This is a genomic window from Dysgonomonas sp. 37-18 (genome assembly GCF_001899125.1).
Lineage (GTDB): Bacteria > Bacteroidota > Bacteroidia > Bacteroidales > Dysgonomonadaceae > Dysgonomonas.
Window position 1 is genome coordinate 115,344 of sequence record NZ_MKVC01000030.1, and the last position, 57,671, is coordinate 173,014.

43 protein-coding genes and 4 tRNA genes (1 of these 47 only partly in view) are annotated in these 57,671 nt (G+C 37.7%); 29 read left to right on the plus strand and 18 right to left on the minus strand.

The window, feature by feature from the left end; translation table 11 throughout:
- Nucleotides 1-101 precede the first annotated feature (101 nt).
- The 4 genes from BGO84_RS11395 (at nucleotide 102) to BGO84_RS11410 (ending at nucleotide 6,915) form a co-directional block, all read left to right on the plus strand.
- Nucleotides 102-1,358: a Gfo/Idh/MocA family oxidoreductase gene (locus BGO84_RS11395; protein ID WP_291029302.1), complete on the plus strand. Its 1,257-nt coding sequence runs from the start codon at nucleotides 102-104 to the stop codon at nucleotides 1,356-1,358.
- 38 nt (nucleotides 1,359-1,396) lie between these two features.
- Complete coding sequence (locus BGO84_RS11400; RefSeq protein WP_291029304.1) at nucleotides 1,397-4,822, plus strand: family 16 glycoside hydrolase; 3,426 nt, start codon at nucleotides 1,397-1,399, stop codon at nucleotides 4,820-4,822.
- A 297-nt stretch (nucleotides 4,823-5,119) separates the two neighbouring features.
- A complete protein-coding gene (locus BGO84_RS11405) occupies nucleotides 5,120-6,241 on the plus strand; it encodes a peptidoglycan bridge formation glycyltransferase FemA/FemB family protein (protein ID WP_291029306.1) in 1,122 nt (373 codons plus the stop codon).
- 128 nt (nucleotides 6,242-6,369) lie between these two features.
- Nucleotides 6,370-6,915, plus strand: a complete 546-nt coding sequence (locus tag BGO84_RS11410; protein ID WP_291029308.1) for a DUF5698 domain-containing protein — start codon at nucleotides 6,370-6,372, stop codon at nucleotides 6,913-6,915.
- Nucleotides 6,916-6,987: 72 nt separating this feature from the next.
- Here BGO84_RS11410 and BGO84_RS11415 read toward each other — a convergent pair whose 3' ends face one another.
- From BGO84_RS11415 to eco, 11 genes are all read right to left on the minus strand, one after another.
- The gene (locus tag BGO84_RS11415; RefSeq protein ID WP_291029310.1) at nucleotides 6,988-9,336 is read right to left on the minus strand and encodes a GH92 family glycosyl hydrolase; all 2,349 of its coding nucleotides are present in this window, start codon (nucleotides 9,334-9,336) and stop codon (nucleotides 6,988-6,990) included.
- A 114-nt stretch (nucleotides 9,337-9,450) separates the two neighbouring features.
- Nucleotides 9,451-11,778: a GH92 family glycosyl hydrolase gene (locus tag BGO84_RS11420; RefSeq protein ID WP_291029312.1), complete on the minus strand. Its 2,328-nt coding sequence runs from the start codon at nucleotides 11,776-11,778 to the stop codon at nucleotides 9,451-9,453.
- Between the two features lies 1 nt (nucleotide 11,779).
- On the minus strand, nucleotides 11,780-12,901 hold the full coding sequence (locus BGO84_RS11425; protein ID WP_291029314.1) for a basic secretory protein-like protein: 1,122 nt from the start codon (nucleotides 12,899-12,901) through the stop codon (nucleotides 11,780-11,782).
- Between the two features lie 139 nt (nucleotides 12,902-13,040).
- Nucleotides 13,041-14,714 carry a RagB/SusD family nutrient uptake outer membrane protein gene (locus BGO84_RS11430; RefSeq protein ID WP_291029316.1) on the minus strand — a complete coding sequence of 558 codons (1,674 nt, stop codon included), beginning with the start codon at nucleotides 14,712-14,714 and terminating at the stop codon, nucleotides 13,041-13,043.
- A gap of 18 nt (nucleotides 14,715-14,732) precedes the next feature.
- Nucleotides 14,733-17,900 carry a TonB-dependent receptor gene (locus BGO84_RS11435; RefSeq protein WP_283686201.1) on the minus strand — a complete coding sequence of 1,056 codons (3,168 nt, stop codon included), beginning with the start codon at nucleotides 17,898-17,900 and terminating at the stop codon, nucleotides 14,733-14,735.
- A gap of 448 nt (nucleotides 17,901-18,348) precedes the next feature.
- Nucleotides 18,349-22,362 carry a two-component regulator propeller domain-containing protein gene (locus BGO84_RS11440; protein ID WP_291029318.1) on the minus strand — a complete coding sequence of 1,338 codons (4,014 nt, stop codon included), beginning with the start codon at nucleotides 22,360-22,362 and terminating at the stop codon, nucleotides 18,349-18,351.
- A 540-nt stretch (nucleotides 22,363-22,902) separates the two neighbouring features.
- The gene (locus BGO84_RS11445) at nucleotides 22,903-23,661 is read right to left on the minus strand and encodes an MBL fold metallo-hydrolase (protein WP_291029320.1); all 759 of its coding nucleotides are present in this window, start codon (nucleotides 23,659-23,661) and stop codon (nucleotides 22,903-22,905) included.
- Between the two features lie 24 nt (nucleotides 23,662-23,685).
- Nucleotides 23,686-24,486, minus strand: coding sequence for a hypothetical protein (locus tag BGO84_RS11450; RefSeq protein WP_291029322.1), 801 nt, complete (start codon nucleotides 24,484-24,486; stop codon nucleotides 23,686-23,688).
- A 167-nt stretch (nucleotides 24,487-24,653) separates the two neighbouring features.
- Nucleotides 24,654-25,172, minus strand: coding sequence for an SPOR domain-containing protein (locus BGO84_RS11455; RefSeq protein ID WP_135103720.1), 519 nt, complete (start codon nucleotides 25,170-25,172; stop codon nucleotides 24,654-24,656).
- Nucleotides 25,173-25,271: 99 nt separating this feature from the next.
- Nucleotides 25,272-26,543, minus strand: coding sequence for a serine--tRNA ligase (serS, locus tag BGO84_RS11460; protein WP_291029324.1), 1,272 nt, complete (start codon nucleotides 26,541-26,543; stop codon nucleotides 25,272-25,274).
- Nucleotides 26,544-26,716: 173 nt separating this feature from the next.
- Nucleotides 26,717-27,211, minus strand: coding sequence for a serine protease inhibitor ecotin (gene eco / locus BGO84_RS11465; RefSeq protein WP_291029326.1), 495 nt, complete (start codon nucleotides 27,209-27,211; stop codon nucleotides 26,717-26,719).
- 280 nt (nucleotides 27,212-27,491) lie between these two features.
- On the opposite strand from eco, the gene BGO84_RS11470 reads away from it, so the two are divergent.
- The 6 genes from BGO84_RS11470 to BGO84_RS11495 all read left to right on the plus strand — a co-directional run bounded on the left by BGO84_RS11470 (nucleotide 27,492) and on the right by BGO84_RS11495 (nucleotide 34,174).
- Nucleotides 27,492-28,313: a LiaF domain-containing protein gene (locus BGO84_RS11470; RefSeq protein ID WP_291029328.1), complete on the plus strand. Its 822-nt coding sequence runs from the start codon at nucleotides 27,492-27,494 to the stop codon at nucleotides 28,311-28,313.
- A 40-nt stretch (nucleotides 28,314-28,353) separates the two neighbouring features.
- Nucleotides 28,354-29,157, plus strand: coding sequence for a LytTR family DNA-binding domain-containing protein (locus BGO84_RS11475; RefSeq protein WP_291029330.1), 804 nt, complete (start codon nucleotides 28,354-28,356; stop codon nucleotides 29,155-29,157).
- Nucleotides 29,158-29,358: 201 nt separating this feature from the next.
- Complete coding sequence (gene metG, locus BGO84_RS11480) at nucleotides 29,359-31,401, plus strand: methionine--tRNA ligase (RefSeq protein WP_291029332.1); 2,043 nt, start codon at nucleotides 29,359-29,361, stop codon at nucleotides 31,399-31,401.
- Between the two features lie 129 nt (nucleotides 31,402-31,530).
- On the plus strand, nucleotides 31,531-32,034 hold the full coding sequence (locus BGO84_RS11485) for an RNA polymerase sigma factor (RefSeq protein WP_291029334.1): 504 nt from the start codon (nucleotides 31,531-31,533) through the stop codon (nucleotides 32,032-32,034).
- On the plus strand, nucleotides 32,021-32,632 hold the full coding sequence (locus tag BGO84_RS11490; protein WP_291029336.1) for a hypothetical protein: 612 nt from the start codon (nucleotides 32,021-32,023) through the stop codon (nucleotides 32,630-32,632). Before BGO84_RS11485 ends, BGO84_RS11490 begins: the two co-directional genes overlap by 14 nt.
- A 159-nt stretch (nucleotides 32,633-32,791) precedes the next feature.
- On the plus strand, nucleotides 32,792-34,174 hold the full coding sequence (locus BGO84_RS11495) for a tyrosine phenol-lyase (protein ID WP_291029338.1): 1,383 nt from the start codon (nucleotides 32,792-32,794) through the stop codon (nucleotides 34,172-34,174).
- 85 nt (nucleotides 34,175-34,259) lie between these two features.
- On the opposite strand, the gene BGO84_RS11500 is transcribed toward BGO84_RS11495, so the two are convergent.
- Complete coding sequence (locus tag BGO84_RS11500) at nucleotides 34,260-34,862, minus strand: nitroreductase family protein (RefSeq protein ID WP_291029340.1); 603 nt, start codon at nucleotides 34,860-34,862, stop codon at nucleotides 34,260-34,262.
- Nucleotides 34,863-35,009: 147 nt separating this feature from the next.
- On the opposite strand from BGO84_RS11500, the gene BGO84_RS11505 reads away from it, so the two are divergent.
- The 12 genes from BGO84_RS11505 (at nucleotide 35,010) to BGO84_RS11560 (ending at nucleotide 45,382) form a co-directional block, all read left to right on the plus strand.
- A complete protein-coding gene (locus tag BGO84_RS11505; protein ID WP_291029342.1) occupies nucleotides 35,010-35,696 on the plus strand; it encodes an HAD family phosphatase in 687 nt (228 codons plus the stop codon).
- A 5-nt stretch (nucleotides 35,697-35,701) separates the two neighbouring features.
- Nucleotides 35,702-36,625 carry a class I SAM-dependent methyltransferase gene (locus BGO84_RS11510; RefSeq protein WP_291029344.1) on the plus strand — a complete coding sequence of 308 codons (924 nt, stop codon included), beginning with the start codon at nucleotides 35,702-35,704 and terminating at the stop codon, nucleotides 36,623-36,625.
- Nucleotide 36,626: 1 nt separating this feature from the next.
- Nucleotides 36,627-39,152, plus strand: a complete 2,526-nt coding sequence (locus tag BGO84_RS11515) for a YfhO family protein (protein ID WP_291029346.1) — start codon at nucleotides 36,627-36,629, stop codon at nucleotides 39,150-39,152.
- A gap of 1 nt (nucleotide 39,153) precedes the next feature.
- Nucleotides 39,154-40,059 carry a glycosyltransferase gene (locus BGO84_RS11520; protein WP_135103732.1) on the plus strand — a complete coding sequence of 302 codons (906 nt, stop codon included), beginning with the start codon at nucleotides 39,154-39,156 and terminating at the stop codon, nucleotides 40,057-40,059.
- 191 nt (nucleotides 40,060-40,250) lie between these two features.
- A complete protein-coding gene (locus BGO84_RS11525) occupies nucleotides 40,251-40,841 on the plus strand; it encodes a hypothetical protein (protein ID WP_291029348.1) in 591 nt (196 codons plus the stop codon).
- 1 nt (nucleotide 40,842) lies between these two features.
- Nucleotides 40,843-41,778: a tRNA epoxyqueuosine(34) reductase QueG gene (gene queG / locus BGO84_RS11530; protein ID WP_291029349.1), complete on the plus strand. Its 936-nt coding sequence runs from the start codon at nucleotides 40,843-40,845 to the stop codon at nucleotides 41,776-41,778.
- Nucleotides 41,779-41,809: 31 nt separating this feature from the next.
- The gene (locus tag BGO84_RS11535; RefSeq protein ID WP_135103735.1) at nucleotides 41,810-42,295 is read left to right on the plus strand and encodes a hypothetical protein; all 486 of its coding nucleotides are present in this window, start codon (nucleotides 41,810-41,812) and stop codon (nucleotides 42,293-42,295) included.
- A 105-nt stretch (nucleotides 42,296-42,400) separates the two neighbouring features.
- Nucleotides 42,401-42,473 (plus strand) — tRNA-Gly (locus BGO84_RS11540).
- 8 nt (nucleotides 42,474-42,481) lie between these two features.
- Nucleotides 42,482-42,565: transfer RNA gene (locus BGO84_RS11545), tRNA-Leu, on the plus strand.
- Nucleotides 42,566-43,070: 505 nt separating this feature from the next.
- Entirely contained in the window at nucleotides 43,071-44,153 is a 1,083-nt protein-coding gene (locus BGO84_RS11550; protein WP_291029351.1) for a hypothetical protein, read from the plus strand.
- Nucleotides 44,154-44,500: 347 nt separating this feature from the next.
- The gene (locus BGO84_RS11555; protein ID WP_291029353.1) at nucleotides 44,501-44,794 is read left to right on the plus strand and encodes a hypothetical protein; all 294 of its coding nucleotides are present in this window, start codon (nucleotides 44,501-44,503) and stop codon (nucleotides 44,792-44,794) included.
- A gap of 66 nt (nucleotides 44,795-44,860) precedes the next feature.
- Nucleotides 44,861-45,382 (plus strand): lipocalin family protein, encoded by a 522-nt coding sequence (locus BGO84_RS11560; RefSeq protein ID WP_291029355.1) that lies wholly within the window; start codon nucleotides 44,861-44,863, stop codon nucleotides 45,380-45,382.
- A gap of 105 nt (nucleotides 45,383-45,487) precedes the next feature.
- On the opposite strand, the gene groL is transcribed toward BGO84_RS11560, so the two are convergent.
- The 3 genes from groL to BGO84_RS11575 form a co-directional block, all read right to left on the minus strand.
- A complete protein-coding gene (groL, locus tag BGO84_RS11565) occupies nucleotides 45,488-47,119 on the minus strand; it encodes a chaperonin GroEL (protein ID WP_135103738.1) in 1,632 nt (543 codons plus the stop codon).
- Nucleotides 47,120-47,147: 28 nt separating this feature from the next.
- Complete coding sequence (locus BGO84_RS11570; RefSeq protein ID WP_006842334.1) at nucleotides 47,148-47,417, minus strand: co-chaperone GroES; 270 nt, start codon at nucleotides 47,415-47,417, stop codon at nucleotides 47,148-47,150.
- 163 nt (nucleotides 47,418-47,580) lie between these two features.
- Nucleotides 47,581-48,594 (minus strand): L,D-transpeptidase, encoded by a 1,014-nt coding sequence (locus tag BGO84_RS11575; RefSeq protein WP_291029357.1) that lies wholly within the window; start codon nucleotides 48,592-48,594, stop codon nucleotides 47,581-47,583.
- 348 nt (nucleotides 48,595-48,942) lie between these two features.
- On the opposite strand from BGO84_RS11575, the gene BGO84_RS11580 reads away from it, so the two are divergent.
- Both BGO84_RS11580 and BGO84_RS11585 read left to right on the plus strand, forming a co-directional pair.
- The gene (locus BGO84_RS11580; protein WP_135103740.1) at nucleotides 48,943-50,028 is read left to right on the plus strand and encodes a TlpA disulfide reductase family protein; all 1,086 of its coding nucleotides are present in this window, start codon (nucleotides 48,943-48,945) and stop codon (nucleotides 50,026-50,028) included.
- Nucleotides 50,029-50,125: 97 nt separating this feature from the next.
- Nucleotides 50,126-51,235: a TlpA disulfide reductase family protein gene (locus BGO84_RS11585; RefSeq protein ID WP_291029359.1), complete on the plus strand. Its 1,110-nt coding sequence runs from the start codon at nucleotides 50,126-50,128 to the stop codon at nucleotides 51,233-51,235.
- Nucleotides 51,236-51,304: 69 nt separating this feature from the next.
- Here BGO84_RS11585 and BGO84_RS11590 read toward each other — a convergent pair whose 3' ends face one another.
- Nucleotides 51,305-52,291, minus strand: coding sequence for an adenosine kinase (locus BGO84_RS11590; RefSeq protein WP_291029361.1), 987 nt, complete (start codon nucleotides 52,289-52,291; stop codon nucleotides 51,305-51,307).
- 83 nt (nucleotides 52,292-52,374) lie between these two features.
- On the opposite strand from BGO84_RS11590, the gene BGO84_RS11595 reads away from it, so the two are divergent.
- Nucleotides 52,375-52,448 (plus strand) — tRNA-Asn (locus BGO84_RS11595).
- Nucleotides 52,449-52,480: 32 nt separating this feature from the next.
- Nucleotides 52,481-52,554 (plus strand) — tRNA-Asn (locus tag BGO84_RS11600).
- Nucleotides 52,555-52,615: 61 nt separating this feature from the next.
- On the opposite strand, the gene BGO84_RS11605 is transcribed toward BGO84_RS11600, so the two are convergent.
- Nucleotides 52,616-54,988: a DUF5686 family protein gene (locus BGO84_RS11605; RefSeq protein ID WP_291029363.1), complete on the minus strand. Its 2,373-nt coding sequence runs from the start codon at nucleotides 54,986-54,988 to the stop codon at nucleotides 52,616-52,618.
- Nucleotides 54,989-55,178: 190 nt separating this feature from the next.
- Nucleotides 55,179-55,628, minus strand: coding sequence for a type I restriction enzyme HsdR N-terminal domain-containing protein (locus tag BGO84_RS11610; RefSeq protein WP_291029365.1), 450 nt, complete (start codon nucleotides 55,626-55,628; stop codon nucleotides 55,179-55,181).
- 78 nt (nucleotides 55,629-55,706) lie between these two features.
- On the opposite strand from BGO84_RS11610, the gene BGO84_RS11615 reads away from it, so the two are divergent.
- The 3 genes in view from BGO84_RS11615 to BGO84_RS11625 are tightly spaced (at most 11 nt apart) and all read left to right on the plus strand, a layout consistent with a single transcriptional unit that may run on beyond the window.
- Nucleotides 55,707-56,486, plus strand: coding sequence for an AMP nucleosidase (locus BGO84_RS11615; RefSeq protein ID WP_135103745.1), 780 nt, complete (start codon nucleotides 55,707-55,709; stop codon nucleotides 56,484-56,486).
- Nucleotides 56,480-57,487, plus strand: coding sequence for a DNA polymerase III subunit delta (gene holA / locus BGO84_RS11620; RefSeq protein WP_135103746.1), 1,008 nt, complete (start codon nucleotides 56,480-56,482; stop codon nucleotides 57,485-57,487). The genes BGO84_RS11615 and holA overlap by 7 nt, the downstream gene beginning before the upstream one ends.
- Nucleotides 57,488-57,498: 11 nt before the next feature.
- Nucleotides 57,499-57,671, plus strand: partial view of an alpha/beta hydrolase gene (locus tag BGO84_RS11625; protein ID WP_291029367.1) — the beginning only. 793 nt of this gene lie beyond the right edge of the window; the window shows 173 of its 966 coding nt (coding positions 1-173); its start codon is at nucleotides 57,499-57,501; the stop codon falls past the right edge of the window.

Sequence of the window (57,671 nt, forward strand, 5' to 3'; positions counted from 1 at the left end):
AATTCCATCTGTTTTTTGTGCCTGTCATCGGGTGAATATGACATAATGATATTTAGCCCGGTTATTCTTAAAATCGAAATATTATCAATTTATTTTATATCATGAAAACAAATAGGAGAGACTTTTTTAAAATTTTAGGAAGCGCAGCAGCTCTTACTATTATCCCTCGTCATGTGATGGGTAGAGGCTACATTGCTCCCAGCGATCAGCTGACTAAGGGAATTATAGGAACAGGCAGCATGGGGCGTGGTCATGTGAATTACGCAGGCACAAGGTTGGTTGCTGTATGTGATGTGGATAAGAAACATCTGGAGTTGGGGAAACACCTTGTAACTGATAATATTGCAGCATATCACGATTTCCGCGATTTGATATTAGACAAAAATGTTGACATTGTTCATATAGCAACACCTCCCCATTGGCATGGTATAATGTCTGTGGAGGCGGCCAAGGCCGGAAAAGATATTTGGTGCGAGAAACCCATGACCCGTACCATAGGAGAAGGAAAGCGTGTGATGGAGGCCGTTAAGCAATATGGATCGAAGTTTCGTTTGAATACATGGTTTCGTTTCACTGATAATTTTTATGGATTGGGAACACCGGTTCGCCCGCTAAAGAAGTTGGTGCAGAGCGGTATGCTGGGTTGGCCATTAAAGGTTACGATCAGCAGGCATACAGGCTTCGACTGGAAATTCTACTGGGTAGGAAAAGAAAACCTTCAGCCGGAGGCTATTCCTGCCGAGCTTGATTATGATATGTGGCTTGGCCCGGCACCGTACAAGCCTTATAATAGCCATCGTGTACACCAAACGTTCCGTGGGTATTGGGATTACGACGGAGGCGGTTTGGGTGATATGGGACAGCATTATATCGATCCTGTACAATATTTTCTTGGCAAAGATCATACCAGCCCGGTGAAAGTGGAGGTGGATGCGCCACAACAACATCCCGATGCAATAGGTACATGGCGCTCTATCACATATACTTACGATGATGGTTGCCAGATCGTACTGTGGGGTGATGATTATGGAGATCCTAACACGCCGTATATATCAGGGCCAAACGGTAATGTTTATAAAAATTTTGTTTGTGATATACCTTATTGGGAAAAGAAACTAGCTGCCTATCCGGAGCCTGAAGAACAGGTTACAGATTTCATCGAAAGTGTGAAAACGCGCAAACAGTTTGCCCTTAACGAGCAGAATGGCTTCCGCTCGTCTACAATAGTAAATATGGGAATTGTAGCGTTGAGGCTAAATCGTACGCTGCATTTTGATTCCGTAAAACTTGAGTTTGTGAATGATGATGCGGCTAACCGTTTGCTTGACCAACCAATGCGTGCCCCTTGGAATATTTAACCTGTACTATCAAAAACAAACAAGATAACAATATAATCATGAAAAAAATATACTCATTATTAGGCGTATTTCTGTTTTGTTCAGTGATGATATTTGCACAATATCCGACAAACAGAACGGCTAAAACCATTGTTGCTGATGTTTTGGCGCAAATGCCGGCTCAGCAAACTGAACAATATTATGCCCAGATAAAAGATTTGGCTTCTACAGGAGAAGAAGGTGTTTTACTGTTGGTAAAGATGATGAATCCTTTAGGTAAAGGAGCTAACTCGCAAGTAGAATTTGCATTAAGCGGACTTTCTCACTATGTTTCTGCCGAAGGGATGGGAGATAAAAGACAAGTGGTCTCCGGAGCTTATCTCAAAGCCCTTGATATGGTAAGTGATCGTGAGATCAAAGCTTTTATTATCAGACAACTTGAGCTGATAGGTAAGGATGAGGCTGTTGCTAAGCTTGCTACATATCTTGCTGATGAGTCTCTCTGTGGTCCTGCTGCCGCAGCTTTATCGGCGATCAACACGCCGTCGTCACAAAAAGCGTTATTGAATGCTTTAAGTGCTTCTGCCGACGATAAGTCTTCGGAAAGTATTATTTTGGCATTAGCTAAACTGAAAGTAACCGATGCCGAAAATTCACTAAGGCGTTTATTGGATACCAATGATACAGACAAGAAGAAAACTGTATTGTATGCATTAAGCCAACTTGGATCAAAGGCTTCTTTGCAGGATTTAGCTCTTGCAGCCGAAAAAGACAATTATACAATGGGCAAAAGTGGTGCTAACGAAGCTTATATTGCCCTCATTAAACGTGTACTCACTCAGGGAGATAAAAAAGAGGCAGAAAAAGCAGCCTCAGATCTGATGAAAAAATCAGAAAAAGCAGGGCAAACACAGACCCGTTCAGCAGCATTGCAAATACTGATGGAGGTGAAGCCTGCAAATGCCTTGCAGCAACTGCAAAGTGCACTCAAAGACGACAATCGTAATTACAGATATGCTGCGTTGACATACGCTTCTGACTATGCAGATCGCAAAATGTATGCGGAGCTGATTAAATCATTGAAAAAGGCAAAATCTGATGCACAGTTGGATATTCTCAACTGGCTCGGGGAGGAATCTGAATCGCAGAATAAACGAAACGAAATAAAGCCTTTGATCATTGAACCTGCAATTGGTTTTTTGACGGCAGGTAGCGCTGATATGAAAAAATCGGCAGCAAATATACTGGCTAAGACCGCAGATCCGAAGGCGATAGCAGCTCTTGCTTATTTATTGAACGATGCCGATCCTAAAACGGTAGCGATAGCCAAAGACGCATTATCGGCTACAAATGGAGATGTTGCTTCTGCCGTTGTTCCTGTAATAGCAGGAGCAAACGCAGCCGGAAAAGTAGCCGGATTACAGTTGTTGGCTGAGCGCAAATCTTCGGCTAATATAGCTACAGTGCTTGAACAAATCAATTCTACATCGCCGGATGTGCAGACTGCTGCATATAAAGCTCTCAAAGATGTGGTTTCGGCAGAAAACTTAAACCAGTTGTATGCTCTTCTTGAGGCTGCTTCTTCAGAAAATGTTCCTTATGTTCAGCAGGCGATTGCAAGTGCTCTCCAATCATATCCAAAAGAAAAACAATATGATGTCATCATGGCTCGTATGGGGCAGGTGGGAAACGATAAACAGTATTTATATTATCCTGTGCTATCAAAGACGGGCGATGAAAAAGCATTAAGCTTTATTGTCGATCGTTTCAACAAAGAAAGTGGAATGGTAAAGGATGCCGCTTTTCAGGCATTATCAGATTGGAAAGATATCGATGCTGCGGCTGAGTTGCTTGCTATTTGCAAAAACAGAGCGGATATCCTGTATTTCGACAGGGCAATTAACCGATATATCCAATTAGTCGCTAATCCTAAGCTTACAGGAGAAAACAGGCGTTTGCTTCTTACCGATGCTTTGGAAATAGCACGCACTGATGGGCAAAAGAATAGTATTTTGTCTCAGTTGGGTAATACAGGTTCTTATCTGGCTTTGCTATGTGCCGGACAATATTTGGACAGTAAGCCTTTGCAACAGGCTGCAGCAGATGCAGTGGCTAAAATAGCTTTAGGCAATAAAAATTATACAGGTAAGGTGGTAGAGGAACTGTTGAACAAGGTAATAGATGTATTGAGCAATGCTGACGCTGATTACCAGAAACAGGCTATCCGCAAGCATCTGAATGAAATGCCGAAAGAAGAAGGATTTGTTTCTATTTTCAACGGAAAAGACTTAGATGGATGGAAAGGAATTGTAGAAAATCCGATAGTCCGTGCGAAAATGAAACTGGCTGTGCTGGCTAAAAAGCAACAAGCAGCCGATAAGGTAGCGGCAGAACATTGGAAAGCTGAAAATGGAATCCTTGTCTTCGACGGAAAAGGAGGAGATAACCTTTGCTCTGTGAAACAGTATGGCGACTTTGAAATGTATGTTGATTGGAATCTCGATCCTGCGGGGCCTGAGGCAGATGCCGGAATTTATTTGCGGGGAGTTCCTCAAGTGCAGATATGGGATGTATCACGTGTAAATGTAGGAGCACAAGTAGGATCGGGCGGATTATATAATAATGAGAAAAATCCAAAAGACCCATTGACTCTCGCCGATAATAAATTGGGAGAATGGAACACGTTTTATATTAAAATGGTAGGAGACCGTGTTACTGTAAAATTGAATGGAGTATTGGTCGTAGATAATGTGATTCTTGAAAACTACTGGGATCGTAGCCAGCCGATTTCGCCTATCGAGCAGATAGAATTGCAAGCTCATGGCAGCAAAGTATATTATCGTAATATATATGTCAAAGAATTGGAGAGGTCTAAACCTTTTGAGCTATCGGCAGACGAGAAAAAGGACGGATTCAAAATTTTGTTTGATGGTACAAATATGCACCAATGGACAGGAAATACAACCGATTACCAATTGCAGGACGGCTGTATAGCCCTCGATCCGAAAGGTGGTCATGGCGGAAATCTTTATACAAAAGATGAGTTTGCAAACTTTATATATCGTTTCGAGTTTCAACTTACTCCAGCGGCTAACAACGGGGTCGGTATCCGTACACCGATGGGTGTGGATGCTGCGTATGATGGCATGGAAATCCAGATCTTAGATCATGATAACCCTGTTTATAAAGATATCACACCGTTGCAAGTACATGGTTCGGTGTATGGCATAATAGGGGCAAAACGTGCTAAGTTCAAACCGATGGGCGAATGGAATGAAGAGGAGATAATCGCAAATGGTAATCATATAAAGGTAACGCTTAACGGAGAGGTTATTCTGGATGGAGATATCAAAGAAGCAACCAAGAACGGAACAGCAGACGGGCATCAGCATCCGGGATTGTTCAATCCGAAGGGGCATATAGGCTTCTTAGGGCATGGTTCGCCGGTTAAGTTTAGAAATATAAGGATTAAAGAACTAAAATAAGCTTTTTAGCAGGATAAAATAAGAGACTGCCTGAGTAGAGTTTTTCATCATCTCTCAGGCAGTCTCTTTTGTATTTAAGTTTTTCCAAATTATCTTATATAAAGGCTTTTAGGTCTGAAAGAAGATAGGGGAGAGTGACAGGTCAAAAGAGCTGCTAAAAGTGTCACTTTTGTCACCTTTTAGGGGTTAAGTAGTTGTAGTATAGTGTAATGTGTTTTTATGGAATTGTCACCTTTTGTATCTTGGTTGGGTTTACATTTTTATTATGCCTATCTTTGCAGCTATTTTGTGAAAATCATGGTAATTGAAGTATTTGAAAAAGAAATAAGAGACATAAACGATACACCGATTGTACAACAAACAGCCTTTTGGTCTGAGGTGAAGAGTCATCAGGGATTGGGAACCAAAGCTTTCGACTTTAAGGTAAAGAATAGAGATATATACACAAATGTAGGGGGACACTCATATACTAATGCTGATGTACTGGTACTACAAAAGCCTTTAAACTCGGAATATAGCATGGCCTATGTACCTTATGGCCCCGAGATAGAGCCGTCTGAAGAATTTCAGGGACGTTTTTTAGAGGAGTTGTCTGAAATAATACGTTCTCATCTGCCTAAGAGTTGTATCGCTATCCGCTACGATCTCAACTGGCAATCGCACTGGTGCGACGAGAGCAACTATGATGACCAAGGAGTATGGATTGGGCCTCCCGAAAAAAAATATCAGGAGTTTCAGTTAAACTATGGTACAGTAGAGTGGAATCTGAGGAAGAGCAATTCCGATATCTTACCATCTACTACTATATATCTTGATCTGAGTCTGTCGGAAGATGAGATTCTGATGCAAATGAAACCCAAGACACGTTACAATATACGTCTGGCCGAAAAAAAAGGTATTCGTGTCAATCGGGTAGGGTTGGATAAGATATCTATCTGGTACGATCTGTATAAAGAGACAGCTTTACGAAACGGACTATATATAAATAATATAGAGTATTTCACATCGGTGTTGACTGCAAAAGCAGATGATACTGCATCTCCGGCTCGGGTTGAACTCCTATTGGCAGAACACGAAGGTGAACCTTTGGCTGCTATATTTCTTGTCATGTCGGGGCATAGAGGGACATATCTATATGGAGCTTCATCTTCTCGCAAGAGAAACTATATGCCGACTTACGCACTCCAGTGGGAAGCTATAAAAATAGCGAAGGAATATGGTTGTACCGAGTACGATATGTTTGGCGTTTCACCGGGACCTGATCATTCGCATCCCATGTATGGACTCTATCAGTTCAAGACCGGATTTGGTGGAGAGCTTTTTCATCATCTGGGTTGTTGGGACTATCTGCTGGATGAAGAAAACTACCGCTATCTTTTGATCAGTGAGATGAATGCACAAGGCTACTACTTGTCTTGACGCTCTCTAATTATTCTTATTTAAGGGTAAAGATATCTAATATAGATTAGTTTCTTCTCGTATTGTTTCTGATGCGAGGAGTAATATTTTGTATCTTTATATTTATTCAAAAAATAAAAAGGATTATTATGTTTACCATTTTTGAGACTTATCCTTGGTTGTTGCCTGTGATGATTTTCTTTGGCCGTATATGTGATGTAACGCTAGGTACATTGCGTATCATCTTTGTATCGAAAGGTGAAAAATATAAAGCACCGATTGTGGGCTTTTTTGAAGTCTTTATCTGGGTTGTTATTATTTCTCAGATATTCTCCCAAGCCAATAGTCTGGTTGCTTATGTTGCTTATGCTGCCGGTTATGCCGCTGGTAACTATGTCGGTATCTTGGTTGAGAACAGGATTGCCTTTGGGTATCAGTTGCTGCGTGTATACACCAAGAAAGAAGCTTTGGAACTCATAAAAATGCTGAATAGTAAGGATATCGGAGCCACCTTTGTGAAAGGAGAAGGAGCTGTATCTCAGGTTCATATTGTGGAGATCGTCATAGGACGCAAATCATTGAATGAAGTTATAGGTATAATCTCTGATTTTGATTCGAAGGTTTTCTATTTGGTCGAAGATATCAGGTATAAGAAAGAGGGGATATTTACATTGAAAAACTTTGCCAGGAAGTAATATAAAAAAACCTGCCGATAAGATAATCGACAGGCTTAGTAATGTAGTGAAAACTAAGACTCCATTACAAGTCTAATTCTTTATATAGCGAAGTGTCTCCTTCGGCTTAGATAACGACGGTGCTACAGATTCATCCGAAGTTCCCCATGATTTGTTCGGGTTGCTACCCAATACAAACTTGATGTCGGCTCCGTTCTTTATATCGTCGTAAGTAATATATGTCTTGTTATATTCTTTTCCATTGAGGAACATAGCCTGTATATAGACGTTTTGCTTACTGTAATTCTCGGTGGTCATAGATATCTTCTTTCCATTAGCCAATGTAAGTTCTACAGCCTCCAGTCCCGGAGAACCTATCGCATAGATATTGCTTGACGGACATGTAGGATAGAATCCCATGCAGTTGAAGATATACCATGCCGACATTTGTCCGCAATCATCATTCCCGCTTAGGGCATCAGGCTTATTGCCATAGAACGTATCAAGTACATAGCGTATCTTTTCCTGTGCCTTCCAAGGTTGTTTGATATAGTTATAGAGATATATTATCTGGTGACAAGGTTCATTGCCATGCCAGTATGCACCAATTCGCCCTTGAATATCATGTGCACCCGGAATATCGTCAGGCAGTTCCATTGTGAACATAGAGTCGAGACGCTGTTCAAATACATCACTACCCATCTCGTTTATATATCCTTGTACATCCTGAGGTACATACCATGTATATTGATAGGTAAACCCTTCGGTAATATCTCCCCATCCATGAACAGATCCCGGGCCTGTATAGGCTATCGCATCGAATGGTGTTCGCCAGTTACCATGAGAGTCGCGTCCTCTCATAAACTTGCTTTCCGGGTCTATCAGGTTTTGATAAGATAGAGAACGATTAAGGAAATATTTATAGTCTTCTTCCTTTCCTAATTTCTTGGCAGCCATAGCTACGCAATAATCGTCATAGGCGTATTCCAATGTCTTCGAAACAGACTCGCGCTCTTTATCGAAAGGTACCCAACCCATAGCAGTGTATTCCGGTAAACAATCATAATGTGGGTTCATCGCTGTCGTTTTCATTGCTTCATACGCACGTTCGTAATCAAAGCCCTTGATGTCTTTTACTATAGCATCGGCAATAACCGAAACTCCATGATAGCCTATCATACACCACGTCTCATTTCCGTAGAAAGACCAGATAGGCAACATGTGCTCTACACTCTGGTCGTAATGAGCCAGCATGGAGTTGATCATGTTTGCATTTCTGTCAGGGTTCGTCAGGTTCAAAAGAGGGTGTTGGGCCCGGTATGTATCCCATAATGAGAACACGGTATAGTTGGTAAACTTACTATCGGTATTACGGATATTCGAATCGTGTGCCCTGTATTTACCATCTATATCTTCATATATAAAAGGATGTAGCGAGGCATGATATACAGAGGTATAGAATGTTTCCAGCTGCTCTTTAGTTCCTTTTACTTTGTACTTATTTAGTTCTTTAGCCCAGAGTATTTCACCCTTCTTTCTGAGGCTGTCAAAGTTGAGATTGTCGAGTTCTTTCAGATTTGCAAAGGCTCCTGATGTGCCGGTGGAAGAGATCGCAACTTTTACTTCTATCTCAGCTCCTTGCGTAGCATCAAAATCAAGCCATCCCATAATTTTAGTACCATAGGCTACTTTATCGCTACGGAAGCGTTTTGTATCATAGATTACGGGCTTGCCGTCTTGCATGATTCCTGAGCGTTTGAATGGTTTGGAAAACTGTGCTACAAAATAAACATAGCGTTCGGGTCCCCATCCATTAACCAGCTTAAATCCGCAGATGGTTGAATCATTTTCTATTCTAAATTGTGACCATGCTGTTTTAAACCATTGTACATGATCCATATCTATCATCACAAAAGCACTATCTGTTTTGGGAAATGTGAATTTGAATATTCCGGATCGGATACCGGAAGTCATTTCTGCTTTCACATCATAGTCCAACAGGTCTACAGCATAATAATTGGGTGATGCCCATTCCTTATCATGGCTATATCGTGATCGGTACCCTTCGTCGGGGTTCTCGTGTGTGCCCGCAGTATATTTCTTTGTGCCTGTACCGGGGATAAATAAGAAGTCTCCCAGATCAGGGATTCCTGTACCACTAAGATGTGTAAGGCTGAATCCCATTATTGTCATATGGTTATATTTATAGCCCGCTGCAGCATCGTAATAGTCACAATCGGTATCGGGACTTATTTGTATCCCTCCAAAGGGAATCTGGGCTCCCGGGTATACGTTACCAAATCCGGATGTTCCAACAAAAGGATTGACATAGGTATTTAAAGTCATATTTACAGCCATGTCTTCTGTTGGTGTCTTCTGACTACATGATAAGACTGTGAGATGTATAATAAGAATGGCAGCGGCCCGAAACAGTTTATTCATAATCTTCGTAATAAAGTTGAGAGTTTGTTTGCTATGGAGTTTGGATATGTATTGTCCCAAACTCCAGACCTAGCAAACGGAATAAATAGATGACTCTTATCTTAGCGTAACAAGTTATTTAGAAAGAGAATATGGCTTTTCGTCTTCATTGAAGAGCCTTTTTTTGTTTGGAGTTGATGACATTTCGAATGTAAGCTCTGCTCCATTTTTGATATCATCATAATTGATATAAGCTTTTGTATACGGTTTGCCGTTTAGCTTTACCGATTTTACATAGCGCATTTTATCACTTACTTTATCTGCTTTTATTTCCAGGTATCGTCCTTCTCCTAAGTTTACCTTCATGTAAGGAAAATAAGGAGTTCCCAGAATATATTGGTTTGTACCCGGACAAACAGGATAGAATCCCATCGCTGAGAATATATACCAAGCTGACATCTGTCCGCAGTCATCATTGCCACAAAGACCATCGATGCTATTGCGATACATACGATTCATAATTTCCCGTACCCAGTACTGTGTTTTCCAAGGCTGTGAAGTCCAAGCATATAAATATGCTATGTGGTGACTTGGTTCATTTCCATGTACATAATTACCCATAACGCCTTCGCGGGTAACATCTTCTGTTTCTGCGAAAAACTCATCAGGTAAGTGCATGGTGAAAAGTGAGTCGAGGCGTTGTATAAACTGTTTGTCGCCACCCATTTCTTTGATAAGCCCTTTTACATCATGCGGAACAAAGAATGAATAGTTCCATGAATTGCCTTCTATAAAACCTTCTCCATGCGTGCTCAGCAGGTTGTATGATGTTTTCCACTCACCGTTGCTTAAACGAGCACGTACAAAACCTATTTGATGATCGAATACGTTTCTGTAATTCAAAGCCCTTTTCTGATAAGCATCTACTACAGATTGGTTACCTATCTTTTTAGCTGTATTGTATATTGTCCAATCATCGTACGAATATTCAAGTGTGATGGACGAGCCACTTCCATTTTTGTCAACAGGGACATAGCCTAGCTTTTTGTAATATACTGTACCATCATAATAATCGAGGTTAGAACTGCTTATCATCGCTTCCAGCGCTTTGTCTTTGTCTATGTTCAAACCCTTATCCAAAGCATCTGCTAAAACAGATACAGAGTGATAGCCGATCATGCACCAGTTTTCGTTGCCCATATGAGACCAAACAGGTAATGCTTTGTGAACGCTTTGTTCGTAGTGAGCGATCATCGATTTTACAATGTCGGTGCTTCGCTCTCTATTGATAAGATTGAATAATGGGTGGAGGGCCCTAAAGGTATCCCATACAGAAAAGATAGTATAATTAGTAAAGCCTTTAACCTGATGTATGTTATGGTCTATACCTCTATATTGCCCATCCACGTCCATATATACTGAAGGATTGATCATCGTGTGATACAATGATGTGTAGAACATTGTTTTCTTATCAATGTCTCCTGTTATATCTACTACGTTCAATTCTTTGTTCCATTTTGCTGTTGCTTCTGCGGCTATCTGGTCGAAAGATTTTCCTTTCGTTTCAGCCTCAAGATTTTTTATTGCTCCTTGCGTACTCACTGCCGACAAAGCTACCTTTATAACAAGAGGAGCCGAAGCATTATTGTCGAATTCGAGATGAGTAACAATCTTTCGTCCGGCTATTTCAGGAAAATTATTCTGTAAGTCAAACTTTCTCCAGAATCCTGAGTATTTAGGTTTTTCTTTATCTACATACCCATATTTTTTTATTGGCTTAGATAAAGAGATCGCAAAGTAGGTATAGTTTTCTCTAGCCCAACCATTCGTGATGCGATAGCCTGTTATGAGGGTGTCGTTCTCAACTCTCAGGCTTGCCCAAAGTACTTTTCCGTCATAGTTATATATTCCGTGTGTAAGATCCAATAATATTTTCTGGACCTCTCCCTCGGGGTATGTGTATTTATGTACGCCAACACGTTCTGTTGCTGTTAGCTGTGCTTTTACTTTATAGTCGTCGAGGACAACTTCATAATATCCGGGACGTGCCTTTTCTGTATCATGCGAATAGCGTGAGCGATAGCCTGAATCTGGTTTGTCGGCAGTGCCGGGATTAAATTTGAGTGGTCCTGTTACGGGTACGATTAAAATATCTCCTAAGTCGGAATGTCCTGTCCCACTAAGGTGTGTATGACTAAACCCTACAATGGTTTTGTCGTCGTGCTGATATCCGGCACAATATTTATATGTGTCTTTCTGATATACACCGTTTATACTATGAGGTATAGTATCCGTGTCCGGGCTTAACTGTACAATGCCATGAGGAACGCAGGCTCCCGGGAACGTATGTCCCATCTTTACAGTGCCAATCATGGGGTTGACATACGATGTCTTCTCTTGTCCGGATACCATACCACACAGAATGTATAAAGAAAAAGTGAGGACAATTTTGTTGAATTGCATATTATTTTTTAGCGTTATTAATTAAATATTCCTGATATTCATTCCACATGCCTTCGATGCTCGCTTCGGGTCCAAAAACTTTTTTGATAGCACCATCAAAGCTCCATACATCCATATCTCTTACTGTAAGGTGAAATTTACGGATTGCATCCGGGTCTTTAGTGGTGAGCCACTGTATAAAAAATCCTGTGGTGCGGTAACCATCCATCCAGTTGCCTCCGGGTTTGCGTGTACTCATATCAAACAGTCCTGCTTCGGCTCTTACTGCATCGGCGATGCCTTCGATACATGCCCAGAAAGTTTTATTATTGCCGTAGTTTCCAATGCCTTTTGGTTCAAACTGGTAACCATGCGTCAATTCGTGATAAAGAACGCCACGTGTTTCGAAATCTAATTTATGTAATGATTCTTTAGCCGACTTTTCTATATGCTGTGTACTATACACTATATTTATGTTGGGAGAACTGCCTCCTTTAGCCGAAACTCCGTTGTAATCTTTCAGTGTATAGTCTATTTCCTGTACATCTACCATTGGATCATTAGCTGTATAATACAATATTTCGGCAACCTTTTGGGTATGGTATTTTACATACTCGTCAGGATTCTGCACTAGCTGATGATATATCTTATTACCTTCAGTATCGGGATCGAGAGACTCAAATACTACTTTGGGATATTTGAAGTTTTCCCAACCAGCTTTTAGGTTTTTATTTGATAATACAACTTCAGCAATCTTCAGTGTGTCATTGTTGGAAGTTTTGGCCTCCAGCATATAATATTTGTATGTTGCAGGCTTTTGTACTACACATAATATCTCCTGAAAACGTGAGCAGAAAATCTGATCTTTTCTCTCATCTACTATTGTCCATTTTTTTCTATCATTCGATCCTTTTATAGTCCAGTTGGTAGGATCATAAGCAGGGAGCTCCCCTGTAGAGTATATTTTATAGCTTAACACAGGCGTGGTATATTCTGTATCAAATACAATTTGATTCAGTTGCCTTTTTCCTGTATAAGATGTTGTAAGGTCATTATCCAACAGTTCTTTCGGATTTGTTGATAATGATTGGCTTTGACATGCTAAAAAAGGAACAAGTAGAACAGATAATATTAGCTTTTTCATTATATTCTGTCAATTGTTTTGAGAAATAAAAGAGATACTTGTTTTCGTAATTTATAGTTAAACAACCTGCAATTCCTTTATTGCAATGGGAATTGCAGGTTATTAGAATGTTAGAGACGTAAAATTCTCTTATGTTTTATTAATATCCTGGATTTTGAGATAGGCTAGGATTACGATCCAGAGCCGAATCTGAAAATGGCCATATCAACATATGCATATTATTAGAGAAAGATTTACCATCAGATTTATTATAAATAGTGGCTGATGCAATATCTACCCATTTTAAAGACATATCACTTTGAAGCTGAGGGTACAAATGGTTACGGCGAATGTCATCCCAAACTTTTAGTTCTAATGGGAATTCATGTAAGCGCTCAGTTAATACATCATCAATAGTAATTGTTGCTGGTAATGAATACTTACTGCTCAAAACACCATTAACAGTGAATGCACGTTTTTTTACAATTTCCAGATGAGCTTTAGCTTTAGCTTGATCAGGTGATGTTTGTTTTAGATATGCCTCAGCTGCGATCAAATGCATTTCAGACAAACGGAATACCGGAAAGTTTAGACTAGAACCTACAGTATTTACCATTGCGTAATCTTCGAACCAAAACCAGTTGTCATATTGATCGCAGTCGTAAGTTAAGCCTTCTGCTGAAGTATATGTCTGAAAGAAGAAATTCTTTTCCATGATACGAACATCACCATCTACATAACTTTTGATAACAGCATCTTCAGCATGATACATATTTGCTAGTACACTTGTTTTGAATACATTCGTTTTACCGTCGGCTTTTTTCCATGAGGTTGCAGCATTCGTCATACAGGCATTGATGTATCCGTTTCCACGATCCAGGAGTTGTTCATATTCGATAGCATATATGATCTCTTTGGATGATTTGCTGTTTTTAATCTTATTGAATGCACTTTTTTGAGCAGCTCCATTATCATCACTGGCTTCAAGGTCATGCCCTGCACCACCAGAGATAACTGCTTCTGCCATTGCTGCTGCTTCTGCATATTTAGCTGTATTCTGTAATGGATATCCGGCCCATTGCAAATATACTGTAGCTAATAATGCCTGTGCTGCAGGCTTTGTTATACGGCATTTGTTTGCATAAAACGTAGTATTAGGTAAAGCCTTGATTGCCTCCTGAAGATCTTTCTCTATCTGAGTATATACTTCGGTAATCGAAGCTCGAGGCTTATTAATTACTGTTGGATCTGCTGTTTCTATAGGCTCTAAGATTAGAGGAACTCCTCCATTACCTCCGTCTTTGGCTTCCCCATCTTTACACCCGAATTCTTTCAACAAGAAATAATAAGACCATGCGCGGAAGAAATAAGCTTGAGCTAGAAATTCATCTTTCTGAGTTTCTGTGATTATGCCTTTTGCTACCATTCCTGGTATACGTGCAATTAATACATTACAACGTCCGATACATACATAAGGCTCACGATAAAGTTCATTTACTTCTCCAACACTTTGAAATGTAATATTCAAATCTCTAACTCGTCCTGATATATTTCCGTCACCTTTTTGATCTGTAAATAAACCGGAAAGGAGACCACTATACATAAGGCGGGTTGGTTGCCAACCATTTTCGCGACCACCATAAAGATATGGTACTCCCCCGTAATAGATCATGTTTACTGCGGCCTGAGCATCAGCAGCAGAAGTCCAAAATGTTCCATCTGTCTTTTGATTTAGAGGCTCTTCATCAAGAAATCCAGAGCATGATGAAACTGTTAGTGCTAGTGCAATTATACCCACAAGAGGCTTTTGCATTAAATTTTTTATCTTTTTCATGAAGCTAATTTTTTAATATTAGAATGTTATACTTGCTCCCAATGTAAATGTACGAGCTTTTGGATAGGCAAAGAACATTACGTTTTGTCCCCATTGTGACGTACCTTTAGAAGAGGATTCAGGATCATATCCTTTAAATTCATCAGAGCACAATAAGAATACATTATTTGCAGTACCATACACTCGTAATCCTTTAAGACCAAGTTTAGCTGCTACAGACTTATCTAATGTATAACCTAACTGTATTAGACTCAAACGTAAATATGAACCATCAGCTAACCACGAAGAGTTGAAGTTCTGATCAGTGTAGCTATCACCATACTGACGGTTGAAAATCATCTGTACTTTTGTATTCTTGTTTTCTGGAGACCAAGCATCAGTTAAGATAGTAGAAAGACCTGATGTTAAAAAACGAGATTGAGTAGAGTGTAAGAAATCTTGTAAAACATCTACACCTAATGTAAATTGGAAATCGACAGTTAAATCAAAGTTCTTATAGTTGAATGTATTGGTAAAGCTACCGGTCCAATCAGGCAATCCTTTGCCTAAGATAGTTCTTTCAGTAGCAATAATACTACGTCCGATATTGTCTCCCGAATCGCTTATGCCTAGCCATTCATAACCGCCAAAAGAAGATAAAGACTCACCTACTTTTAGTGTTCCCCAGTTATTCCATATTGTTTCATTATTCAATCCGATTTTTTCTACTTTATTCTTATTATAGTTCACATTCAATGTACTACTCCATGAAATATCGTTACTTCTAATCGGATAAGCTGTTACCATTAGGTCAAGACCTTGATTTGATACTTCTCCAATATTTGCAGTCATAGTAGAGAATCCTGTAGAATATGGTAATGGCCGATCATATAATAAATCACTTGTATATTTGTGATAATAAGATACATCAAATACCAAACGATCTTTGAATAAACCTAGGTTGATACCAGCATCAAATTGAGCTGTTTTTTCCCATTTTAGATCTTTGTTTGCAAGTCTGCTTAAATAAGCAGTAGTAACTTTTTCTCCACCAATTACTGTAGTTCCTTGTCCAATAGTAGCCAATGAGTTATACACGCCTATTTCGCTATTTCCTAATATACCATAACTTGAATGCAACTTCAGCATACTAATTATGCTATTATCTTTTAAGAAATCTTCGTTAGAAGCCAACCAACCTAACCCTAAAGAAGGGAAAAATGCATATTTATTATTCTTACCAAACTTTGATGATCCATCATAACGAGCTGTCACGGTTGCCATATATTTGTCTTTCATAGTATAGCCTGCACGTAAGAAATAAGAGTTCATAGCCCAGCGCTCATGACCTGAAGTTACTGATGAAGGCTTAGTTCCCGCGCCCATATTGTGATAGTCATAGAAATCATCAGCAAAAGTTTTAGCATTCGCTGTAAAATATTCGTACTCATTTTCTGTCCAAGATAAACCAGCCATTGCATTGATACGGTGATCTCCGAATACCTTTTTGTATGTTAGGTATGTCTCTTCTTGCCAATACAGATTATGGGAATTACTTTGATAAGCATTACCCTGATCTCCTTTACCAAAGTCATGTACGTCGCGAGGTCCGTATTCACGATTTGTGTTTTGATTGTTACTTACTCCAAGTTGAGTTAATAAATCCAAACCTGGCATAAGATGGAACGTGAAGGCAGCATTTCCAAATATGTGCGTACGATATTGTTTGCGAATTACGGATTTAAGGAAGTGAACAGGGTTTGCTCCATCTTCAGCAGAAAATAGTCGTTCTTGATATTCGTTCGTTACTGTTGCCGGATTGTCTAGGTATTTCACTACAGGTTTGAAAGATGCTGAATTGTTATCAGCCCATGATCCATCAGGATTCTTAATAGGATACCATGCCGGCATTTCTATCATCGTACGAAGTGCGTTTTGCCCTCCGTCTCCGTGGTCTGCATTATTACCCCATGAATGGTTTACCATCAAATTGATGCCAGTAGTTAACCATTTTGTAGGATTAGCATCAAATGTCATTTTTGCGTTTACACGCTTCATGTATGAGTTAAGTAAAAGACCTTGTTGATCGGTAAAGTTTAAGAAAGCACCTACAGATGATTTTTTAGTTGATTGTTGGATACTCAACTGATGATTGTGAGAAACAGCTGTACGTGTAGCTTCTTTTTGCCAATCGGTATTATATAATGCTTTACCATTTGAGTCAAAATAACGGGAGTCGGTAAAATGGTCTGCCATATTCAATGAATAAGCCGTACCTTTATATGTATTAGCGTTTTTCAAGCCAATCATAAAGGCTTCTTGCCATTGAGATGCACTCAATGTTTCCATGTAACGTGATACATTAGCGAAGCTTACAGATCCATCATATCTTAGTGTTGTTCCTTCAGTTCCCATATCTCCACGTCTTGTAGTTACGAGTATTACCCCATTAGCTCCACGTGCTCCATATATGGCAGCCGAAGACGCATCCTTCAATACTTCAATATTTTCTATGTCATTTGGATTAAGCCTATTGAATGCATCAGCTTCCATAACTACACCGTCTACTACAAACAATGGATTTGTATTAGCTTTGATGGTACTTACCCCACGGATAATTATACGAGAAACAGCACCTGGTTGTCCGGAGTTACTGAAGATATTCACACCTGATGCTTTCCCTTTTAGTCCATCAAGGGCGTTGAATGTTTGCGCTTTAACTATGTCCGATCCTTTGGCGCTTGCAATAGATCCGGTTACATCCGATTTACGCATTGTACCGTAACCTACTACTACTACTTCTTCCAAGGCTTTAGCATCTTCTACTAAGATGACATTAATATTTGTTTTTCCTCCTACAACGATTTCTTGTGTATGGAATCCTATAAAAGAAAATACAAGAGTAGAATTAGAGTTTGGTACAGTGATAGTATATGCACCGTCCAGATCAGATATTGTTCCTGTTGTAGTACCTTTTACAACAATGCTTACGCCGCTTAATGGCTCGCCGGTTTCATCTTTTATTGTGCCTTTCACAGTGATGTTACTCTGTTCAATGCTTTTGCTTTCATTTGCATCCTTTACGGCTGCAGGAGCTGAAGCAGATGAGTACTGAAAGATCATGAGAGAAAGAAATAGAAAAAGTGCCTTTCTGACATAATCCTTGTAGTAACTTTTAGAAGTATTACTTGCAGATTTTTTTCTCATAATATGATTTTTATTAAGTTAACTTGTAATTAGTTATTTGAGACATTTGTCTCTGTTTTGAATTTAAAATGAGTTGGTTTTAATGAATGTTACATAAATTCTAGGTTTTAGAGGTTAATATTATAGGGAGTGTAATGTATTTTCCTTTGTCTTGATATACCTGAAAGTTGTTTTATAAACCTTTTACCTATCTGTAAGTCTTTAAAATTTCTAGGTTGATAATCGATGTTTTATGTCTTTCTGTTTTCGATGGGCAATTCTTATTTCGTATAATGTCTCTAAGAATCCCTCTGAGCTATTTTTATGTTTATTTCAATAAGGAACATGCAATGTTAATATTTATGTATGTTTATTTCTTTATCTTAAAAGCTGAAAAAGGTATCCTTATTTACATGGTGTAAATAAGGATACCTTTTTGGTTTTTTAGGATACTATTCAGCCTGTCTTGTTATTTTTGCTGCCTGTATTCCTTAGGGGTCATATTGTATTTTTTTGAGAACTCTCTATAGAAGTAGGATTTGTTATTTATCCCCACCTTATATATAATTTCTTGAATAGTTAGGTTTGTTGTGATTAATAATTTCGCCGCACAAGTAAATCTGTAATCTTTTATAAAATCACTCGGTGTAAGTGATGTAATTTTCTTGAATCTTCTGTACAGATTTCGTGTATTTGTACCAAGCTTTTCTGCTATTAACTCCGGTCTAAGGTTCTCCTCTTCGATATTACTGTCTATTATCGAAATAACGGACTCCATAAACTCTTTATCTTCCTGATGTATTACTTGTCCATCCGAATACTCAAGTGCACTTTCGGGTGAATAGTAATAGTCTTTTAGTTTTTTCTTCGTATTTAGGAGACGATTTATCACAGAGCGTAAAAAGAGTGGAGAGAATGGTTTTGTAAGATATGCATCTGCCCCAACATCTAGTCCTTCAGATTGATCTGCGTCACTAATCTTTGCTGAAATGATAACCAAAGGAATGTGTCTGGTTATTTTGTCCGATTTTATTTGGTTTATCAGTTCCAGCCCACTCACTTCAGGCATCATGATATCAGTGATGATCAGTTCTGGCATTTGGCTTTCTATTTGTTTAAGTGCTTCGTTTGCATTGTTAGCTCCTTTGATAATATATTCGTCTGATAAAATATCATTGATGAGCCATATTATATCCTCATTGTCATCTACAACGAGTATTATCGGTTTAGAACCCTTGCCTGAATTGTCATCCGGTAGAACATTTACAGGTCCTTGAAGAGTAGCAACAGGTACTTCTTTTAGTTCCAGTTGAGGTAGCTCCACAATAAATTCCGCATATCTATTTACTTCACTTTCTACTTTTATGCTTCCTTGTAATAGTTCAACAAGGCTTTGGCAAATAGACAGCCCTATTCCATTCCGTGACGATGTACGAGAGTATTGGTTGTCACTCCCTATTTCTTCAAGGATGCTATAGCGATCAAATATAATCGGAATTTTAGAAGCCTCAATTCCCTTCCCAGTGTTGTATACTTTTAGGGTTAAGGTATCGTTGTCTGTCATTAAGGTAACTTTGACTTCTCCACCTTCTTTTGTATATTTAAATGCATTGGATACAAGGTTGGTGTATATTCTATTGAAACATATTATATCTGTATTCCAAAGCAGCTTATCTGACACTTTCAGGTTGAATCGTATTTTATTTTGCTCGGCAATAGAAAAGAATGACTCAGACTGTTTCCTTATTTGTTCGGCAACAGGAGCATTTTTTATTATATGGAGGTTGTATTTGGATTCTTCTAATTTTCTGAAATCGAGTATTTCTTGGATAAGCTCGTTCAGATTGTCGACATTGTTACGTAAGATCTCGATATACTTATGAAAGTTATTATCCATATTTGGGGTTTTCTCTATACGATCGGTCACTCCATTTATAAGAGTTAGCGGAGTACAAAACTCATGAGTAACATTTGTGAAGAAGTCTAGTTTAGCTTCTATCAACTTCTCTTTTTGTTCTTCTTCTATTTTATTCGCTAGTTGTATTTGCTTGTTTATTATTTTTTTGCGAATCATATAAATGATATATGCGCAAACAAGTAAGAATAAGCATGCATATCCAACTATTGCCCATGTGGTGAAATACCAAGGGGGTAATTTTTTTATATGGAGGGTGTAGAATCTTTCATCGGAATTGAACACATCGTTCTTATATCTAACTTTCAAAACATACTCTCCCGAAGGCAGATTGGTGAATGTTATCTCATTTGACTTTTGTAAATCTGTCCATTCATTATTGTAATCTTCCAGCATATAAGAATATTCGTAGTTTTCTCCATCGATATAGTCTACCGCTATAAATGAGAGCGTAAAGGCTGCAACATTAGCAGGGATTTCGAGATACTTAGTGCTGTTGTTAATGTAATTTGACAAAGGACGATCTTCTCCTGATATTTTTAATCCAAAGAAATAAAGATCAGGTCTATAGCTATTCTCAAAACTATATCCCGGCTCTAGCCATGTAAGTCCGTTTATGCCACCAAAGAAAAGTCGCCCTGTATATGGGCAATGCCAGTAGGCATCATCAGAAAATTCAAAGACTCTTAGATCAGGAAATGTATAGTTGTGGAAAAAGTCGTTATGTGGATTATACTTAGCCAGTCCTTTATTTGTACTTAGCCATATGCAGCCTTCTTTATCTTCCAGTATTCCGTGTATCATATCATTTATAATGCCACTTTTTCTGTCAAATTGCTTGATTGTATGATTTCCGTTTTTGAAAAACTGCATTTGAGTTAGGCCTGAACTTGCTCCGAAATAAAACACAGAGTCTTTACTCTGATAAACACTTAATACATCACCAATAGCAGTACTTTCGGCTTTATTGATCGGAATAAATTCGTATTGTTTGTTCGTGATGTTAAACCGAGTTACTCCATAACCACCTCTATTCCCTATAAATAATGTTGATTTTCCGTCATAAGTCATAGAGTGGAACTCGTTACATGTCTTATCGTTTTTCTTCGGAAAGAAGGCATTTATCGATTTAACTTCAACTGTTGGAGCCTGATTGTCAACAACAACTTCCAATAAACCATTTCCGGCCGTGGCCATCCATAATGTGGAATCATTTACTTCACATATTGAATGAACTTTACCTATTGTGTTCGGAGTCTTATTTATCGCTGTCTTTATTTTATTGTCTTTATATGAGTAATAAGAAAGTCCCGGGCCTTCTGTCCCTAACCAGATTATGTCTTTCTTTTTGCTTCGTAAAAAACAGAATACAAGGTTGCTGACTAGTCCTTCGGTTGTTGTGTAATGGATTATTTCCGATGATGGAATTTTTAAATTATTCAACTTATTGTAATTCTTAATCAGAAAAATACCGTCACCTTTTGTGCCTACCCAAAGATTGTTGTGTTCGTCGGTATATATCGAACGAACAGGTTTTTGGCTGTCGAATGGCAAATGTTCGAGCAGTATATTCCCAAACATATCGTGATTCTGATAGAACATTTCTACACCTTTGCCATCTGTTCCAAGCCATAGTATATCTTGTTTATTATCTTTTAATAAGCAAAAAACACCTATCCCGCTAGTTATAACTTCCGGCCTATAGTGGTCTTCTATATTCAATTTTACTACGCCATTGTTTTTAAACGCGATATATACGTCATATTTGAACGATGTTATTCTTGCTATACCGCCATTTTTGGCTGTGAGTTGCGATATGTCTGATAATACTATTTTTTTTGAAGCAATTATGTCATATAGGTACAGCTTTTGATCTTTATCAACGAAGTAAATCTTATTGTTCTCATAAGATGCATAATCTATATTTTTATCATGCATTGTTATTTCATGAGTCTTTAGTTTTATATCCGAATCTTGCTTCTTAGAATATTCAATATTCAGAAGTTTCCCATTGTTTGTAATCAGATAAAGTTTATCATTCTTAGTAAAGAAAATATCTTTTATACTTTCAGTGTCAGCCTCAGGGAGATGGATATCTTGGAATCTTTTCAAGTCGGAAGATGATGAATAATAGGAAATATATCCTCGTTTGCATATAACCCATGTATTGCCTTGACTATCTGCCGCTAAAAGCTTCGCTTCGGGACATTCGGGGTGAGACTCTGTTACTCGCCTGTCTTTTAACGAGAATCTGTTAAGTCCAAGAAAAGTTGATATCCACAAATGGTCAGCATCTGCTTGCGAAATTTTATGTATGATATTGCTGCAAAGTGAATATTCGTTGTCTAGTTCGAACCGATACACATAAAGGTTTTTTCCATTGTATAGATTAAGGCCATCATATGTACCAAACCACATATATCCATTTTGATCTTGGTACATACATAATACAGCGTTATTTGACAGGTCAAGGTTTCCGACTCTGTGAGCCCCATATGCAGCATATGAACTCAGAATTGAAAATACAGATAACCAGCAAATAAGAACTAAGGTGGTTGATTGTTTCATTCTCGAATTGTATGGTGGTTTTAGTGCATTACACGAATAACAAAGTATCCATGAATATGTTTCTTCATGAGTTAGAGGAACTAAATTATCTTATAGTTATATAGCCTAACAGAGTATTTGAAGAACAAAGAATTTAGAGCATTTAATTTTACAAAAATAAGAGATAATATTGTAAAAATATAGTTAAATCGTTCGAGATTTAAACTTTTATAATATTCTGAATATAAAAACGGTTGACATAAAACCCCTTAATTGTATTGTAGTAATATTAACTCGGTATTCATTTGATTGTGCATGCATTCCTGATATAAATAATTCCAATGTTTTTCTTCAGTATTTATTTTACACGTTAGGCCTAAAGATTTTCTAAATATAATAAAATCTTTAAAATAGAAGGCTATCAAATAAAAAGTTTTTAATATATATATCGATATACCCTTGTGTGTTTTTAATGTCCTCGTTAAGTAATATTCTGTTCAAGAATAAAAATAAATCTAACGAGGTCTATGATACTATTAATCTTCGTTATATAACCTTGTATTATATATTGATTTCAAGCCCGTCGTACGACAAGTATACATTTGGAGGCAATATGGCTTGTACCTTATCATGTAATCCCATTTGGTGAGACATGTGTGTCAGATAAGCTTTTTTAGGAGATATTTTCTTTATCTCTTCCAAAGCTTCTATTAGATTTAAATGAGATATATGCTTGTCGATACGTAGAGAACTAATAACTAAAGTATCCAAGTTTTTTAATTTATAATATTCTTCTTCACCTATATGCTTTACATCAGTGAGATAAGCGAAGTTGTTGATTCGGTAACCTAAAATAGGCAGCATGTGGTGCATGATGTTTATAGGTTGTATATCAATATCCCCTATACAAAAAGGCCCTTCATGACTCACTTCGTGAAGCCTGAACGTGGGAACTCCGGGGTAGCGATGCTCCCTGAAAGAGTAGGGAATTCTTCTTTTTAGTGCATCTAAGGTAATGGTGTTTGAGTATATATCTACATCGTCGAATCTACAGAAAGGACGTAAATCATCTAATCCGCCCACATGATCATAATGTTCGTGGGTGAGTAATACTCCATGAATGTGCGAAAATTCCTCATGTATAATTTGCTCCCGGAAATCAGGACCACAATCGATAAGAATTCGCTTATCACCTATATTCAATAAAACAGACGCTCGCAGGCGTCTGTCTTTTATGTTATTAGAGGTGCATACCTCACATTTGCAGCCAATTTCAGGGACTCCTGTGGATGTTCCTGTTCCTAAGAACTTTATCTTCATCCTTATCAAATATCTTTGTTTACATTATTTTCGTAGAATCCATAAATCTGTTAATGGTATTCTGTATGTTTTCAATAATTGTGCAGAAGACTTTCGTGCATTATACTGTTCTTCCACGGTCTTTATTTTATTCAAAGCTTCCTGTTCCGAGTCATACGTTCCGATAATAACATAATATATACCGGAAGTGTTTTTTACTACGATTAAAGACTCTTTCGCCCCTAACGTTTTTTTTAGATGTTCTGATCCGTTATATTTATTCGTTAGTGAAGCTATTACTACACTATATTTTTTAAGCTTTGCTTTATCTTCTTTATTTAAGTAAGATAATTCTTCCGTTTTGAGTATTTTCTTGTCTGTATCGAGTAAGTGCGCAAAAAAAACTGAGCTTTCAGGTTCTCCAACCGATGTCTCGCTTGTTTGTCCTCCTTGCGATTGAGAATTAGCGGGTGATGTTATTGGTACTACAACAGAGGTCTTTTTCGGACAATCAGGACATTGATCGATAAGAGCCTGTCTGCGTTTTGCAGCTTCCAGATATACATCTCCATTTGCATATTCCGAATCATCATGATTTACTTTATAATGTTCATAGGTAGCTTTTACCTGAGCCATATAAGCCGATTCGGCCGTATAGTTTATTGATTCGCTACTGCTTTTCGTTTCTTTACCCGAAGTATTTTTGCTTTCTTCGATTAAGAAGCTTTCTCCTTTCATCTGATTGTTTGCCTCCCTATAAAATTTAGCAATAGATTTTTCCTGTGATCCACAAGAGGATACAAACATAATAATTGATAGTAGTAAAGTTGTGTAGATTATCTTCATTCTTAGATGTTTGTTTAGTAAAACGATATCGATATTACTATGCAAAGATATAAAAAAAGACGTTTAATTAATACACTAAAAGTTAAAAGTAAAGGTGTTTAGATGGCATTTGCTTTAGCTATGGACATAAAAAAAGGAGAGCAGTTAGGCTCTCCTTTTATATTCGTTTAATATTCTCGCTGTAATATCCACCAATCATTGAATGGAATTCCGTATTTGCTTTTTAGAGCAGACACATCTCCCATTGCATGGTATTTTTCGAGGATTTCATTCTTTTTAGCTACAGCTTGTTCCTTTGAGTCGTAACTTGCTATAATAACACGGTACATTCCCTGATCGTTGCGAACCAATATTATATTGTAACCGTCGTTTCCAAATCTTTCTTTCAAAGATTCAGCTCCGGGTTTCATTGCCATTGCAGCAACAACTACACTGTAAGCTTTCAACCCATTAGCATCACTTTCGTATACCGGGGTAACTTTTTCTTTTCTAACGGTTTCGCTACTGTAGCTAGGAGTCGTAGTCGCTGGTTTCGAAACAGGAGTTGAAGATACTGAGTTCTCTTCCATTTCTCTTTCTTTCGCAGCTTCATATACCGACTTATATGCACTTTGTTTAGGTTTACAAGATCCAAATGCAATAAGGAAAGCCAGAGCTAATCCAATTCCAATTAATTTTTTATTCATATCCTTTATTTTAATATGTTAGATTTAGCATTTGACGCAAAATTAATACATTACCATTTAGTATAACGATTTTTTGTGGCAAATAGTATGATTTTCACTTTAATTAATAAATTCAAAACCTGTATATGGCACCAATACTTTCGGTATGCGAATACCTGCATCGGTTTGATTGTTTTCTAACAATGCTGCAACAATGCGGGGTAAAGCTAATGCGCTGCCGTTCAGAGTATGAGCCAGCTGTATCTTTTTGTCTGCATCCCGATAGCGACATTTCAGACGATTTGCCTGATAGCTTTCGAAATTGGATACCGAACTTACTTCGAGCCAACGTTTTTGTGCTGCCGAGAATACCTCAAAGTCAAATGTAAGGGCAGAAGTGAAACTCATATCTCCTCCACATAGACGAAGTATGCGCCAAGGCAATTCAAGTTCATCAACGAGTGACTGAACATGCGCAACCATTTCCTTCAAAGAGTCGTAAGAGTGCTCAGGTTTGTCGATACGAACAATTTCAACTTTGTCGAACTGGTGTAAACGATTCAATCCTCGAACGTCTTTTCCATACGAACCTGCCTCGCGACGGAAACAAGCAGAATATGCCGTATTCATAATCGGCAGATCTTTTTCTTCGAGAATAACGTCACGATATATATTTGTTACAGGAACTTCGGCTGTAGGTATCAGATACAAATCATCCAACGTCGCATGATACATTTGTCCTTCCTTATCCGGCAACTGACCTGTACCATAACCCGAAGCAGCATTTACGACATAAGGTGGCTGTACTTCCAGATATCCGGATTCACGAGCTTTGTCAAGGAAATAGTTTATTAATGCACGTTGCAGGCGTGCTCCTTTTCCTTTATATACCGGAAATCCTGCCCCTGTAATCTTTACGCCAAGTTCAAAATCGATAAGATCATATTTTTTAGCCAAGTCCCAATGTGGAAGTGCATCTTCTCCCAGTTCAGGTATAATACCTCCGGTTTTTTCTACAACATTGTCTTCGGCTACTCTTCCTTCAGGAACCTCGTCCGATGGAAGGTTAGGAATAAGAACAAGCAATTCTTGTAGATCTTGTTCTGCTTGGCGAAGTGTATCTTCGAGAACTTTACTTTGTCCTTTTATTTCAGCTACCCTGTTTTTTGCAATTTCAGCTTCGGCCTTATTGCCTTCTTTCATTAGTTGTCCTATGTGTTTCGATAGATTATTGGATTCTGACAAACAAGAATCTAAAGAGGTTTGTGTTCTCTTTCTTGTCTGGTCTATTTCCAATACCTTTTCGATTATTTCTTTTGCATCGAAATGTTTTTTAGCCAGCTTTTTAATCACTAGCTCAGGATTCTCACTAATTGTTTTCAGCGTTAACATAAGTCTGATTTTTGTTTATGTTGCAAAGTTATAAATATTTTAAGAAAATGTTATTTATATACCTATACAAGTTTTATTTGTTTTAGGAAGTAACAAAAGACGATAACGACCTTTATAAAAAAGAGACAGGTCGAAATAGACTTGTCTCTCTGTTTTGACGATTATCAACAATCTTATTTTATTTCAGAGTTTTGGTCTTTGCCTGCTTTCCAAACTCGATATTTAATCTCATAACCTTTCGGAGCGTATACCACTATAGGTAGTTTGCTATTGTATCTCACAATAAGAGATTGACTTGATACAAATCTGTTTTCGTTCGGCTTATTACATGCCATCATTGTAGAGGCTGTTTTTCCATCCGATGTGAATTCGTAATAAGTATATCCCCATCCCTGTAAATCTTTTTCTTCCAATTTACCCATCAGCGTATGCACATTGCAATCCACGCTCATTACTTTTCCGGGAACTATTTCTATCTTGAATTTAGATTCATCCGACTTTTTGCTTAGATAAATTACATGTCTCACCATTCCTTCTTTTGCTGCCGGATAGGGTTCTAGCATTTTGGCTCTTTCTTGTTTGCTTTGTGCATTTGCTACCGAAGCAAAAGATAAGCACAGACTCATCATAAGCAGTGTTAACGCTGCGAGTGTAGTTCGTTTCATCATGTTATTGTTTTAATTGTTTATATTTAATTTGTTTCTAATATTGTTTTGCAATTATTATGACTAAGTAAAAAGATAAAGGTTTAAGATACTTGTTTGGTGTTAAATCTTTACTTTTATATTCGAATATAACAAGTGCCTGTAGTAAAGGTTCATATCCGATTCTTTTGTTTGCAAGTTTTTATCTTTCGTTTGTCGGGAAATAGAATTCGTTCATCGATTATTACTTGTTTATATATGCCGGTCGGATTAATTTTACATCATAACATTAAATAAGTTTATTATGAGACGAAATTTAGAAGATAGACATTTTTTTAAAAGAGCTAGAAGAGATAAATCAAATAAAGACGGTATCGGTTTTGCCGTTTTGCTAATTCTAGTCGGAGGCTTTTTCTTATTCTTTAATATGGGAATTCTTCCCGATGTATTAAGACCAATATTTATATCGTGGCAGATGTTATTGATCGGAGTTGGGGTATGGTCTCTTGTTGTAAAACGAAAACTAGGACAGGGACTTTTGGCAATTGGTTTTGGATTATTTTTTATCTATCCCAAATTGAGTTTTGCATTTCCTGCTATTTTCATTGATCTTGATATCGATTTCAGAACATACTGGCCAATAATACCGATAACAGTGGGTACAGTTTTAGTATTAAACTGGTTGAGATCTTCTGATAATAAAAAAGGTGAGCGATGGAACAAAGTATATAATGCAGAGACTGATGAGTGGCACGAGTCTGCTCAGGCAATACATAATAAATCTGATTTTTTCGAAAAGAATATGATTTTCGGAGGCTCTGAGCAGATCATATTATCTCAAAACTTTAAAGGAGGAGAAGCGAATGTAATTTTCGGGGAGTTGATCTTAGATTTGCGTAAGGCTCAGTTGGGTGAAAATATAGCATACTTAGAGTTGAATGCGATATTTGGCAGCTTGGTTGTATATATCCCGTCAGAATGGACATTAAAGGTGGATAGTTCTACTGTTTTAGGTGCTTTCCAAGATAGACGTTTGTATAAAGACGAATCTTTGGAGAATGAAAATGGCGCACGGGTTATAATGGAGGCAAATAGTATATTTGGCAATATAGAAATCCGAAATTAAACAGATAGCCGTTAGGATGAAGAGTCGCTTGATAATCATAATGTACATTTTTATAGCATTGCTGACTACTGCTATTATATATGGCTGTATGAAGCCTTTGGCGATGGTTCCCTTGCCTGTATTGTGGGCTGACGCTTGTGTCTCGGGGATTGTTTTGTCTATACTTTTATTTTTATTGTATGAGATTGTAAAATATACTCGCTTTGCTACTTTGCCTTTTAAGCAACAGGTCGTTAATTATACGGCATTAGCTATATTATTTGTGTTTTTCTGGTTGGGAGCAGATCTTTTGGCTCTGTATACACTTTTCCCTCAAGAGGAATGGATTGGCTTGTTGCCGATCTCTACAACTCGGATTGTTTTAAGCTTGCTGGTATATGTGTCTGCAATACTTTTTTACAATAATATATATAAGTCTAATGTGCAGAGTTCAGATGAAAATGCAGATGAGTTTTTCATTGCAGAAGATGATAATATAGAGAATCACGTGACAGAAGAAATAAAACCAAATGAAGAATTGGAGCGTGTCGCTGTAAAAAATGGGCAAAGAATAGAGGTAATCCCTGTCTCCAATATAATTTATATACAGGCAGAGGGAGATTATGTGATGATATACTCGGATAAAGGTAAATTCCTCAAAGAGCAAACTATGAAGTCTTTCGAAAGCCTCTTGCCTTCTACTAAATTTGTGCGTGTACATCGTTCCAGTATCGTAAATGTAGATTTTATAGCGCAAATAGAATTGTATAATAAACAAAGCCAATTGCTAAAGCTCAAAGATGGTTCACAGGTGAGGATTAGTATGAATGGGTATAGGCTCTTAAAGCAAACGCTCGGTTTGTAAGGTTAAGAGTTTCAATTTTAATGAAAGTAATCTCCGCTTCTTTTTTTACCACAGAGTAAAAAGAGTAAAGCGGAGTTTTTGATCATAAAACAAAACCCCAAACAAAAATCATAAAGGACTGTATTTTTTGTCTCTAAGTTCCTATCTTTGCACCACGAAAATGCATCTTACGGGAACTAAATATAAAATAACTTACTATATATGACCAAGAAATACAACAGAACCCTTGTTACATCGGCCCTTCCTTATGCCAATGGTCCTGTACATATCGGACATCTTGCCGGAGTTTATATTCCTGCCGATATTTACGTGCGCTACCTTAGGCTTAAAGGTGAAGATGTAATACATATAGGTGGTTCTGATGAGCATGGTGTACCTATCACCATCCGAGCAAAGAAAGAGGGAGTTACACCTCAGGATATTGTTGATAAGTATCATGGAATTATCAAGAAATCTTTTGAAGATTTCGGAATAGCTTTCGATATTTATTCCCGTACAAGCTCTGATATTCATAAAAAGACAGCTTCTGACTTTTTCCTTACGTTGCATAATAAGGGAGCGTTTGAAGAAAAAACAAGTGAACAATATTATGATGCGGAAGCTCAGATGTTTCTCGCCGACCGTTATATTATGGGCGAATGCCCTCACTGTGGCAATCCGAATGCTTACGGAGACCAATGTGAGTCGTGCGGAACGTCTCTTAGCCCTACCGATCTGAAAAATCCTCGCTCTACAATATCAGGTTCTACTCCTGTGATGCGTGAAACAAAACATTGGTATCTGCCTCTTGACAAGCACGAGTCGTGGCTTCGTCAGTGGATACTCGAAGATCATAAAGAGTGGAAATCGAATGTTTACGGACAGTGTAAGTCATGGCTGGATATGGGGTTACAACCTCGTGCCGTAAGTCGCGACCTCGATTGGGGTGTGCCTATTCCACTGCCCGATGCAAAAGGAAAAGTACTTTATGTGTGGTTCGATGCTCCTATCGGATATATTTCTAATACAATAGAATTGCTGCCTGATAGCTGGGAGAAATGGTGGAAATCGGAAGATACGAAATTGGTACACTTTATCGGGAAAGATAATATTGTTTTCCACTGTATCGTTTTTCCTGCCATGTTGAAGGCTGAAGGTTCTTTCATTTTACCTGAAAATGTTCCGGCAAATGAATTTCTGAATCTGGAGGGAGATAAAATATCTACTTCACGAAACTGGGCTGTGTGGTTGCACGAATATCTCGAAGATTTTCCGGGACAACAAGATATACTTCGTTATGTGCTCACGGCTAATGCTCCCGAAACGAAGGATAATGACTTTATGTGGAAAGATTTTCAGGCTCGCAACAACAATGAGCTTGTTGCTATTTTGGGGAACTTTATCAATCGCGCATTAGTACTTACTCAAAAATATTTTGATAATAAAGTACCGCAGTTGAATGAACTGACAGACTATGATAAGGAAACCCTTAAAGAGTTTGCAGATGTAAAGGCTGTAGTAGAATCTTATCTCGATACATACCGTTTCCGCGATGCGCTTAAAGAAGCCATGAACCTGGCACGTATCGGTAACAAATATCTGGCAGATACAGAGCCTTGGAAAGTCGTTAAAACAGATATGGCACGTGTAGAAACAATATTGAATATATCTCTACAGATTACTGCCAATCTCGCAATCGCTTTCGAGCCGTTCTTGCCATTCAGCGTGAAAAAGATACGCCGGTTTATCAATGTTGATAACCTGACATGGGATCAACTAGGACGCATTGATCTGCTGCCTGTAGGACATCCGTTGAATGAGTCGGAATTGCTCTTCTCTAAAATAGAAGATGAAACGATAGAAAAACAAATCCAGAAACTTTTGGATACTAAAAAAGCAAATGAACAGGCCGTGGAAGTAAAAGTTGCTCCACAGAAACCAAACGTTGCTTTTGATGATTTTTCGAAGCTCGATCTTCGTGTTGGAAAAGTTTTGGAGTGTATAAAAGTACCTAAAGCTGATAAATTGTTGCAATTCTTAATTGATGATGGCATGGGTAAACGTACCATTATTTCGGGAATAGCAGCTTGGTACAAGCCTGAAGATTTAGTAGGTAAACAGGTGTGTTTTATTGCAAATCTCGAACCACGGAAACTAAAAGGAATAGAGTCGCAAGGGATGATTCTTTCTGTAGAAGATGGGGGCGGTAATTTATCGCTTATCACACCTTCTAAAGATGTAGAACCGGGTTGTCAGATAGGATAAAGAAGAATATATTTTTCTATAAGCCGATATACCTTAAGAGGTGTATCGGCTTTTTTATTTATAAAAAAATAGTTTTCTTGTAATAAAATTCAAGTAACTTCTACTATATAGTAAAAGGACAATAATGATATGGATGATCTGAGAGAGAACTTTCTACAAATGCTTGAAAAATATCAATCCATTCTGCATAAGGTGAGTCTTATCTACTTTAGGCATGAAGATGAACGGAAAGATAATTTTCAGGAAATTGTTTATCAGATGTGGAAGGCATACGCATCTTTACGAAATAGAGAGAATGTTGTATCGTGGATATACTCAATATCTATCAATACTTCTATATCACGCATTAGAAAAGATTCCCGGATGCAGTACCGCGAAGAATTGCCCGATGAGGCTTATGTTGATATGGCTAAGCAATGGGCTGTAGATGAAGATATGAGTATGCTGTTGACAGCTATTTATGATTTGAATGATATCGACAAATCTATCATACTACTTTATTTGGAGGAGAAAAGCTATGAAGAAATCTCAGAAATCATAGGGATCAGTAGATCCAATGTCGGCACTAGGATAAACCGAGCAAAAAATGTTTTGAAGGACAACTTAATTAAGATGGGTTATGAAAAGGGATAATTTACAAGATATATGGCACAAAGGAAGCTCTAATATAGAGGCTCAGTCTTCTGAAGACCTCAAAAAGCTCCTAGAAAAGAAGGTTGTCAAAGTGATGAGAAAACATTCTTTTATCGATTATATTTCCATATCGGTAGGAATTACACTTTTTGTGTTACTGGTATATGCCGGAATAAAAAGAGCGAATGATACCTATTATCTAATAAACAATATAGTGCTATGCTTTGTAGTTGCTGTCTTTGTCGTATCGGGCATCCGATCGCATTATAAGATAAATTATAATACGATGAGTCTTCCTCTCAGAGATTGGTTGAGGTATCGGATAAATGAGATATCCAAATCGCAAAAGATGTATCCGGTTCGTTACTTTTTTGCGATCTTGATGATTTTACCATGCTATCTTTCTTTTTTCGTATATTCAATAAACAGGTCTTTTCTAGATGTTGTTACGAATCAAGCGTTCTTTCCTGCTTTTCTTATTGTTTTTATTAGCGGATCTTTCTCTTCTTTGTTGGCTATGAGGAATATAAGTCTATATAAAAAGAAAATATTGAAGAGTCTTAAAAAAATGTATGATCAACTTTGCGAACAAGATTGATGTCTGTTATTTTGTAAGTAAATAAGGGTTGATTCTATTTTCTTTTTGATGTTTTTATTTTATATTTGTAGTGTAGTGCTGTTTGATTTGTCAAATAGTTAGTTAACCTTGCTTTATTTTCTTTTCAATAAATAATCTTTTAACCAAAAATCTACGAATATGGCATTCTCAAAGAAACCATGGGCAGAGCCCTATCGCATCAAAGTAGTAGAACCCCTGAAAACCACAACAAGGGAGCATCGTTTGAAATGTATGAAAGAAGCCGGATGGAATACTTTTTTACTCCATGCCGATGATGTCTATATCGATTTGTTGACGGATAGCGGAACGAATGCGATGAGTGATATGCAATGGTCGAGAATGATGATTGGAGATGAGGCTTACGCCGGTAGCCGCAGTTTCTACTATTTGGAAGAAGTTTGTAAAAAATATTACGGTTACAAATATATTCTGCCTACTCATCAAGGTCGTGGAGCTGAAAACTTATTAAGCAAATGTATGATTACTCCGGGACAGTATGTAGCCGGTAATATGTATTTTACGACTACACGTCAGCATCAAGAGATCGCGGGAGGAACATTTGTGGATGTGATTATCGATGAGGCGCACAAAAGTCAGTCCACACATCCTTTTAAGGGAAACATAGATCTCGAAAAATATGAGAGGCTGATTAACGAAAAAGGCGCAAAAAATATAGCTTATATTACTGTCGGTGCCCCTGTGAATATGGCGGGAGGGCAGCCTGTGAGTATGGCGAACATGAAGGCCGTATCGGAACTCTCCCACAAACATGGCATCAAAGTTGTGTTGGATGCTACACGTAATATAGAGAATGCGTATTTTATCCAACAGCGCGAAGAGGGCTGCAAGAATCGTAGTGTAGAGGATATAAATCGTGAATTTTGCTCTTATAGCGATGCTGCGACAGTCAGTGCCAAAAAAGATTTGTATGTAAATATTGGAGGATTGGTTATGTGTAACGATCCCGATCTTTACGATGATTTACGAAGCCTGATCGTTGTATACGAAGGAATGCCAACATACGGAGGTCTTGCCGGAAGGGATATGGAAGCGATGGCTCAGGGGTTGATCGAAGCCGTACAGGATGATATGATAGCCTCACGTGTTCGTCAGGTCGAATATTTCGGCAATCTGTTGCATGAAGCAGGTATCCCCGTTGTATTGCCTATCGGAGGACACGGTGTATTTATTGATGCGAAGAAATTTTACTCACATATACCTCAAGATCAATTTCCTGCGCAGAAACTCGCTGCGGATATTTATGTAGAATCAGGAGTGAGAGGTATGGAGCGGGGAATTGTATCGGCAGGAAGGAATAAACAGACAGGTGATCACTATTATCCTGAGCTGGAATTAGTAAGATTGACTGTTCCTCGTCGGGTATATACACAGGCTCATTTCGATGTAGCTGCTTGGAGTATAATAGAGATGTTTAAAGATCGGGATAAAGCCCGTGGCTTGAAGATGGTGTACGAGCCTAAATTCCTTCGTTTCTTCCAAGGACGATTTGAGGAATTATAATAAACAGATTTTGATCTTAAGCTATATAAACAAAAAGAGCAGTAAAAACTGCTCCTTTTGTTTGATAAAGAATGAATTTATCCTTTTATTTAAATACTACTACTCTGCTTTCTAGCGGTTGGAACTCTTTTGGTCCTGCTTCGCTTGTTGGTGTGCCAAACGGCATTTGAGCTATCAGTTTCCATTTAGGGCTGATGTTGAATGCTTTTGCTACTTCTTCATCAATTATCGGATTATAATGTTGCAGTGATGCACCTAGTCCCGCTTCTTCGAGCATTGTCCAGATTGCAAACTGGTGCATTGCCGATGTGTGCTGAGACCACACTGGGAAGTTTTCGCTGTATGCCGGGAATGCATCTTGCAAACCTTTTACAACGTCTGTATCTTCATAGAAAAGAATTGTTCCATGACCTGCAGCAAACGCACCGTCTATCTTCGCTTCTGTAGCCGGAAAAGCTTCAGGTGAAACAAGTTTCTTCAATACTGATTTTACGATATCCCACAGTTTTTTGTGATTGTCATTCAACAGGAGAACTACTCTTGTTGATTGCGAGTTGAATGATGATGGAACATGCAAAACAGCGAAGTCTATAATTTCTTTTATCTGATCATCTGAAATAGGGCTCTTGTCATTGATAGCGTAATATGTTCTACGACCTTTTATTGCTTCTTTAAGATTCTTTTTCATTGTTTACTTTATTTAATTAGTGTCTAAATACTATAGTTAGCTTTGTTACTCTAACGTCAAAGTTAAAGTAAATGTTTTGATGAATTGTATAAAAATAATAATAGTTATCTCTTCAAATATCTATATATCTAAGTATTTCGTACATTTGTGGCTGAATTCTTAACAAATGGTATAATGCATTTTTCGGGAGTAATATTTGATTTTAACGGAACATTATTTTGGGATACTAAGCTGCATAATAAAGCATGGGATATATTTCTGACTAAACATGGTTTGTTTTTATCCGATGAGGACAAGTTTAAGAAGATGCATGGTAAAAACAATAAGGATTTGTTTATTGAATTATTTAATAAGCCCTTGTCTGACGTTGAAATTCAAAAATATGTGCTTGAAAAAGAAGGATTGTATCAGGATTTATGTTTGCAAACCGATATGCAATTAGCTCCCGGAGCTTCTGATTTCCTGGACTTCCTGAAAGATAAAAAAATACCATTTACCATTGCCACTGCCTCAGGGAAAGAGAATCTCGATTTTTATTTCGAGCATCTTCCTCTTACACGATGGTTCGAATACGATAAGGTTGTTTATAACAACGGAAAGATAAAAGGAAAACCCGATCCTCAGATATATCAGAATGCTTTGGCTATTATCGGCAAACAACCTGAAGATGTCATTATATTCGAAGATGCTGTAGCCGGATTGCAATCTGCACGAAATGCAAAAGCCGGAAAAATAATTGTCGTAAACTCAAATGATGACGATTATACAGACTGGTCGGATTGCCAGATAATTAAAAATTTTGACGAAGTAGATAGAACGCAATTTGTATTATAAAGAAAATGGAGAGCTCTATAAAGAAAGTTCATACTGTAATTTGTCCTGTCTGCGGAAGTCGTGGAATTGACCCTTTTCTATCCTGTAAAGATTATCTTACAACTCAGGAAGTCTTTGAAATCAATAAATGTAATGGATGTGGTTTTGCTTTTACTCAGGATTTTCCTGTCGAAAATGAAATCGGAAAATATTACGAAGCACCTGAATATATTTCACACTCGGATACAAACCGGGGGATAATAAACAGTCTGTACCATCTGGCTCGCAAGATAGCATTGAAGTCGAAGTCGAAGCTGGTTACCAAGTATGCGGGCAGTAAAAAAGGGATGTTGCTTGATATAGGTTCAGGAACCGGTTACTTTCTAAATCGGATGAAAGAACTGAAATGGATTGTAACAGGTATCGAGAAATCGGCATCAGCCAGAAAGTATGCAAAGCAAAAATTTGGTATAGATTGTCAGGATTCCGAATATCTTTACGAGATCCCCTGCCAGACAAAAGATGTGATCACGATGTGGCATGTGCTGGAGCATCTCGAACATCTGAATAGTGTACTGGACTATCTCCAAAAAATATTGAAAGATGACGGTACTCTCGTTATAGCCTTGCCCAATAAAGAATCGTTTGATGCAAGATACTATAAAGAATATTGGGCAGCCTATGATGTGCCCCGCCACCTATGGCATTTCTCTTCTTCCGATTTTCAGCGCATTGCAAACAGGCATCAGTTCGAAATTCTAGAAATCAAGCCGATGTATTTCGATGCTTTCTATATATCTATGCTGAGTGAGAAAAATATGGGACATTCGTTTGCCAGTTTGCGAGGGTTGATTCGAGGCGGAATTTATTTCCTACGTACCTTGAGGAATAAAAATGGCAGTAGTTCGTTGATTTATATATTAAAGAAGAAAATAACAAACACAAAATAAGATGATAAAAAAAGAGCAGTCTTTGGTGAAGATGTTGTTGCCACATATTATTGCAGTGGTTGCATTTTTATTTATAACAATGGCATATTTTAGCCCTATGTTGCAAGGTAAAGTGTTGTCGCAGCACGATGTAACACAATATCAGGGTTCAGCAAAGGAAATTAGCGACTATTACTATAATGAGGGTAAGACTTCGGCCTGGACAGGCTCGATGTTCTCCGGTATGCCTGCGTATCAGATAGGTGTGCATGGAGGCAGTCCAAATTTTCTTGACTATCTCGAGGCTCCTGTAAAAGCATTGGGTAACACCACGGCAGGACCTGTTTTTGCAGGTATGCTCATGGCTTATATCTTATTTTGCTTGATGGGGTTCAGTCCGGCAGTCGCTATATTGGGGGCTGTTGCTTATTCGCTGTCATCTTATAATATTGTTATACTCAACGCCGGGCACGTGACTAAAGCATGGGCGCTGGCATATATGCCGCTGATAGTGGCAGGCTTTATGTCGTTGTTCAAGAATAAGATCTTGCTTGGTAGTGTGTTGGTCGGTTTGGGGTTGGCTCTACAAATAAAAAGTAATCACTTGCAGGTAACTTATTATACCGGTTTACTCAGTGTTATACTCTTCATTACATATGCAGTTGAGGTGCTCTCAAAAAAGAATTATAAGTCATTCCTTATGTCCTGTGGTGCCATGATTATCGCTGTGGCTTTGGCTGTGTTGGCTAATATGGGGAATATATACGGCAATATGGAAATGGCACGAGAAAGTACTCGTGGAAAGTCTGAACTTACTTCGCCGAAGTCCGAGTCGGAAAAGCAATCGACAGGACTTGACAAAGATTATGCTTTTGGGTGGAGTTATGGTAAAGCCGAAACATTCACATTCCTTGTTCCTAATCTGTACGGTGGAGAATCGAAACCTTATGATAAAGATGCTCAGAGTATAAAAGTATTGACACAGAAGGTGCAATCGGGAGAAATTCCTGCCGAATTTGCCAATCAGGTGTCACGCATTCCTCAGTATTGGGGCGACCAGCCTTTTACTCAGGGGACTGTATATCTGGGAGCAATCGTTTGTTTCTTGTTCCTGTTGGGTATGATCATTATAAGAAGCAATGTAAAATGGGGTTTGCTCGTGGCTACTATCTTTTTCATATTGCTGGCTTGGGGTAAAAATCTGGAATGGTTCAACGACTGGTTTTTCTATCACTTCCCGCTCTATAGTAAATTCAGGGCAGTATCTACAGCTTTGGTAGTGCCTGCACTCACTATTGTTATGGTTGCCGTGTGGGGAATAAAAGAATTCTTCTCGGGAGAAATAGATAAAAAGAAACTAAAAAAAGCACTTTATATATCGTTAGGCGTAGTTGGTGGTCTTTGTCTTATCCTTTGGATAGCGCCGGGAGCATTCTTCAATTTCACTTCGGGTGCAGATGCACAATGGAAAGCACAGGTTCCTGAATGGTATTATAATGCATTGCTGACCGATCGTCAAGACCTGATGTCGTCCGATGCTTTACGCTCTTTGGTGTTTGTTTTATTGGGCGGAGCAATTTTGTATTTTTCTCTTCGGACGAAGGTTGATACAAAGAAAATGACAATATACGGTTCGTTGGGACTTGCCGTTTTAGTCTTGATCGATTTGTGGGGAATTGATAAACGCTATTTGAATGAGAATAACTTTGTGGCTAAAAGTACTTACAAAACAGAAACGTTTTCTCCGTCGGTAGCCGATCAGGCTATCTTGAAAGATCAACATCCTTCCTACAGGGTTTTGAATCTGAATAATCCGTTTGCCGAAACAACGACTTCTTATTATCATAAATCTATTGGAGGTTATCATGCAGCCAAACTGAAACGTTATCAGGAATTGATCGATAATCGTCTGGATGGTGAAGTTAATCAGATCATCGGTACATTCAGTTCACAAAATATAGATACAATCATGGCATCGTTTAATAAAACGAAAGCACTGAATATGTTGAATGCAAAATACGTAATATATCATCCTGAGCAACCACCATTGGTAAATCCGAATGCAATGGGCAACGCTTGGTTTGTAAATGAATACAAGTTGGTAAATAATGCTGACGAAGAAATAGCTGCAATCAATACTTTAGATCCGCACACAACAGCCGTTGTAGATAAGCGTTTCGAAAGCGAATTGTCGGGATTAAAAATTACCCCCGACTCTACAGCTACAATAGAATTGGTATCATATAAGCCGGATGCGTTGACTTACAAAACCAAAGCTGTCTCAGAGCAACTAGCCGTACTTTCCGAGATTTATTTCTCGAATGGTTGGCAGGCTTATGTTGATGGAAAGGAAGTGTCTCACTTCCGTGCCGATTGGACATTGCGGGCAATGCGTGTTCCGGCAGGAGAGCATGAAATTGTTTTCAAGTTTGAGCCTCAAGGATATTATAACAGCCGCCATGTGGCAACAGCCTCTTCGGCAGTACTTGTTTTGTTGTTGATCGGCATAATTATAAGACCTTTTGTTTTGAAGAGAAAGGAAAAATAAAATGAAGCTATCTGTTATTTTCTGTACATACAATAGGGAGAAATATCTGTACAATGCGTTGAAAAGTATTTCGCAGCAGAATATTCCATATCACGACTATGAAATAGTTATGGTGAATAACAACAGTACAGATTCTACAGAAAGTATTTGTAAGCAGTTTCGATATGATTATCCTGGAGTTAATTTCCGATATTTTCTTGAAACGCAACAGGGACTTTCGTATGCACGCAACAGAGGTGTGCAGGAGAGTAGGGGAGATATCCTTGTTTTTGTAGATGATGATGCTACTGCATTCGAGTCGTATCTTTCGTCTATAAAATCATTCTTTGAATCTCACCCCACCGTATCGGCATGTGGCGGGCCTATTGTGCCTGTGTATGAGGTGGAGAAACCGAAATGGTTGTCTCATTATACCGAGCAGCTTATTGGTGGAGCCCTGTACGAAGGAGATAAGATAAAACCTTTCAGTAACGGTAAATATCCCGGAGGTGGAAATTCGGCATTCAGAAAAGAGGTATTTGATAAATATGGGCTGTTTAATGTAGAATTGGGTCGCAAGGGAACAGGACTGATCGGTGCTGAAGAGAAAGACCTTTATGACAGACTGACAAGAGGTGGTGAAAAATTTTATTACCTCCCACAAATGGGTATTCATCATTATATACCCGAAAAGAAACTTACAGAATCTCACTTCAGGGAACTAACTTATTCTATCGGAAAAAGCGAACGTATTCGTACTAAATCGATATCTCCGAATGCCTATCAAAACAGAATCTTTGCTGAATGTAAAAAATGGGCGGGTTCTATTGTCTTGTTTTTTACTTATATGTTGAGGCTCTCTCCCGACAAGGGCTGGAAGCTCATACAATTCAGATGGTATGTAAGTAAAGGGCTGCTGGGGAAGTAGATTTTTCTGTATAGACCTCATATATAATAAAATAATTGTACTTTTATCTATTAAAGAGGATGATGCATGGCAAAAAAGGTAACAAATAAAAGTGCTCTGGATAGTGTCACTTTTGTCACCTTTTGCTTGTAATGTATTGTCCTGTAGGTTTTTTGTTTTATGTGACGTTGTCACTTTTTGGTGATTAAAATATGAAAAAGAAGACTAATAGTAATTTATTGAAAGTTGTTGCCGCTATTGTGGTTGTTGTCGTATTACTCTTTTTGTTTAGAGGAAACATCTATCGCATGGCTGTAAAATATGAAGATGGCGGAAGCCGTAAGTCTTATGATATAAAAGAAGGTGATTTGGCAACATTCATCAATCAGAGTCTACCCAACGATGAGGCATTGGATGCTACTATAAGCATTGGGCAGATTATCGACTTATCTCAGGAGATAACTACAAAAGTATTGGACTTTTCTTCTGATGCTCAGGAGAGTGATCCGCAGAAGCTTTTTGTTACCACAGAGGCTAATTATATCGGCTATGCTGCCTTTACATCTGCTGTAGGTACTTATCTGATAAAGAGGTTTGGAATGGATAAGGAGTGGGAGGCTAAGCCGAAGAAAGGCAAGCTGTACCTCTTTGGGAACAACATGTACAAGAATGCGCAGAACGGATGGTTTAAAGATCATGACTTTGTTGTGTTCAGAAATAAGAATACAAAAGAGGAAATCTACGTTGACCCTACTGTGGATGAATATCTTGGACTAAAGCGAGTAGATAGATACCAAAAGTAAAATGTTGGCAAACGAAGATATCTCCCGGAAAATAAAAGATTATGCATATAGTCTGGGTTTTGATGCTTGCGGGATTTGTAAGGCTGAGCCGATAGAGGTAGAGGAGCAACAGCATTTTAAAGACTGGATTAATCATTCATATCATGCAGATATGGATTATATGGCTAGGAATACAGAGAAACGATGCAACCCTACTTTATTGGTTGAAGGTTCCCGTTCGGTAATCAGCGTCGCCTTGAATTATTACCCTGAAGCAAAGCAACCGCAAGAAAACCCTCAATTTGCTTATTACGCCTATGGCAAAGACTATCACGATGTAGTGAAGAATAAGTTGCAAATGCTGCTGGATTACATTAAGAGCTTAGAGCCAACGACCGAAGGACGGGCTTTTGTTGATACAGCGCCAATCTTAGAGCGTTATTGGGCAGCTAAGGCCGGATTGGGATTTATTGGAAAAAATTCATTGCTGATCATCCCGAAGAAGGGTTCTTATTTCTTTCTGGGCGAATTGATCATCAATCTTGAGCTGACATACGACACTCCATTGAATTTATCGTGTGGTAACTGTACTCGCTGCCTCGATGCATGCCCTACATCGGCTATCGTAAAGCCTGGAGTGGTGAATGCGAGTAAGTGTATTTCGTATCAGACGATCGAAAATCGTGGCGAGATTGATGAGCATGTGATTCCGAAGATGAATAATCGTTTTTATGGTTGTGATATTTGCCAGCAGGTTTGTCCTTGGAACAGATATTCACGACCGCATCGGACGGCAGAATTCAACCCCTCTCAGTCTTTTTTAGACTTGTCTTTTGACCGTCTTGATAATCTGTCGGTTGAAGACTACCAGAAGATATTTAAAGGTTCGGCCGTGAAGCGTGCTAAATTTACAGGGTTGAAAAGAAATCTGGAAGCATTGAGGCAGAATTTAAAATAATATTAAGTCGTTGATAACGTTTTATAAGAAGATGAAAAAGATAAAATATATAGTTTTGATAGTTGTGTTGGTGTTTGTAACTTTCTCTTGCGGAAGTGATGAAAGTTTGAATACTATTCCTATTGAACCCGTAAGATTTGAAGTCAACTTAATAAAATCTCCGGACAAGAATCTGCGAACACCCGGGAATATTGTGACATTTACTCAGCCAAGGCTGGCAACGGATATGATTGGATACTCAGGGCTGCTTATTGTTTGTAGTGCTGTACCTATAACTAGCAGTGTCTATCAATTGTATGCATACGATCTTTGTTGCCCTTACGAAAAACAACGACCGATAAAAGTTGTGCCACAGAGTGATGGGACTGTAAAGTGCTCTCATTGCGGTAGTGTCTTTGAGATATTTAATGGTGTAGGAAATGTAAAGTCGGGACCTGCAAAAGATAATCTTCAGACTTACTATGCTCGATTTTCTAATACAGGAGATGGAATTTTTCAAATTACACGTAGAAATTAATCCTGATAAACTTTGTAGAAAGGAAAACATTTTTTACATTTGCACTCGCTAAACCGAAAAGGCTTCCAAAATGTTGGAATTATAGCCTTGGATATAGCAGTAATTGCGAAAGTAGCTCAGTTGGTAGAGCACGACCTTGCCAAGGTCGGGGTCGCGGGTTCGAATCCCGTCTTTCGCTCATAGGCTGCTCGGATGGTGGAATGGTAGACACGCAAGACTTAAAATCTTGTGACCATTACGGTTGTGCGGGTTCAAGTCCCGCTCCGAGTACAAATTGTGTTTTTAAACGCTTGATTATCAGTAGATTTTCAAGCGTTTTATGTTATCCATTTAAACCGTTTTTAAGCGGTGCATTTTATCGTTTTTTTTAGTTATTATATAAGGCACATCACAAATTATGCGTGATAGGATTTTGGCGTAAATACTCAATAACCCTAAAATGCCTGTAACGAATTAGCGGGTGCATTTGATTTAACGGCTCATGGGGTTATGTATCATTTGCAGAAACTGACTAAAAAGATGTTATTATTCGTAACGGTTCAGCTCAAAGCGGATATTGGAAGATAAAAGTATACCATAATTTAATACAATAAATAAACTTTCCATTTTCACTACATTCTAAACATCTTTTATTCGTTATTATCTGCACATAATATATTTACAAAAAAGATTTAACAATTAAGTCCACAAGTTAATTCTGAGTAAGAAGTATTTTTATCTTTGTATCATTAAGATAATACGAATAATTCGATTCTACTATAAAAAACACTATAATATGAAAAAAGTAATTTTTATCACTTTATTTCTTATTTGTTCCCAAATGATTTTTGCTACAGAACAAATGCCAGATTATTTACTTTATAAAGAAAGAAAACTTATATTGTCCACAGGCTGGGGACACCCCTCTCCTTTACAGACCTATTTTCAACAGAATGATTTGAAATATCCTTTTCAAATATGGAGTACAGCTAATTATAGAGGTCATGTAGCTACATGGGAAATAGAAAATAATAAATTCATTTTGCATGAAATCAAGGTACGCAATGAAATCGTAAATCCTTCAAGATATGATATTAAATCGAAATCTGATACAATAATTAAAGATGGAGGGATATGGGCTGACTGGTTTACAGGTGTTCTTTCTTGCTCTATGGAAAAAGGTTCGGATTCATACTTTTTCTACATAAGGAATGGTGTGGTTGTTGAAAATCAAATTATAACAGAAAAAGACTATAAAAAAATACAGAATATATCGGAAAAGGACACTGCAAATCATGAGTTAATGCGTAAATACAGTATGCTTATTCTAAATCAAAATTATATATCATATTATTTTAGGTTATCGAGTGAGGATCAAATATTTTACAATGGAGTTAACGGACGTTTTGTTAGTAAACAAGGGTATAGTCCTATTCTTGGTTTATTTAAAAATGACCATACTCAGTGGCTCTATAATTGGGAAAACTTTGAGAAAACAGGAGCTCCTTGTTGTAAATGGGTAGTTAATAACGATAAAGTTTACCTTACCGAAATTGGTCTAAACACAGGAACAAGTTTTTTTGAGGTTTCGAAGTCGAATGTACCTTTGATGGAGCTCTTTACAGATGCGACAGAAAATAACCAGATTTATGCAGATTGGCTTACAGGTGTATACATAATACAGTATGGCGAAGAAAAAGAAGATCCTCTTTTAACAGGATTCAAAGAATTTAAGATAGATAGCATTGCATATATAAGAATTATCGGCGGATTAATAACTGAAAAATATACAGTTTCAAAAGATTATATGAAAAATGGAATACCTAATGATGCTGATGAAGGATTAAAGAAAATATTAGGAGAGCTGGACGAATTATAATAAATAAATAAAATAGATTTTTTCCATACCGATGATTCAGTCTTAATTTTGTAGACTTATAGGGCAAAAGGCGTTCATTCGCAGAATACTCACGGAAAATGTAATCTGTTGATAATCGTATGAGAAATATAAGATTTGAATCTTGTGCCCATAACGATTTTGCGGGTTTAATTCCCCCCCTGAGTATAGACTAGGAGTGTAGTTTTTTTTGTTTATCAATGTTTTATGGCTTTGCACAACACTGATCTCTCAATAACTGATATTATATATGCGTTGTTTTTATATGGTAAATATTTCGAAATTCAGGATATCTTACTACAGTTCAATAATTAATGGAAATATATCTTATGCACAAGAAAATAATTTCAAGACTAAAAACGCTTGGTATATCTGAGCTTGAAATAATAGATTCTTTAAATGAGCTAAATGGAGATTATATTAATCTTGAAAGTCGATTGCCAAACGGAGAAACAGGTAAGATTCTAGACGACAATAAGAAATATCTTGGGGCACAGGTTGAAATACCGAACAGTGAGAAGTGCTATGGCATAGCTGCAGATGAAACTATGATAGCTGTTTTTCGTTATGCTTGCGGAGGGAGAGATAGCGAAGTCGTTGCGTGGATAAAAATGCTTGATTAACATTTCTCTTTCAAAAACAATTATTGTATATCTGTTGTTTTTATAGATAGGTTATAAGTATGAATTATGAATCTCAAATTTCCGTTTATTGCAATCATTATGATTAGTTTATTTGCATCGTGTACTGGTATTCCTAAAAATGCAACAGCAGTTAAAAATTTTGAAGTTGAAAAGTATATGGGACGGTGGTACGAGATAGCTCGGTTCGATTTTCGGTTTGAACGAAACTTAGATAACACCACAGCTGAATACACCTTGAATGAAAACCAAACAGTCGGGGTGCTAAATCAAGGGCATGATTACATCAAGGATACTTGGAAATCGGCAAAAGGAATAGCTAAATTCATCGGTCCCAAAGATGAAGGCAGGCTTAAGGTTTCTTTCTTCAGACCCTTTTATGCTTCGTATAATATAATCGCTTTAGATAGGGATTATAAATATGCGCTTGTTGTGGGTAAAAACAAAAAATATATGTGGATTCTTTCACGAACTAAAACTATCCCCGATGATATCAAAGATAATTACCTTGATTTGGCTAAAAAGCTAGACCTTGATATTGATAAGTTGGTTTGGGTAAATCACGATTGAGCATAGGAAACAGTATATAAAAAAGAACCGATGGATCTTGATCCATCGGTTCTTTTTTATATAAGTCCTGTCAACCTTTGTCAGTTGAGGCAATCGAATGAATGATTACATCATTCCGCCCATTCCGCCACCCATTGGAGGCATTGGAGCAGGGTTTTCTTCTTTCTTGTCAGCGATGATGCACTCTGTAGTTAAGAACATACCTGCAATAGAAGCTGCGTTTTCAAGAGCTACACGAACCACCTTAGCTGGGTCGATAACTCCGGCTGCATTCAGATTCTCGTAAACATCTGCACGAGCGTTGTAACCGAAATCAGCTTTTCCTTCACGTACTTTCTGTACTACAACAGCACCTTCTTTGCCGCTATTAGCTACAATCTGACGAAGAGGTTCTTCGATAGCACGCTTAACTATTTCGATACCGGTAGTTTCGTCTTCGTTTTCACCTTTTAGGTCTTCTAGGGTGCTAATAGCACGAATGTAAGCTACACCACCTCCGGGAACTGTACCTTCTTCGATAGCTGCACGAGTTGCAGAAAGAGCATCGTCAACACGGTCTTTCTTTTCTTTCATTTCTACCTCTGACGGAGCTCCTACATAAAGAACAGCTACACCACCTGCCAATTTAGCAAGACGCTCCTGTAGTTTTTCTTTATCGTAGTCTGATGTTGTTTTTTCCATTTGTGCTCTGATTTGAGATACACGAGCAGCAATAGCATCTTTCTCACCTGCACCGTTTACTATAGTAGTATTATCTTTATTGATAGTTACCTTGTCAGCGGTACCAAGCATGTCTATAGTAGCAGCCTCAAGTTTGATGCCTCTCTCTTCTGAGATTACGATACCACCTGTAAGGATAGCGATGTCTTCAAGCATTTCTTTACGACGATCACCAAATCCGGGAGCTTTAACCGCAGCAATCTTCAAGCCTGCGCGAAGACGGTTAACTACGAGTGTAGTCAATGCTTCAGAGTCGATATCTTCTGCAATGATTAGCAATGAGCGACCTGACTTAAGAGCAGATTCAAGAATAGGAAGAATGTCTTTCAATACTGAAATCTTCTTGTCGTGAATCAAGATATATGGATTTTCAAGATCAGCTTCCATTTTCTCTGTATCTGTTACAAAGTATGGAGAGATATAACCTCTGTCAAACTGCATACCTTCTACTACATCCACATAAGTTTCTGTACCTTTTGCTTCTTCAACAGTGATAACTCCTTCTTTCTTTACTTTGCCCATAGCTTCAGCGATCAGCTTACCTATCGTTTCGTCGCCGTTTGCAGATATCTTAGCTACGTGCTCTATCTTCTGTAGGTCATCACCTACAGCTACAGCCTGAGACTTGATGTTTTCTACTACTTTTGCTACAGCTTTATCGATACCACGTTTCAAATCCATTGGATTTGCTCCAGCTGTAACGTTCTTAAGACCAACGCTAACGATAGACTGTGCCAATACTGTGGCAGTAGTAGTACCATCACCCGCATCGTCGTTTGTTTTAGAAGCTACTTCTTTTACAAGTTGAGCTCCCATATTCTGGAATGCTTCTTCCAGTTCTATTTCTTTTGCTACTGTTACACCGTCTTTTGTGATGTGAGGTGCACCAAATTTCTTTTCGATGATTACGTTGCGACCTTTTGGTCCAAGGGTTACTTTTACTGCATTAGCTAATGCATCAACACCTTTTTTTAGCTCGTCGCGAGCATCTATGTTAAACTTAATCTCTTTAGCCATAATGTTATGTTAATTAAAACTGTTAGTATTAAATAATTGCAAGAATATCAGATTGACGCATAATAAGGAAAACTTCACCGTCAAGTTCTACTTCCGTTCCGGCGTATTTGCCATAAAGAACCTGATCTTTTGGTTTTACTATCATATCTTCGTCTTTTGTTCCGTTGCCTACTGCAATAACTTCACCTTTTAGAGGTTTTTCTTTAGCTGTATCCGGAATAATGATACCTCCCACGCTTTTTTCTTCGGCTGCAGCCGGCTTAACAAGCACTCTGTCTGCTAATGGTTTAATACTCATGATTCTTAAATTTTTAATAGTTATATATTAATTTATTTTATGTATTCTGTTTAGATATTAGCGAAATGCGTGCCAAAATATATTTCTGTCAAAACAGCAGAATCATAGAAATGACAAACTGACAAGTAGTCATTTTCGCTAGAGTGTTTTATTAAAATAGAAATTATTCTATAACAAAGATGATGGTTTCTTCTGTCGGCGCCCAGTCATATACAAATTTTGCATGCGATGTCGCATTGCGTACACACATGTGTGAGCGGGGGATAGTACCTAGCGAAGGGCTGTATTCAATGAATGTGGTACTTGGTGCATTCACTGGAATACCGTGTATATATCCTCCGTTTGTAAAGCGATTGGCATAAGGAGCAAAGCCTCCTGTTTCCGTTGTGCCATCGACAAGGAAAAACATCTTTACTTTCTTCTCCTGAAGAACAAATAGCCCCAGTGGGGTTTCTTGCTGATATGGCGGTTTATGCAAACCTGTTGTGGCGGGATTCATACTTCTTACAATCCATTTTTTATCTACTTTCTCGAGAGTGACAATATTCTCATTGTTGCGATCAACAAATATTGCATGTTTAAATTGTACGGTATCATGAATTGGTTTTACATATTTCTGAGGAACAAGCCATAACTCTTTGGAGTCCGTTGTAGTTATTTTTCTAAAACTCCCGACATTGTCTTTGAATAGTTTTACCAAGGCACCATCTCTGCCATAACGTTCTCCTGTAACAGTATCCGTAGGAAGAAAGAGAGGAATCCCTTGAAATCGTTCTACCCCTAATGTGTCGGCAATGCGTTTGTATTCATTCCTTTTATATTTCTTTACTAGAGGTGCTTCTCCATTGTTATTCCGATAATTCTGTAAAATTCCCCAAGCAAAGAATTCTTGTTGGAAATTTTCTAGAATAGCCAAGCCTTGTTTGATCTTCTCCCACTGGAATTGCCGTGTCGTGTCACGATATGGGTATGTGTCTTGCAGAGTGTATTGGTCGTAAAGAAAATCCTTCTCTATGATAATATCTTTGGCTTTTATCCTCTGCATTTTTTGAGCATTCTTCATCAAGAGAGAATCCTGACGTAATTGGCTGAGAAATGAGTCTTGTCCGGTTTTTTCGGAACAAGAATTCAATAAAAATAAACAAACGAAAAATAAAGAAATTGTTGTCGCTTTCATCAAAACGTAAAATGTTTCTTGAAGTTTATATGATATAATTTAAATACCGACATTTCATTTTTGTCACATATGATACAAACAATAAAAATGCCTGATTGTTCGATGTTTATATCTACACGTAAAACAAAAAGTAACAAAGGTAACACTTATTTGCTGAATTTAGAGTGTCACTGTTTTTATATCGAACCATCTCTTTATGAGATAATTTTAATCGGTCAAAATACAAAATAAAAGAAAGCTAAAAGTTGCAGTATCACATATTTCGCTTTTAAGTATTAAGTGTTAAATAAGCAAGATTATGAACTATTTACTTATCTTTGCTTGATATTTACTTAATACCTCTTATTAATGAAAAAAATCATATTTCTCTTTTTATCAACCCTTGCAATCTTATTCGTTTCTTGTCAGGGTAATTCTTATTCCATAGAAGGAAAGTTTTCGGATAATTCATTCGACACCAAAGTTGCATATTTACAAAAAATAGATAGTATCAACTCTCAGAAGGCAACAGTAATCGACTCCGCAACGATATCTGATGGAAAATTCAGTTTTAAAGGAACAGCTGATGAGCCTATGATGGGATTTGTATCTGTAGGCAAACTTGAGAATGCAGATAATGATACACCGATAGGAACACTGATATTAGAACCGGGTAATATCAAAATTACATTTGATAAAACAAACGTAACTCTTGGAGGAACACCCAAGAATGACGAGTTTAATAATATACACAAGGTAATGAACACTCTTACCGATAAGATATCTAAAATTACGCCTCAGGATGCGAACAACCCTGCAATAAGAGCCGAAGTAGATACTTTGCAAAAACAATTGCAGATGTCGACTTTCAATTTTGCTAAGGCAAATATTTCGAATAAAGCCGGTGAGTTTTTATTCTATTCATCAGCAAAATCATTTAGTAAAGATCAGCTAAAAGAATTGATAGCAGCCAGCGACAGTACATTCCGAAACAGAGATGAGATCAAGGCTTTGGTAAAAGAATTGGACAGAGTGAAACCTGAAGTAGGTAATCCATACAGTGATGCTCAATTGATAGATCAAAGTGGACAGATGGTATCCTTGTCTGACTATGTAGGCAAAAATAAATTAGTCTTGATCGATTTCTGGGCTTCATGGTGTCAGCCATGTATTCAGGAAATACCAAATCTTATAAAAACTTATAATGCATACAAATCTAAAGGTCTTGAAATAGTTGGTATATCAGTTGATGATGATAAAAACAAATGGACTGCAGCTGTCCAAAACTATAAAATGACCTGGGTGCAATTGGCAGATGCAACAACAATGGCATCGCAATTATACGGAGTGCAAAGCATCCCGCATACATTACTTATAGATCAAAATGGCGTTGTTATAGCCACCGATTTAAGGGGTAAAGAATTGGAAGATAAAATAGCTGAAATCCTAAAATAATCTTTAAGTCATAAACAATAAGAGTTTTGTCTTTGTTTTAAACGTAACTCTTAAAAAATTAAGATATACTATTTATTAACCACTATTTTGATTTAGAATGAAGAAAATAATTTTGTTTCTTGCAGCAATTGCGATACTTGCTACATCTTGTGTAGAGAAAGATGCTTTTACCATTAAAGGTAAATTACCGAATGGTACGTATGACGGACAACAAGTATATCTAAAGACTTTAGATGAGAATTGGAAAGACCTTGTGGCTGTTGACACAGTAGATGTTGTTGACGGAGAATTTGTTTTCAAAGGACTAGCCAAAGACGGTGCAAAAATACATTTCATCTCATTGGATGATGCACCTGACAATATGAACAGACCTGTTTTGGTGATAGTGGAACCCGGACAGATAGAAGTTTCTCTGGATAGCATTTCTACAGTAAAAGGTACTCCTTTGAATAATGCTTGCCAAGCGTTTAATACAAAGAGCCAGGCTATAGAAAATGAAATGATGTCTATCTCTTCCAAGTTGAGGGATGATTCAACGAATACAGCCAATAAAGCTGAACTTGAAAAACAGTATGAAGACAAATATAATGTTTGGACAAAAGAGACTTTCGACTTTGTAAAGGAAAATATACAAAACCAACTTGGAGTTTATTTCTTATCTCGCAACTTTTATCGCTTCTCTGCCGAACAGCTTAATGAGCTTATTCCGTCTATTAAACCTGAATATAAGTCTATAGCCAGAATACAAAAGGTAGAGAAAGTAGCTAAAGCTCTTGATGCAACGTCTGTAGGGAAAACATTTACCGATATAAAAGGTAAAACTCCGGAAGGAAAAGATATAGCATTAGCAGATTTTGCAGGTAAAGGAAAATATGTCTTGGTCGATTTCTGGGCTTCATGGTGTCCTCCATGTCGTGCCGAAATGCCAAAACTTGTAGAACTTTATAAGCAATACGGTGCCAAAGGGGTTGAGATCGTAGGTATTTCTTTAGATAAAACAAATGAAGACTGGGTGAAAGGAATCAAGGACCTGAATATTACATGGCCTCAAATTTCAGATCTTAAATTCTGGGATAGTGAAGGTGCTGCAATTTATGGTGTGTCTTCTATTCCTCACTTGATGTTGTTAGACAAAGATGGTAAGATATTAGCCAGAGGTCTGAATGCTGAAGAAGCAACTAAAAAGATAGAAGAACTCTTGAAATAATAAAAGAGCCGATCATAAATAAAAAAGCCTGTTTGTATAAACAGGCTTTTTTTGTTACTCAATAGTATCTTATAATACTGTCTTTATTTTTTCTATCTCGTCATCTATATTATTCCACTCGTTGTCGCCCACTTTAGCCCCTATCTTTTGAATTACGTATGCGGCTAGTAGAGTTCCTATTTGTCCACTGATAAAAAGTGAATAGTTTTGTATCAGTCCATATATAAATCCGGCTGCATATAGGTCTCCTGCTCCCGTTGTATCTACACAGTTTACTTTGTATGCGGGAACAAATATCTTTTCGTCTCCTTGTTGTATCCACGATCCTTTGTCTCCAACTTTCACGATAGCTATATCTGTTTGTTTAGCTAATAAAGAGACTGCTTCTTCGGCTTCTACATTCAATAGGGCTTTTGCTTCCTCTTCGTTCGCAAAGACGATGTCTGTGTACGTAGGGATAATGTCTAGAAGAAATTTACGGTTCACTTCCACTACATTATAACTGGCAAGGTCGAGTACAACTTTTGCTCCTGCTTCTCTGGCTAATTCGATTGCTCTACGGATCAGTGCATGGCTTTGTACCAGATATCCCTCAATGTAGAAATACTTGTAACCTTCAAAATTGGCTATTTTAAGCTCTTCCGCATCCAATAGGGCTGCAGCTCCTAGGTATGTACCAAAAGTACGCTCTCCGTCCTTAGAAATGAACGTAGATGCAACACCCGAAGGTTCATCAACCTCGGCCAGGTGAGATTTGATCTTGTATTTATTTAAGTCTTCTTTAAAGAAGTTTCCATAAAAGTCTTTTCCTACTTTTCCCAGAAAGCCGGTTTCGATTCCCAGACGGGATAATCCTACGATTGTATTCGATGCCGAACCGCCTGATATAATATTCTTTTTTAATTTATTTATTTCACCCGATAATATTTCAAACTTCTTGTCATCTATAAGCTGCATGCTACCTTTCGGTAGTTCAAGCAGTTCTAACATCTTATCGTCTTCTATAATTGCCAAAACATCCACTAAGGCATTGCCCATTCCTAATACTTTTGCCATTCTTCTTCGTTTTTTTTTGCAAAGATATTGCATAATTCAGAAATAAGGTCTATTTTTGCGTCACTTTTGAGAGAAACAAACACTCTTCCTTAGCTCAGTCGGTTAGAGCATCTGACTGTTAATCAGAGGGTCCTTGGTTCAAGTCCAAGAGGAAGAGCAAAATAAACAAGATTTCTTCCAAAAGTACATTCTTCCTTAGCTCAGTCGGTTAGAGCATCTGACTGTTAATCAGAGGGTCCTTGGTTCAAGTCCAAGAGGAAGAGCAAAAAGAGTTACATGAAAATGTAACTCTTTTGTTTTTTTTATATAGATACCTCAAAATCATTAATCTTTCAATAGCAGAAGAGACTGAAGATTTAAAGAGAATCTGACTCCTGCTGTTTTGTAATCGAAGTTGTTGAAAGAAGAAAATACGCCCATCCCAAACAGTCTTGTAATATTTATTGAATACCCGATCTCTGAATAAAACTTTATGTCGGGAGTATACAATGTCTTAAAGTGTAGTCCTTCAAAAAATGGTTTCCCTTGTAGAAACGAGAGGCGTTTGAGTAAAAAATATTGACTGGCATAATTGAATGAAAGCGTAACCCAGTAATGGTTTGCCTGCAATTCATAATTATCGAGCAAAAGAAATGAGTCGAACAACGAGCCCAGGTTGAAAACAAGGTCGGGCGCACCATAAAACTGGTAATCGGCAAAGTGCAAGTTTTTTCTAGGACCGACAAAAGCTCCTGCTTCAAACTTATAGTCTAGTTTGTCGAAATAATTCAATCGGATATTTTGCACAGCTCCGCCTTTTATTTTTCGATATTGTGAATTGTTCGTTTGCCAAGAAGAGAAGCCTTCTTCATACTGAAGATGAAAAACAAGGGGCGATTCATTATTCTGGATTGTATAGTTTGCAAACGGAACATAAGAGAGTCCCACAGAATAATATGTTCTGTCGAAACGCTTATCAGGGTTTATATTCGGTGTGATATTGTCTCTTTCTATAATCGTAAAATCTGTATTGTTATTTAATCCTGCCCGTCTTTCAACTCCAAGCCCGACTGTTAGCTTTAGTTTTTTTGTGAGATCTATGTCATTGTTCACTGAGACATAATCTTTTTGATAGAAAGAATTGTAGTTTTTACCCAGAAACAAAGAGCTGAAATAGTTATTATATCGCGTTATGCTTAAGCTATTGAAATCGGCAGTATGGGAGCCGATGGAGAACTTTAGCTTTCCTGCTCTTTCGGGCAAGTAATTATACGTAAAGTCGCTTCCCCCTATAAGCCGGTGTCTTGCTGTCGTATAGTATATGTAAGGGCTGATTTCGAGCTGTTGATCTTTGTCTATTTGTGATTTTAGATAAAAGCGATTTCCGAGCCAGAAACCATCCACATAGTTATAATCTCTGAATATCATTTTCACACCACCATATCTCAACGACCACTTGCTAGAGTCATTTCCTAAAAAATAATCTCCCAGCAACGCTTTTCCATACCAAGGCTTAGACGCTATTCTTTCTTTTAACCTAAAGTGATCGAGAATTTCCAATCGTTCTGTATTTACAGGAAACATTCTTATACTGTCCCAAAATGTGGAATCTTGAGTATAAGCATCTTTGTTAAATGTTATTTTGTCATTGATTTTTGGTCGTTCATCTCCTCTGCTTATAACACCTATTGCTTCTCCGCCATTATCTATCTTCTTATATTTTAGAGATGTCAGATATGTAACGTTTCCCTTATTCCCTAATATATTGATGCTTATATCAGTTTGATATGTGATCGGAAGGTTAGGGTGCCCATCAATTGTCTGATATGTGATTTGATTAACAGTTTCCAGACCTTGGAATTTTCTATACAACTTAGCACAGGTTATATTTCCGTCATCTGTAATGTACAAGTCGCCGTTCAGTAATTTGTAATCATCATATCGTGGAACAACCTCTATCTTGTTGATGACTTTGCCATCTTCCAAGTAATAGCCTTTATATTTGAATTTATAATAAGACGATACTCTCCTCCCTAAAGGAGAAATACTGCCATTGAACCAATCGGAGAATAAAGATTCACTTAGAAGCCCTATAGCTCCTCTTGTATTCATTGCATCAGCGATATTTCCGGTGTATCCGTTTACTTGAATTTTGTAGTTATCGGGTGCTGTATATTTTACTGCACAATTGATTTCCTGATGTATGATCTTATTCTCGAGATCGGAGACATTTACATTCTCTATTTTCTTTACGACTGTATTTGTGAGCTCTGTTATTCTGGTTAATGTTAAGTTACCTTTGATGTAGGCATCAGCATCGTACGATGTGCAAGATGCCGCTTTTCTTGTTACTTTGTTTAGTATATCGTTTCCTGTCAGTTCTATTTTCCTATCGGTATTTTGATATTCATAGAATGGATATGGTATGAGTGTAATCTCTACTTCACACGCTTTATCCTTTTGAAAAGAAATAGACTGTTTCTGCGTTTTATATCCTATTTGTTTATAAACAAAAGTGTAGTTTCCCGGTGGAAGATTGATCTGGAATAATCCCTCATTGTTGGTCACCAACCCCTTTTTTTCATCTTCTACATAGATAGAAGTATATGGGACAGCGACTCCTGAGGAATTTTTGACAAAACCTTTAAGGTATTGGGAAAAAACCTCACATGGGTATAAAAATAACACAAAAACAACTAAAGCAAGGGTAAGCTTCATCCTTTGATTTCCATAATAAACTATCACCCTTCAAAATTAATATTATTGTAGAATCAAAGAACTTTGCTTATTGTCAATCTTATTCAACAAGAGAAATTATAACATTTTATCACATTTTTGTGACAATAAGAGATGAATACGACTTGCTTTAAAACTAGTAGTATTGCTTTAAGATGTAGTTTGGTGTTTATTATAAATCAGTGTAGTTAGGGATATCCGATAGGTAATTGAATGACTGCTTATCATAGTTCATTATGCAGCAATAATGATTCAGACCATTGGACACGATCAGATATTTAACTTTCAATACAATGTTATACCTTACAATCTGATCAAAGACTTGTTGTGTGATATCTACATCCGGTGCCTTATATTCTATAATCATCAGGGGTGATAAATCACGATTATACACTACCGAATCGCAGCGTTTTTTCAGCTTGTTAAGATCTATCTGAATTTCGTTTGCAATTAAGGCTGCGGGATAGCCTTTTTCTCTTAACAAAAAGTTCACAAAGTGTTGCCTGACCCACTCTTCGGGTGTCAATGCTACAAACTTACGCCGTAAAGGGTCTAAGATAGAGAGTTTTCCACCTATCTTTTTTACATTTATATCGAAGGACGGTAAATTTAACTCTAACATTTGCTACCTTTGTTAAATCCGCATATCAAATAATAAGGGATAGTGCTTGTTTATTAGACGAACAAAAGTAGAATTTATATGAAAACAAAACAAGAAATTGTCGCAAATTGGCTGCCACGCTATACGAAAAGACCACTCGAGCAATTTACAAAATATATATTATTAACCAACTTTGCCAAATACGTAGAAGTTTTTGCTCATCACTTTAATGTCCCTATTTTAGGATTGGATGGCAATATGCCAAATGCCTCGGCAGAAGGAATTACAATTATAAATTTTGGAATGGGTAGCGCCAATGCTGCTACTATAATGGATCTGTTGAGTGCAGTAGAGCCCGAAGCTGTACTTTTTCTTGGAAAGTGTGGAGGGCTGAAAAAGCATAATAATTTAGGGGATTATATATTACCGATAGCGGCTATCAGAGGAGAAGGAACATCGAATGATTATCTTCCACCCGAAGTGCCGTCTTTACCTGCTTTCAGTCTTTTGAGATCGGTATCTTCTACGATACGTAACCATAATAAGGATTATTGGACAGGAACGGTATACACCACAAACCGGCGTGTCTGGGAACATGATGACAAGTTTAAGGAATATCTTCTTCAGATACGAACAATGGCTGTAGATATGGAAACTGCAACACTGTTTACTTGCGGCTTTGCAAATCAGATACCCACAGGGGCATTACTCTTAGTGTCGGATCAGCCAATGATTTCTGATGGTGTAAAAACGGAGAAAAGTGATAACGTTGTCACAAAGAATTTTGTAGAAGAGCATGTCATAGTGGGTATCGAATCGCTAATGACTTTAATTAATAACGGAGAAACAGTAAAACACCTACGCTTCGAAACATGGTAACATTTGAACAGATAGTTACAGAGATTAAAGCACGAAAATACAGACCCGTATATCTTTTTATGGGTGATGAGCCTTACTATATAGATGAGCTTACAAACATGCTGACCGAAACCGTTTTGCCTGAAGAGGAACGCGATTTCAATCAGAGTATACTGTATGGGATGGAAACGAATGTTACAGCTGTAATAACGATGGCTCGCAGTTATCCGATGATGTCAGATCATCAACTCATTGTAATCAAAGAAGCTCAAAATCTAAGCAAGATAGAGGAGTTGGAAGTATATGTAAAGAACCCGCTAAAATCTACTATACTTGTTCTCAATTATAAAGGGGGTTCTCTAGATAAACGCAAAAAGCTATATGCCGAGATCGACAAAAATGGAGCCATTTTTGAGTCGAAAAAAATACCGGAGTATAAGATTCCGGCATTTATTACTTCCTATATATTATCAAAAGGTTTGAGCATCGATCAGAAATCTGCACAGATGTTGTCTGACTATCTGGGGAATGATCTGAGTAAGCTGACAAATGAGATCGCAAAACTGTTAATAGCTATACCGCCCGGGCAGATGCGTATTACAGCAGACCTTATCGAAGAAAATATAGGCATCAGTAAAGATTTCAATAATTTTGAATTGCTAAATGCGATTATAAATAAAAATATATTCAAGGTAAATCAGATTGCCGACTATTTCGAAAAGAATCCGAAGAACAATCCGATGATTATGACCATGTCGGTACTCTTTAACTTTTTTAGCAACCTGATGATTTGTTATTGGGCAAAAAATAAAACAGAGCAAGGGCTTGCAACCGAACTTGGACTTAGAAATCCCTATCAGGCTAAAGACTACGTTATTGCCTTGAAGAATTATAATGCGTTTAAGTGCATGGAAATTATTGGTCTCTTACGTATATACGATGCCAAATCAAAAGGCGTTGATAACAACTCTGCACCTGACGGGGAATTACTGAAAGAATTACTATATAAAATAACTCACTGAATTTGTACATTATGGGAAAGAGAATAATAACATCATTGCTTGTTTCGCTATTTGTCTCTATTTCATTGTTTGCTGATGGATATATTGACAAGCAGACGTACGTGTATTCTGTAAAAGATGGTAGCTCATTGAAGCTGGATAGATACTATCTTAAAGATGATGAAGTAGTAACTGTAAAGGTTAC

Excerpts from the sequence above, each read along its gene's own strand:
- BGO84_RS11415 (WP_291029310.1), bottom strand. The coding sequence starts at position 9,336 with ATGAATAAACTGTTTCGGGCCGCTGCCATTCTTATTATACATCTCACA.
- BGO84_RS11395 (WP_291029302.1), top strand. The coding sequence starts at position 102 with ATGAAAACAAATAGGAGAGACTTTTTTAAAATTTTAGGAAGCGCAGCA.
- BGO84_RS11435 (WP_283686201.1), bottom strand. The coding sequence starts at position 17,900 with ATGAGAAAAAAATCTGCAAGTAATACTTCTAAAAGTTACTACAAGGAT.
- BGO84_RS11440 (WP_291029318.1), bottom strand. The coding sequence starts at position 22,362 with ATGAAACAATCAACCACCTTAGTTCTTATTTGCTGGTTATCTGTATTT.
- BGO84_RS11590 (WP_291029361.1), bottom strand. The coding sequence starts at position 52,291 with ATGGCAAAAGTATTAGGAATGGGCAATGCCTTAGTGGATGTTTTGGCA.
- BGO84_RS11550 (WP_291029351.1), top strand. The coding sequence starts at position 43,071 with ATGAAAAAAGTAATTTTTATCACTTTATTTCTTATTTGTTCCCAAATG.
- BGO84_RS11455 (WP_135103720.1), bottom strand. The coding sequence starts at position 25,172 with ATGAATAAAAAATTAATTGGAATTGGATTAGCTCTGGCTTTCCTTATT.
- BGO84_RS11585 (WP_291029359.1), top strand. The coding sequence starts at position 50,126 with ATGAAGAAAATAATTTTGTTTCTTGCAGCAATTGCGATACTTGCTACA.
- BGO84_RS11555 (WP_291029353.1), top strand. The coding sequence starts at position 44,501 with ATGCACAAGAAAATAATTTCAAGACTAAAAACGCTTGGTATATCTGAG.
- BGO84_RS11510 (WP_291029344.1), top strand. The coding sequence starts at position 35,702 with ATGGAGAGCTCTATAAAGAAAGTTCATACTGTAATTTGTCCTGTCTGC.
- BGO84_RS11430 (WP_291029316.1), bottom strand. The coding sequence starts at position 14,714 with ATGAAAAAGATAAAAAATTTAATGCAAAAGCCTCTTGTGGGTATAATT.
- BGO84_RS11410 (WP_291029308.1), top strand. The coding sequence starts at position 6,370 with ATGTTTACCATTTTTGAGACTTATCCTTGGTTGTTGCCTGTGATGATT.
- BGO84_RS11520 (WP_135103732.1), top strand. The coding sequence starts at position 39,154 with ATGAAGCTATCTGTTATTTTCTGTACATACAATAGGGAGAAATATCTG.
- eco (WP_291029326.1), bottom strand. The coding sequence starts at position 27,211 with ATGATGAAACGAACTACACTCGCAGCGTTAACACTGCTTATGATGAGT.
- BGO84_RS11525 (WP_291029348.1), top strand. The coding sequence starts at position 40,251 with ATGAAAAAGAAGACTAATAGTAATTTATTGAAAGTTGTTGCCGCTATT.
- BGO84_RS11470 (WP_291029328.1), top strand. The coding sequence starts at position 27,492 with ATGAGACGAAATTTAGAAGATAGACATTTTTTTAAAAGAGCTAGAAGA.
- BGO84_RS11515 (WP_291029346.1), top strand. The coding sequence starts at position 36,627 with ATGATAAAAAAAGAGCAGTCTTTGGTGAAGATGTTGTTGCCACATATT.
- BGO84_RS11405 (WP_291029306.1), top strand. The coding sequence starts at position 5,120 with ATGGTAATTGAAGTATTTGAAAAAGAAATAAGAGACATAAACGATACA.
- BGO84_RS11450 (WP_291029322.1), bottom strand. The coding sequence starts at position 24,486 with ATGAAGATAATCTACACAACTTTACTACTATCAATTATTATGTTTGTA.
- BGO84_RS11610 (WP_291029365.1), bottom strand. The coding sequence starts at position 55,628 with ATGTTAGAGTTAAATTTACCGTCCTTCGATATAAATGTAAAAAAGATA.
- BGO84_RS11615 (WP_135103745.1), top strand. The coding sequence starts at position 55,707 with ATGAAAACAAAACAAGAAATTGTCGCAAATTGGCTGCCACGCTATACG.
- BGO84_RS11535 (WP_135103735.1), top strand. The coding sequence starts at position 41,810 with ATGAAAAAGATAAAATATATAGTTTTGATAGTTGTGTTGGTGTTTGTA.
- BGO84_RS11495 (WP_291029338.1), top strand. The coding sequence starts at position 32,792 with ATGGCATTCTCAAAGAAACCATGGGCAGAGCCCTATCGCATCAAAGTA.
- BGO84_RS11560 (WP_291029355.1), top strand. The coding sequence starts at position 44,861 with ATGAATCTCAAATTTCCGTTTATTGCAATCATTATGATTAGTTTATTT.
- BGO84_RS11400 (WP_291029304.1), top strand. The coding sequence starts at position 1,397 with ATGAAAAAAATATACTCATTATTAGGCGTATTTCTGTTTTGTTCAGTG.
- serS (WP_291029324.1), bottom strand. The coding sequence starts at position 26,543 with ATGTTAACGCTGAAAACAATTAGTGAGAATCCTGAGCTAGTGATTAAA.
- groL (WP_135103738.1), bottom strand. The coding sequence starts at position 47,119 with ATGGCTAAAGAGATTAAGTTTAACATAGATGCTCGCGACGAGCTAAAA.
- BGO84_RS11425 (WP_291029314.1), bottom strand. The coding sequence starts at position 12,901 with ATGAAAAAGCTAATATTATCTGTTCTACTTGTTCCTTTTTTAGCATGT.
- BGO84_RS11570 (WP_006842334.1), bottom strand. The coding sequence starts at position 47,417 with ATGAGTATTAAACCATTAGCAGACAGAGTGCTTGTTAAGCCGGCTGCA.
- queG (WP_291029349.1), top strand. The coding sequence starts at position 40,843 with ATGTTGGCAAACGAAGATATCTCCCGGAAAATAAAAGATTATGCATAT.
- BGO84_RS11445 (WP_291029320.1), bottom strand. The coding sequence starts at position 23,661 with ATGAAGATAAAGTTCTTAGGAACAGGAACATCCACAGGAGTCCCTGAA.
- BGO84_RS11475 (WP_291029330.1), top strand. The coding sequence starts at position 28,354 with ATGTACATTTTTATAGCATTGCTGACTACTGCTATTATATATGGCTGT.
- BGO84_RS11500 (WP_291029340.1), bottom strand. The coding sequence starts at position 34,862 with ATGAAAAAGAATCTTAAAGAAGCAATAAAAGGTCGTAGAACATATTAC.
- BGO84_RS11575 (WP_291029357.1), bottom strand. The coding sequence starts at position 48,594 with ATGAAAGCGACAACAATTTCTTTATTTTTCGTTTGTTTATTTTTATTG.
- metG (WP_291029332.1), top strand. The coding sequence starts at position 29,359 with ATGACCAAGAAATACAACAGAACCCTTGTTACATCGGCCCTTCCTTAT.
- BGO84_RS11580 (WP_135103740.1), top strand. The coding sequence starts at position 48,943 with ATGAAAAAAATCATATTTCTCTTTTTATCAACCCTTGCAATCTTATTC.
- BGO84_RS11420 (WP_291029312.1), bottom strand. The coding sequence starts at position 11,778 with ATGCAATTCAACAAAATTGTCCTCACTTTTTCTTTATACATTCTGTGT.
- BGO84_RS11490 (WP_291029336.1), top strand. The coding sequence starts at position 32,021 with ATGAAAAGGGATAATTTACAAGATATATGGCACAAAGGAAGCTCTAAT.
- BGO84_RS11605 (WP_291029363.1), bottom strand. The coding sequence starts at position 54,988 with ATGAAGCTTACCCTTGCTTTAGTTGTTTTTGTGTTATTTTTATACCCA.
- BGO84_RS11485 (WP_291029334.1), top strand. The coding sequence starts at position 31,531 with ATGGATGATCTGAGAGAGAACTTTCTACAAATGCTTGAAAAATATCAA.
- holA (WP_135103746.1), top strand. The coding sequence starts at position 56,480 with ATGGTAACATTTGAACAGATAGTTACAGAGATTAAAGCACGAAAATAC.